Raw genomic sequence first — 57,671 nt, 5'->3', positions numbered from 1 at the left:
CACATCATTCCATTCATTTTGTTAAAAAGATATTAGAATCAGTGAAAAAGTAAAGAAATATTGCATGATAGAAAACCTCACTTTTTAGAAGTGAAGTTTTTTTAGGTAATGGAGTAATAGTAGATGCGAGATTTTTAGATGAATTTCTAATCAAACTTTTTATACTGGGCAACAGATACCTATTCATAATAGTAGTATAATAGTGAATGAGGTGTTAATAGAATGGAAGATAAAACATTGGGGATATTACTAGATGTTGTTGGGGAATTATTTTCAGATGAAATATCAATCGCCGTTTCGAATACGAAAGAATATATTTACTATCGGCCAAGTAAACGAATTGATTTAAAGATTAGCGCCGGGGATCCTATTAAGGAAGGAACGATTGCTCATAAAGCAATGGTAACGAAGCAAAAAGCCTCTGAGTTTATTAACCGTGATGTTTTCGGTATTCCTTATCATGGAATGGCCGTACCATTTTCAAATAATGGCAAGATTGAAGGGTGTGTGACGGCAATTTATCCCGCTTTAACGGATGGTAAGTCAGTCGTTACTTTAAAAACAACAGACGGATGGGTTCCAGTTCCTTTTTCAAAGGTCATGTATTTAGAGGCTAAAGATAAAAAGACGTATGTGAATTCAGAAGAGTTAACAGGAACACATAAATACTCACTACAAGAATTCGAATACTTACTTCCGAAAGATTCGTTTATTAGATGCCACCGTTCCTTTATTGTAAATGTTAATCATATTAAAGCGATTTATCCTGATACGCATTCTACCTTTTTACTTTCTATGGATAACGGAGAGAGGGTACCAGTAAGTCAATCATACGCCAGTTATTTTCGTAAGCTTCTAGGATTCTAAAAAATTCTGCTTTAGAACCTAGATTCGCTGTTTTATCTGAATTTTCGGCATTGTGTAAGAAAATCCCTATTTTGATGGTGTTAATGTGTAAAATAATTATGAATATTCATTGGGAGAGGGATTACATATGGAGAATAATTTAGATAGAATTAGGGATCAACGATTAAAAGATCGCGTAGTTACACCTGAAGAAGCAGCTTCATGGATTGAAAGTGGAATGACTTTAGGATTAAGTGGATTTACACGTGCTGGTGATGTAAAAGCAGTCCCATTTGCACTTGTAAACCGAGTTAAGAATGATAAATCTTTTAAAGTAAATGTTTATACAGGGGCGTCCTTAGGTTCGGATGTAGATAAATTATTTGCTGAGGCAGGAATTTTAGGGAAAAGATTGCCTTTCCAAGCAGATGCAACTATGCGAAAAGGAATTAATAACGGAGACTTTTTATTTGTGGATCAGCACTTATCTCATACAGCAGAGTTACTTCGTGCTGACGTTATGGATATAGATTTCGCTATCTTGGAAGCGGTTGCGATTACTGAAGATGGAATGATTATTCCAACCACTTCAATTGGAAATTCCTTAGCATTCTCCTTAAATGCTAAGTCCATTATTATTGAAATGAATCTGGCTCAATCTACGCAATTAGAGGGGCTGCATGATTTATATGAACCAGGTAAACAAGGGGAAAGACTCCCTATTCCGCTCGTAAAAACGGATGATCGAATTGGAACAATCGGTATTCCAATTGATGCTGAAAAAGTGAAGGGAATTGTGTTTACGAATCAACTGGATTCGCCATCGACAATTGTTCCTCCAGATGAAGAAACTGTTATTATGGCACAGCATTTAATAGAGTTCCTTCGAGAAGAGGTTAAAGTAGGCCGATTAACAAATCGTTTAGCACCGTTACAATCTGGAATTGGTTCAGTTGCTAATGCAGTATTGCACGGCATGCTAGATTCGGAGTTTGAAGATTTAGAAGTGTATTCTGAAGTTTTACAGGATGCGGTCTTTGATCTAATGGATGCTGGGAAAGTCAATTTTGCTTCCTGCTGCTCCATCACGCTTTCTGAAGAGAAAATGCAACAAGTATTTTCTAACTTTGAAAAATATCGTGACAAATTAATGATGCGCCCGCAAGAGATTTCCAATCATCCTGAAATCATTCGCCGCCTCGGATTAATCTCGATTAATACGGCTTTAGAATTAGATATATACGGAAATGTTAACTCTACCCACGTTTTAGGTACAAAAATGATGAATGGTATTGGTGGTTCTGGTGATTTTGCGAGAAATGCACGCCTAGCTATTTTTGTTACTAAATCGATTGCAAAAGGTGGTAACATTTCAAGTATCGTTCCTTTCGTTTCTCATGTAGACCATACGGAACACGATGTAGATGTTATCGTCACTGAACAAGGGTATGCGGACTTAAGAGGACTAGCACCAAGAGAAAGAGTGGAACTAATTATTGAGAATTGCGCACATCCAATGTATCGTGACCAGCTACGAGCTTATTTCGAAGAAGCGCAAACAAGAGGTGGACAAACTCCTCATATTTTAGAAAAAGCTTTTTCTTGGCATACGAACTATGCTAAAAATGGAACAATGCTTGAAGCGGTAGTAGAAACTGTTTAGAAGTGCAAAAATGATTCTTAATATAATATGCCATAAAGGTTAAAAGAAAAAGAACGCCAATTTTCAGGAATGGCGTTTTTTTCTTTTAAAAAATTGTTACCTATTATAAAGAATTATAAAAGTAATCTCTTATTTACGGAAATAAGAGGTTTTTTTAATTACTTTTCGAATCATTTTAATAGTTTATATATCAAAGGTGAGGAGAAAGAATCATGAAGATAAGAAATGCGTTATTGAGTGAAGCAAATGAATTAAGTGAACTTGCACTACATTCAAAAGCAACGTGGAACTATAGCGAAGCATTCATACTTGCTTGTAAGGAAGAGTTAACAATTACTGATGAGTACATAAAAAATAATTATGTATATGTTTTAGAAAACGATAATACGAAGATTGGTTTTTTCTCATTTTTACGTAATGATAACGCTCTTGATTTCCTGTACATTCATCCTCGTTACAAAGGAAAAGGGTACGGGAAAATACTTTGGGAGTATGTATTAGAAAAAGCAAATGAGCTAGGAATAAAAAGTTTTACAATTGATAGTGATCCGAATGCAAAAGGGTTTTACTTGAAGATGGGAGCAAAGTTAATAGGAGAGACACCATCAACGGTTTTTGAGGATCGTTTACTGCCTCTTTTGCAACATGATGTGTAAAACAATTAATAGTAGGAGAAGATTAGAATGGATGATGTAAAGATAAAAAGGATATATGAAGCACTAGTAAAATCATGGTCGATTGAAACAAGTTCAAAGTGGACTATTGAGAATCCGGCAAAGGGACAGTGTGGTGTAACGGCTTTAGTCGTTCAAGATATATACGGAGGAAAAATCAAAAAGACAAAAGTAGGGGAGGTGTGGCATTTTTATAACTGTATAGTTGGACAGAGGTTTGATTTTACAGAGACTCAGTTCAATGGAAGATTGAATTATTTGGATGTGGAATCAAATCGAGAAGAAGCATTTGCAGATAAAAATGAAAAACAATATAGCATTTTGAAGGAAAAGATAATGAAAGAATTCAAATTATCTTTTGACTCTTAATCTTTAATAAGTTACTATAATGGTGGTAACTTATTAAAGGGAACTTCATAGAGTTGAAAGGGGAAATACTTTTGAAAACAACTTATGTAAACGCTACAATCGTAACGATGAATGAACAAAATGAAGTGATAGAAAATGGATATATCATTGTAGAAAATGATCAAATTATAGATGTAAAGAGCGGAGAACTCGCTAATGATTTTGAAGTAGATGAAGTAATTGATATGAAAGGAAAGTGGGTTTTACCAGGGCTTGTAAATACACATACACATGTTGTAATGAGTCTCTTAAGAGGTATTGGCGATGATATGTTATTACAGCCATGGCTTGAGACGAGAATTTGGCCACTTGAAAGTCAGTTTACGCCAGAGCTTGCGGTCGCTAGCACGGAATTAGGATTACTTGAAATGGTGAAAAGTGGTACAACATCATTCTCTGATATGTTTAATCCAATTGGAGTAGATCAAGATGCAATTATGGAAACGGTATCAAAGAGTGGAATTCGAGCTGCAGTTTCAAGAACTTTATTTAGCTTCGGAACGAAAGACGATGAAAAGAAAGCAATTGAAGAAGCTGAAAAATATGTGAAGCGTTACTATAATGAAAGTGGTATGTTAACTACGATGGTTGCACCGCATAGTCCATATACATGTTCCACAGAACTGTTAGAAGAATGCGCACGAATTGCAGTAGAAAATCAAACGATGGTTCATATTCATCTTTCGGAAACAGAGCGTGAAGTACGTGATATTGAAGCACAGTACGGAAAACGTCCAGTAGAATATGCAGCAAGTTGCGGGTTGTTTAAACGCCCAACAGTTATTGCACACGGTGTAGTATTAAATGAAAATGAACGTGCATTTTTAGCAGAACATGATGTTCGAGTAGCTCATAACCCGAATAGTAATTTAAAACTAGGATCTGGTATAGCGAATGTAAAAGCAATGTTAGAAGCAGGAATGAAAGTAGGAATTGCAACAGATAGTGTGGCATCTAACAACAATTTAGATATGTTTGAAGAAATGCGTATAGCAACATTATTACAAAAAGGCATTCATCAAGATGCAACAGCACTACCAGTTGAAACAGCTCTTACACTTGCGACTAAAGGAGCTGCTGAAGTAATCGGCATGAAACAAACAGGATCACTTGAGGTCGGAAAGTGTGCCGATTTTATCACAATTGATCCATCTAATAAAGCGCATTTACAACCAGCAGATGAAGTGTTATCACATCTTGTGTATGCTGCTAGTGGAAAAGATATAAGCGATGTAATTATTAACGGAAAGCGTGTCGTTTGGAATGGTGAATGTAAAACGTTAGATGAAGAGCGTATTATATTTGAAGCAAGTCGTTATAAACGAGGTTTGCAAAGATAGATAATTGAAAAAGCTATCCTTTTTTTAAAAGGATAGCTTTTTTTCTTGAACGAATAAATATTCAAAAGAATGTCGCATCTTTCTGTTATTATTTCTGCTATAATATATTACGCTTTATAATATTTTATATTTAAGGAGAACAACTCATGAAGCGAAAGAAGAGCCATTTAATGGTAATGGCACTTGTTACATCTTTATTATTAACAGCTTGTAATAATAAAGCGAATAAAAGTGACACAGAGGCAAAAGAACAAGTATTAAATGTAACGGTATCAGAAGAGATCCCTTCTCTTGATACTGCGAAAACGATGGATGGTACATCAGCACACGTTATGCAAAACATATTTGAAGGGTTGTATGTATTAGATGATCAAGATCAGCCTATTCCAGCGGTAGCAAAATCGTTTAAAAGAAGTGAAGATGGTAAAAAATATACATTTGATTTGCGTAAAGATGCAAAATGGTCAAATGGGGACAATGTAACAGCAAATGATTTTATGTTTGCATGGAAACGTGCAATTAACCGTGAAACAGCGTCTCAATATGCGTACATGCTCTTTTATGTGAAAAATGCGAAAGAGATAAATAAGGGAACAATGCCTCTTGATGAACTTGGGGTTAAAGTTATAAATGATTATAAGTTAGAAGTGGAACTCGAACAGCCAATCCCGTATTTTTTACAGCTGTTAGCACTACCTATATATTTACCACAGCATGAATCATTTTTGAAAGAACAAGGAAAGAATTATGCATTGGAATCTAGTAATCTCATATATAACGGCCCATTTGTATTAGAAAAGTGGAAGCATGAACAAGAGTTTCAATTAAAGAAGAATGCTACATATTGGGATGAAAAGAAAGTGAAATTAGACGAAATAAACTTTCACATTGTAAAGGATACAATGACCGCTGTTAATTTGTACGAAGCTGGTAATTTGGACCGGGTGCCTATTAATTCTCAATTTGTAGACAAGTATAAAGGAAGTAAGGAATTGCATATGTCGAGCGAGCCTGCAATTGCTATGCTACGTTTTAATGAGAAAAATAATGCGTTAGCAAATAAAAAGGTGCGTCAATCTATTTCATTAGCGTTAAATAAAGAAGATTTCGTTGCTCATTTTATTAATAACGGGGCAAAGTCTGCAAGCGGACTTGTACCGGCTGGTCATATAAATGAAGAGACTGGTAAAGATTTTAGAAAAGAAAACGGAGATCTTTCTCCATATGATTTGCAAAATGCGAAAAAGATTTGGGAAGAAGCGAAAAAAGAGCTTGGAGTAGAACAAGTAAACCTCGAGTTTTTAACATTTGAACAAGATAATGCAAAACGTATGGCAGAATATATAAAGGGTGACTTAGAAAAGCATTTGCAAGGACTCGCGATCCAAATTAAACAACAGCCATTTAAGCAAAAATTACAATTAGAACAAATAGGAGATTACGATATATCTATGGGAAATTGGGGACCGGATTATAAAGACCCAATTAGTTATTTAGAACTCTTTACGACGGATAATCAAAATAACAAAATGGATTATTCTAACCGTCACTACGATGAATTAATAAAGAAAGCGAAAAGCGATCTAGTATTAGATCAGAAGAAAAGATGGGAAGCATTGCAAGAGGCCGAGCGTATTTTGTTAGAAGATGCTGCGGTTGCACCGCTTTATCAAATGGGCTCAGCTTACGTACAAAAGGGTTATGTAAAAGGAATTGAGAAGCATCAATTTGGTGGTATTTATACTTATAAGAATGCTTATATTGCTAATGAATAAATACAAAAAAACCTTACTTTTTAAAAAGTAAGGTTTTTTTTAAGAGTACATGGAATAAGGGAATGCAGTACAGATCAGCATACAAACATTTTCTTGTTGTAACTATGTTTGTTTTTAATTATAAAAAATATTAGATTATTTATTTTGTCATTGATATACTTAAAAGGTAATTGAGGTATTAAGATGAATTGATAGAGATGTTTGTGTGGAATTATTTGAGTATTATAAAAAAGAGGAGTTTAAGTGTTTGATTTGAACGGGACTTTTTCTATATGAATGAATTGGTATGTATAATACTTGGACGATATTAATTTGGGAATCTCGGGGGATTCTTTGAAGCTAGAAAAAGTAGAGTCAAATTTCATGTACTATTAGGTCCTGGTGTAGGTTTATGGGGATTTGGTTTAAGGAATAAAGGGGATAATTAGTATGAATAAGAAAGTAAAAAGATTTAAATATTTTATGGTTGTATTAGCCGGTATTGCAATTTTTGGTACAATCTTACCTAATGCATTAGATTCAAATGAAACATTAGCAGGTAAAATTTCAATTGTAGTTTTTGGTACAATGGGAGCTTGTTTACTATTCTCTATTATGTATTTGATTGTAAAAAAAGCTATTTTAAGAGGTGGGAAATAAGATGGTACAAAATTTAGAGTTAGAATTTTAATTCATGTACATAAAAAAGGAGAATTTTTATGAAATTACTACGTTTATTTATGGTTCTCACTCTTGTTGTATTGTTAAGTGCATGCAATACAGCAACACAAGTCACAAAGGTTCAAAAAAATGGCGAAACGACTTTGAAAATTGGTTCGTTGCAAGGGTATTACGATGTACAAACGGTTAAAGCTGAAAAAGGAAATGTGGAAATTCCTTATGAAGCAGCTGTTGAAGAAGGTGCAATTTTATTACAAGTTACAAAAGATGATAAGGTAATTTATGAAGAAGAAATCACTTCTCAAAAAGAAGGTTTGCTTTCTTTTGAAGCTCCAAAATCCGGATCATATGATTTAATTGTACGCGTGAAAGGTGAAAAAGAGAAAGCAAAAGAAATTCAAATACATACTAAGCTATGAAAAAACGGCAAGTGGAGTGCACCCGCTTGCCGTTTCCATTTTCGGTTGATTCTATCACAACATATGTTTATCAATGTAAGAAGTGATCCGCTGAGTCCTACTGTTTATTCCGCCGAAATTCCTGATGAAGTTACAATAAGAGATGAACAAAAGAATGTGTTACAAACCCGATAATTCTTTTTTACAAGAGCAAAAGACTGGGTTTGAAGCGTTTGTATTTGAAAGAGTTCTAGATGGTAAAGGGGGACATAGGGTGATGATCTTTTTAGAGAAGGTGTCTCAGACTTTACTACAGATATTGATTATATATGGGGGTAAATAAGTTGAAAAACATTGAGATTCTAAATAAATACATTAAAGGGTTTTCCGATACTCTCCCTACGTGGTTAAAGTATTTAATCGAGGCAGAGGAGATACATCAAAACTATGAGAATGTACAAGTACTTGGAACATTAAAAACAGATGCGGTGTTGTACTATGTGCACCGTACGCTACAAGTGTTAGATGGACTGCCTTTAGATGAAGAAGCGTATCGTATTATTGAAAAGGTACTAACGTATAGTGAGCTTGCAAAGGTAGGATCTTTAAAACAGCGGGAGCAATGGAAGAAAAACGGGATTAATCTATTCGTACATAACGAGGGTTCTGCTGATATCTTTAGTGATATTCAGTTTATTGAACGTGTAGAGACAAACTTAAACTCTACTGAGTATTTGTTTATTCGAGATTTAATTAGAACACATGGATTAATCGGGCAGTATATACGCGGGGAGGCTCGTTTGGACTCTCATGTTGATTTAATTAACACATATAAAGAAGAATACGGAGACGTTAGGTTAAAGGAGATTCTATACTATCTTAACCAATGCATTATTGAAGGCGTATCAAAAGCTTTGTGGAGTGAAGTGAAGAACGATGTGAAGATTACAATTGATGGCCTGTTTGATGGTTATATGGAGCCATTTACTTCTCGCATACATAGACTCACGCCAAAACATAAGGAGTCAGTATTTGAAAAAGATATAATTATGGGGAGCGAGAAGAGAGACGTTCAAACATTTTTATCTGATAAGGATTTGTGGTATGTAGAACCGTCTATGCATGCTCTTAGCTTTGAGGATATTTGGACAGTTTTTGTTATGTTAAAGAACGAGATAGGCTCTAGAAAAGTTCAGCATATACATTTCGAAAAATTGATGCAACAGTTGCACTATGATTTCAAAGGTGAGAAAAAGGACAACGTGTATCGTAAGCGGGTTATTGAGAAGTATCTACGAGAGTATCGTGAGAACGAGAAGCCGAATGAAACGCATGTTTCTTTTAAGGTTAAAGTCGATGAAGATATGAAGACTGCGTATGTATCGTTTCAGTTTTCTGCTGTAGGTGAGGCGTTAATTACCTTCTGTGTAGAGGCAGAAAAGATAGATATGATGCATGCTCGGGCAAATGTGCTGCTTTTTGATTTCTTCGGGTTACGTAAGGATGCATATGATAGATTCCATAATGAAGAAGTGTATCTGGAACATATGAATAGCTCAGCTGATGATAAACGAATTATTCTTGATTATATAAAGGGAGATACGATTGTAGATGTCGGAGCCGGTGGTGGTGTCATGTTAGACATGATCGAAGAAGAGACAGAGGACAAACGAATCTACGGTATAGATATTTCCGAAAACGTGATTGATACGTTGAAAAAGAAGAAGCAGAACGAGGGGCGTTCTTGGGACGTCATTAAAGGGGATGCAATCAATTTAAGCAGCTCATTTGGAAAAGAATCGGTTGATACGATTGTATATTCTTCTATCCTTCATGAGCTGTTCTCTTATATAGAGTATGAAGGTAAGAAATTCAATCATGAAGTAATTAAAAAAGGGCTGCAGAGTGCCTATGAGGTGTTAAAGCCAGGAGGCCGTATTATCATTCGTGATGGCATCATGACCGAAGATAAAACGTTAATACGGTTGATTCGTTTTAAAGATGCAGGCGGAATGAAGTTCTTAGAGCAGTATGTCCGTGAATTCAAGGGACGTATAATCAAGTATGAGGTACTTGCAGACGATACAGTCAAAATGCCTGTTAATGATGCAATGGAGTTCTTATATACGTATACATGGGGCGAGGATTCCTTCGTTCACGAGGTGCAAGAGCAGTTTGGAATATTTACGCTAAACGAATATAAGGATTTCGTAAAGGGTATCTTTGGAGATAAAATAAACATCGTTCAAGCTATGAACTATTTACAGGGTGGATATACACAACATCTTAGCGAGAAAATCGAGTTTAAAGATGAGTCTGGGAATGTTGTTGCGCTACCGGATAGTACATTCTTTATGGTTTTAGAAAAGAGGTAATGATGTTGAAAACTTTTAAAAAGTTTAGTTTGTGAGTTTCGATATGTTTGTGGGGGATCTCGTTCTAGAGCATATGCAATAACGGGAGATTACATGGAATATACATTCCAAAAGCATTGCGAAAACAGAAAAAGAACGTAAAAAAGGGATATGAGTAAGAATATGCTCATGCCCCTTTTTAAAATTATATAATTTATTGTACTTCGCATCAGTCGTATGATGATCTAAGAAATGAATAACGCTCGGTTTCCCATCTTTCGTTAAAGATGCACTATCCTGATTTATTATGCTGAAACGAGTTTTTACGCATAATTTCTATTAAACCGATTTTAATAAAGAATAAAAATTCGTGTCATAAGGGATATCATCTTGATACATATAATTTTTTAGAACGCCTTCTTTTTCAAATCCTAATTTTAATAGCAATTTATTGGAAGCTTCATTTTCAAGAAATACAATTGCTCCGATCCGTTTTAAATGAAGTGTGTGGAAACCGTATGATATAACTTCAGAAACAGCCTCCGTCGCATATCCATTTCCCCAGTGTTCAGGGAGAAAGGCATAACTTATATTGGCTCGTTTATGCTCAGAAGACCAATCATGAAACCCGATTGTTCCAACGAGCTCTTTTTTGTCTTTTAATTCGATTCCCCATTTTATGCCGCTTCTTGCATTGTAACTCAGTTTAAAGTTATGAATAATTTGTTTCACTTGATCAATATCTTGTAACGGTTTTTGGCCATAATAGCGCAGTACATCAGTATTAGAAAAGCATTGTAGTATACCCGGTGCATCTTCTTCGGTAAGTTCTCGTAAAATGAGTCGGTCGGTTTTTAATATAGGAAACATACTTTCACTCCATTTCTTCTGAAACTAGAATGTATTGTTATTATATAATCTAGTCTGAAAATAAAGATTATTCAAGAGGGAAGTATGGTTTTAATTTGTGATAAAATGGATTGTGGAATATATTTCAAAAAGAGGTATGTATATGGAGAAAAACTCAATTTTAATTGTAGATGATGATCAAGATATTGTTCAATTTGTGAACGTGAATTTAATGCAAGAAGGTTTTAAAGTCTTTAGTGCTCATAACGGAGAAGAGGCTTTAGAAATAATAAATAATAACAGTATTCAACTTGCAATTCTGGATATTATGATGCCAAAAATGGATGGGATAGAATTGTGCAGAAGGATTAGAGAGAAACATAGTTTACCAATTATGTTCTTAAGCGCAAAATCATCGGATGTAGATAAAGTAATTGGATTTAGTACTGGCGCAGATGATTATATTGTGAAACCGTTTAGTACAATTGAATTTATAGCGAGAGTGAAGGCTCAATTAAGAAGGTATACATATTTCAATCAAAATACTGTCCAAGTAATAGAAAAGAAAATAAACATTAGGGGTTTAGAAATAGATGAAGTGTCTAGAACAGTAATGTTATATGGAGAAACAATCAATCTTACGAAAACTGAATATGATATTTTGTACTTAATGGCAGCTGCAAAGAATCGTGTGTTCACTATTGAAGAAATATATGAAAGCGTTTGGAAAGAAAGAGCCTATGAAAGTAATAATACAGTAATGGTTCATATCGCAAGATTAAGAAATAAAATTGAAGAGAATCCAAAAGAACCGAAGTTTATACAGAATGTTTGGGGAGTCGGATATAAAATTGAAGATTAAATCATTACAAGGCATTAGAGCTAAGTTTTTTATCGCATTCATATGTAGCATTTTGTTAGCAACTGTAAGTATAATAACGTTTCAAATATTAATTGGAAATATATATAGTCATGTTACTGCATTAGAGGAAAAATATTCATTTTTATATTTTATAGTTTTTTTAATTTTTACTACAACATACTTTGCATTCATGACAAAAACAATGATGAAAAGATTATCTGAAATTAACAAGAGTGTGAAGGAAATAAGTAGTGGTAATTTTGAAATACTTATACCTATTTCAAAAAATGACGAGATTGGTGAATTAGCAGCGAATGTTAATAGAATGGCGAAAAGTTTAAAAGAGTCAATCGAAAATGAAAAAAAATCGCAGGAAATGAAAACTGAAATGATTAGTAATATTTCTCATGACTTACGAACACCTGTAACATCTCTAATCGGTTACGCGGACCTGTTAGGAAATCAGCTTCATTCAAATAGAGAAGAATGTGAACAGTATGTAAGTATATTAAAGCGAAAAAGTTATGAATTAAAAAATCAAGTAGATGATTTATTAGAATATTGTCAAATAAATTATAGAGAAATCGAATTACATAAAAGTGTAGTAAATATGAAAGCGTTCATTGAACAAATCATGATTGATTTTGTACCACTACTAGATGATGCCGATATGAGCTTTCGTATTAACGGTGATAAGGAGTTACATGTGGAAATAGATGTAGCGGTTATGGTGAGGCTATTCGAAAATGTAATTAGTAATAGTATTATGTACGGGAAAGACGGAAAGGATATTTTAATTCAAGTTTCTAAAAGAGACATGAATGCTGAAATAGAAATTAAAAATTTTGGACAATGTATTCCGGATGAGAACCTTCCTTACGTTTTTGAGAAGTTTTATCGCGGTGAAAAATCACGTAGCTCTCATACGGGTGGAAAAGGAATGGGACTTGCAATTGCAAGAAGTATAGCAGAGCTTCATAAAGGGGATATCACTGTGCGCAGTAACGAGAAAGAAACTGTTTTCACCATCGTCTTACCGCATTATAAAGAATTGTAAGGAAGTCGTAAGTATTTCTTTTGTATGTCGTAATTTTCACTTCGTATTATGTAGAACAAAGATATGAGAGTGGGGATACAACATGTGGAGGAAATATGTATTAATAATTTTAGTTGCGTTTTTAATTATAAGTTGGAGTGTAGTTTATTTAGCTAAAGGTGTTATATCAGTCACTGCTTGGTGGAGTATACAAGCCTTTAGCATAGTATCACTCTTTATTTTGATAGGATCAGTATTACTATTTGTGTGGAAAGGTATTTTCAGAAAGCAAATAGATAAAGCGCTACTCTTCATCGTTCTTTTCTCTATAATTGGAGCTTGGCCTTTAGGATGGTTTGCTAACATAGGGGGACTTGCTTACCCAGCAGATGTACATTCTATGAATCCTAAAGCAGTAGTTCGCTTTCCTTTGAATGAACGAGCACTAGTGGGCTGGGGTGGTGATCGGTTAGAAACGAACTATCATGTTATAAAACCAAATGAACGATGGGCATATGATATTCTTATTCCGCCTGCTGAAGTGAAAAGTAGTAAGTTAGAGGATTATGGAATATATGGAGCGAAAGTAATGGCACCAGCTTCTGGAACAGTTGTATCAATCAATAACGATGAAAAAGATGTAGTTCCAGGATCGGATAATTTTGAGTCAATGGCGGGGAATCATATTTATTTGCGACTAGATGAATCAGGGACATTTTTGATTCTTGCCCATTTAAAAAAAGGATCGATTAAAGTGAGGGAAGGCCAACATGTAAATGAAGGAAAGGTACTTGCTCAAGTTGGTAACTCAGGAAGTTCAAGTGAGCCGCATTTACATATTCATCATCAAAGGCAGGATCCATCCAAGGTGAGCATATTTCTTTCGGAAGGATTACCACTTTACTTTCGAACTGAAAAAGGTACGATAATGCCAGAAAGAGGTACATACATAAGTGGTAATGAAAAAAGGTATTCCAGTTTTATTGGAATACCTTTTCTCATTACCCTACAAATGTTTGATACAGTAAGAAAATATTTAAAATGATAACAAGTACAGCGATGATCCAAGCGATAAAGGTTGTTATGCGGTGATTAACGAGCGCACCCATAATTTTTTTATTGCTTGTAAACATAATAAGTGGCACTAATGCAAAAGCAATACCGAATGATAAGACGACTTGGCTCATGATTAGAGCGTAAGTTGGATTTACACCTAAAGCGATAATAACTAATGGTGGAATCATTGTAATAAAGCGGCGTAAGTATAACGGAATATGCATTCGAATGAAACCTTGCATAATAATGTCACCTGACATTGTACCGACAGAAGAGCTAGATAGTCCTGCTGATAAGAGCCCAATTCCAAATAAAGCAGCCGATACTGGACCGACTAAAGTACTGAACTGGTTAAAAGCAACATCAAGATCTTCAACATGCAAGCCATTTTTAAAGAATAGTGCAGCAGCAACAATTAACATACTCGCATTAATTGCTCCAGCGATAACCATTGCAATAATGATATCAATAAATTCGAAACGGAAAATCTTTTTCTTTTGTTCGTCAGTTGTTCCAACCACGCGGCGTTGTGTCAATGCAGAATGTAAATAGATTGCATGTGGCATTACTGTCGCACCTAATATCCCTGCTGCAAGTAATATACTGTCTACACCTTGGAATTTTGGAATAAATAGTCCTGAAAGAAGGGGACTTAATTCTGGTTTTGCATAAAAAACTTGAATCCCAAATGCTATTACTACGATAAAAATCATCCCTGTAATAATAGCTTCTAGTGGGCGAAATCCTCTGCGTTGAAACTCAAGAATAATAAATGATCCGACTGCTGTAATTAAAGCAGCTGGTAACATCGGAATTCCAAATAATAAATACAATCCGAGTGCTGCCCCGATAAATTCCGCTAAATCTGTAGCCATAATAACGAGTTCACCTTGTATCCATAAGCCGATAGACACAGGTTTTGGAAAGTGTTCGCGAGCAATTTCAGGTAAATTATTTCCCGTAGCAATTCCTAATTTAGCTGATAAAGTTTGAATTAATACTGCCATTAAGTTAGAGGCGAATATAACCCATAATAGTAAATATCCATATTGTGAACCAGCTGCGATATTTGTAGCAAAGTTACCAGGGTCAATATAAGCTACGGATGCGATAAAAGCGGGTCCTAAAAACGGTAACAGTCTTTTCCAGCCTTTCGTTTCTCCACTTAAAGCTAAGTGTGCTGATTGAACAGTTGTACTTTGAGAAGGGACTTGTTCATCTTTTGATATATCTTTATTCATAGTAGTTTTCCCCTTTGAAATGTTAACTTGATGAAATTATTGTAAGTATTCTTATTGTTTATTTCAATACATTTAAATGTATTAGATGATATTTTTATTTGAACACAAATGTTTCCTTAGTGCAAATTATATGCCTTGCTACAATAGATGGTGTCGTGTTATAAAAAAATGGGAGTTTATGGTGTGATCACATGGGGAAACATAATGAATTAAAGGACTAATTTTGAAATTTATGTGAACATAGAGCCTATATTACAGCATATTAATTGATGGAAATGAAATTGTATGATATATAATATATTGGGATTACAACATAACCATAGTGTTTTGTGATGTAATCTTGTTTTTATTTTCGTTAACTTATAGAAAAAATTGTAAATAGAAGAAAATAGGCTAAGTACAATTTAGTATGTATTTTCTTATTATATATGTTTTGATATGAACGTTAACTTATACATGATTTTAAAATTTAGATAGGTGGTAGAAATAAATTGGCAACTACAAAACCATATAGAGTATTACTATATTACATGTACACAACAATTGAAAATCCAGAAGAATTTGCTGAACAGCATTTAGAATTTTGTAAATCACTTGAGTTAAAAGGAAGAATTCTTGTAGCGACAGAAGGAATTAATGGAACTTGTTCTGGAACTGTTGAGCAAACAGAGAAATACATGGAAGCAATGAACAATGATCCACGTTTTGCTGGAATCGTTTTTAAAATTGATGAGGCAGATGAACATGCATTTAAGAAAATGCACGTACGCCCTCGTCCAGAGTTAGTTACACTTCGTCTAGAAGACGACATTAATCCGAAAGAAATAACTGGTAAATATTTAGAGCCAACAGAATTCTATGAGGCAATGAAACAAGAAGATACAGTTATCATTGATGCACGAAATGATTATGAGTTTGATCTAGGTCACTTTAAAGGTGCGATTAAACCGGATATTGAATCATTCCGTGAGTTGCCAGATTGGATTAGAGAAAACAAAGAAACACTTGAAGGTAAAAAGATTTTAACATACTGTACAGGCGGAATTCGTTGTGAGAAGTTTTCTGGTTGGTTAATTCGTGAAGGTTACGAAGATGTAGGTCAGCTTCACGGCGGTATTGTAACGTATGGAAAAGACCCAGAAGTACAAGGTGAGCTTTGGGATGGACAATGTTACGTGTTCGATGAGCGTATCTCTGTACCAGTAAACCAAAAAGAGCATGTTATCGTTGGTAAAGACCACTTTACAGGTGAACCTTGTGAGCGCTATGTAAACTGTGCAAATCCAGAATGTAATAAGAAAATTTTATGTTCTGAAGAAAACGAAGCGAAACATTTACGTGCATGTTCTCATGAATGTCGTGTACACCCACGTAATCGTTATATCGTTCAACACGAATTAACTGAAGAGCAAGTAGCTGCTGCATTAGAGAAAATCCAAGCAGGGAAGTAAGCTAAATTATTGTAATAAAAAAGTACTCCAAATATTATTTTGGAGTACTTTTTTTACTATGTGTTTTTTATCAGTTTTTGTCGGTAAGTCGATATATCTTAAAAATCGCTGATAAAAATTTCATTCACTGAAATGCTCTACGTATTTGTAATTTGAAAATCACCCTTTTTAATGTTTATCATCTTTCTCTTTAACAGCAGAAAGCACAGTTTGTTTTACCCATGCTTTTCTTCGTTTATGTTGTAGACTCCATTGGTATAAACTTTGCGCACCTAAAATAAGTGAAATGACGATACCGCTAATTGCTATTAAAAGTGCGAAAAATTCAAGTGGAGACGATATTTTGTTTGAATCGGTGTTTCTTAAAAGATCGATCATAGTAAACCCTAACATTTGGCCTACTACAGAGTAGAGCGTTAAAATTAATAGTAAAAGGCTATCTTTTTTAGAAGCGACATTTTCTTGGTATTTAAACAAACTGTCAAGATTTTGTTTTGCATTCGAGTATAGTACTTCAATGTTAAATAGATTTCTTAAGCGGAAGAAAATATCTTCACTCTGTGATTGGGATACTAGTTCTAAAGAAAAGTAATTTGCTGTAAATGAATTGATTGAATAAATTAATTGCTCTATTTCATTTGTATCTTGTTCAATGTTTAGTTCAGCATAAGCGTTCGCCATCTTTAATAAAACAACTTTATGAAATAAGTTTAATAATAAAGCGTAATAAAATTCCCCGTACATTTGACTAGCAAGTTTAGCGATTGCTTGCTCACCTTCATTTGTTATACATGTAAAAATATGTTCTTCCATAACAAAGTAGCGATTAGGAGCCCATCTTTGATAAGAATGTTTTATTAAATAATCTTGAATATAAGGAACATTATTTGCGCTAATATACGGCTTACCATCGTCTGTTAATCCGGAAAGGCTGGAAGTACGATAAACATCCACTTCATTCAGGTCCATATCTTCTTTTATAGATAATAACGTTTGTACATACATTCTTTGGTCTTCAAAGAAAGGAAAGGTTTGAAAGTAAGAGCTCCGCAATCTCTTTTTCTCAAAGAAGTCTGTTACACCGTGAAATAAATCACCGAATATAAGTTTTTCCACTTGTGAGTATTGTTTTCCGTTACATTCAATACAAATAGTCTCGTTTGTATCATTTTTAGTTTCAAGTACACGGAAGCGGGCGGCGAATTCGATTGCTTCTGATAATGTCATGTTTGAAGCGGTTTCTATTTCTGTCCGAATTGTTAAGAAGCCAAGCTCATAAGGGCAAAGTGTTACATCAATAGAATGAATCTTGAAGGGAATGGAAATAAGATTTGTTGTTAAATGTCCAGTTAAGTTAAGGTCTTTAGAATAGCGTTGTAATCCTTTTTGATGCTCTGAGTGAGGAAATAGAATTTTATTTGTAAATGAAAGATAGTATGCTTCCATATTTTGATGTGAAACTTGAAACTTTCCGTAGTATGTATTTTCATTTTCAAGATGATCGAGTCTAAAAGGGCGGAAATCATTTTTCTGTAAGAAAGGGAACATATTTTGTTCATATCCAGTTTTAAAAGAAAACGGGAATATAAATTGAAATATAGCTGTTGCTACATCTTTTTCCTCGATTGTTTGTATTGCCTCCATTTACATTGTTTCCTTTCCATATATGCTATAAAAACAACATGCCCAAATTCATTTGAAAATAACCACTGTTTTATCCTTGATTAAGAATGAAAATTCAGCTTATTTAGTAGGGGACATGTATAATGTTATGTATACTACACGTTATAAAATTGTATTTTGAAAAGGGGGATGTTGTATGCGTATTTTAGTATTAGGAGCTGGTGGCGTCGGAGGCTTTTTTGGAGGCCGATTAGTCGAAAAAGGAGAAGATGTTACGTTTCTTGTCCGCAGTAAAAGAAAACAGCAATTAGAGGAAAAGGGACTTGTTATTCGTAGTGTTAATGGGGATTTTTCCTTCCAACCGAAATTAATAACGAAAGAAGATCGAACTTCTCCATTTGACGTTATTTTATTTTCAACAAAAGCGTATCACTTAAACGAGGCGATTCAAGATTTGAAGCCGTTTGTAGGTGAAAATACTGTCATCATTCCATTGTTAAATGGTATCGCTCATTTATCACTATTACAAAAGGAATTCGGCGTGGAAAAAGTAATTGGCGGTTTATGCTTTATCGAGACGACGTTAAACGATCAAGGAGAGATTGTACAAACGAGTGTTGCCAACAGACTTGTCTTTGGAGAAATGAAGCTTCAAGATTCAGAGAGAATAAAGCATATTGCTAAAGCATTTGCAGGTACGAAATCTAGTTTTGTTTTAAGTGAAAATATTATGCAAGATATGTGGCATAAATATTTATTTATTACTGTAATGTCGGGTGTGACGACATTAATGCGTGCACCGATAGGACCGATTCGCGAAAGCGAAGGTGGACACGATTTTATCCAAAACTTATTTGAAGAATGTGTGCAAATCATGAGATCTATGAAAGCTCCAGTTAAGGATGGGATTGCCCAAGAACATATGAAAACAATTGATAAAATTTCGTATGATATGAAGTCATCGATGCAGCGTGATATGGAAAAAGGTTCGTTCATTGAAGGCGAGCACTTACAAGGATACTTACTAGATGTAGCGAAACAATTTTCTATAGAAGCACCATTATTAGGGGTAGTATATCAAAATTTGAAAGTGTATGAAGAAATGACCTTTAACAGATCAGCAATACAATTGGATGTATGAAAAAATAAAAAAGAAAGCAATATATAAGTATATTGCTTTCTTTTTTATGACAAATTATTTATTTCTTTTCGTTCTATCTGTCAAATTTATTTCCTGTTCACGTTTACCGTATAATTGATTAATTTCATTTGCTAATGCATCTAAATAGGAATCGGAAAAAATAGGCTTCTTTTCTTTAGACATATGAGTCTCCTTTATTGATTTTTTAGTATTCATTATGTATATTTACTAGCGGATTATGCGCAATCATTTAAATTTTTTCTTTTTCAAAATTTTTGTTTACATTTTGAAAATAAAGGAGTATTATAATCCACAGTTTCAATTTTCTAAATCGCTGAAACCGCATGGTGCGGGGGACCCGTTCTTATGGATTAGTACTTAATCCAATGGGGTGAATCCTTGAAAAAGGTAGGGCTACTCATAGGCCCGAATCCGACAGCTAACCTCGTAAGCGTTATATTGAGAAGGAAGGTGGAGCTTGTGCGACAAAAAAAATAATGTCTACAAGTCTATTTCGTTATGGCTTGTAGACATTTTTTGTTTTCTGAAGAAATCGTTTACCCGCTGTAACTAGCAGAAAAGTTCGTACAAAATTATTGGAGAGTGGACAGCAGTGGTTTCATCAATCAAAAGGTTTTTAATTGGAAGGCCGTTAAAATCAACTGAGTTAGGAGAGCAAAAGCTTAATAAAACGAAGGCGTTAGCTATTTTATCTTCTGACGCATTGTCATCGGTTGCATACGGACCAGAACAAATATTAATCGCACTAGCAGGCCTAGGAGCAGTAGCTTATTGGTATTCTATTCCTATCGCTGTTGGGGTATTAGTATTATTGACAGCCCTTATTTTATCTTATCGACAAATTATTTTTGCTTATCCGCACGGCGGTGGCGCATACGTAGTATCAAAAGAAAATTTAGGGATGAATCCAGGGCTAATAGCTGGAGGATCTTTATTAGTCGATTATATTTTAACTGTTGCAGTAAGTGTATCAGCAGGTACAGATGCGCTTACATCAGCTTTCCCTAGTTTACATGCACATAATGTAATCATTGCGATTATATTTGTTATATTGATTACTATTTTAAATTTAAGAGGGGTAACGGAATCAGCTTCCGTTTTAGCATATCCTGTTTATTTATTCGTTTTAGCACTATTTATATTAATTGGTGTAGGTATTTATAATATTATAACTGGTCAAGTTTCACCGACATTACATTCACCGATTGGAACACCAGTTGCAGGAATTAGTTTGTTTTTACTGTTACGAGCATTTGCTTCAGGAAGCTCTGCTTTAACGGGTGTTGAGGCAATATCTAACGCAATTCCAAACTTTAAGGATCCTGCACCTAACAATGCAGCGAAAACATTGCTCGCAATGGGTGCATTACTTGCAGTTTTATTTTCAGGAATTGTTTTCTTAGCTTATTATTACGGAATTACTCCAAGTAAAGAAGTAACAGTTGTTTCACAAATTGCTGAACAAACTTTTGGGCGTAATTTCATGTACTATTTTATACAGGGTACAACTGCTTTAATATTAATTCTTGCTGCTAACACAGGGTATTCTGCATTCCCGCTATTAGCAGTTAACCTTGCAAAAGACAAATTCATACCGAGAATGTTTACGATTAGAGGAGACCGCCTAGGTTACTCAAACGGTATTATTATACTTGGAATTGCTTCGATTATTTTAATTGTAGCTTTCCAAGGGCAAACAGAACATTTAATTCCGTTATATGCAGTAGGTGTATTTATTCCGTTTACACTCTCTCAAACGGGGATGGTATTAAAATGGCTTCGTGAAAAACCTGAAGGATGGGCTTTGAGATTAACGGTCAATTTAATTGGTGCAGTCATTAGTTTTATTGTAATGAGTATGTTCTTTTTAACTAAGTTCGCACAAGTTTGGTCAATCCTTATTTTCTTACCTGCCATCATCTTCTTGTTCCATAGAATTAAGAAGCATTACGATGCAGTGGGTGATCAATTAAGTTTAAAAACTTGTGAGCCACTTGTTCCAATTGAGGGAAATGTAATTGTTGTTCCTGTAGCTGGTATGACGCATGTAGTAGAAAATTCATTGAACTATGCGAAGGCTCTTTCGGCAGATCAAGTTATTGCTGTATATGTTGCTTTTGACAGAGAAGAGGAAAAGAAATTTGAAGAGAAATGGAAGAAGTGGCAACCTGAAGTAAGGCTTGTTACCTTACATTCTCATTATAGAAGTATTATTCAGCCACTAACAAAGTTTATTGATACAGTACAATATAAAGCGAGTGAGTCAAATTACCGAGTTACTGTAGTTATACCACAGTTCATTCCGAAAAAAGGTTGGCATAACATTCTTCATAATCAGTCTAGTTTACTCATTCGTGCGTATTTACTCTATAAAAGAAATGTTGTTATTACGACAGTTCCATATCATTTGAAAAAGTAAGAAGATTTTTTAAGGATAGCTTTACGAAAGTAAAGCTATCCTTTTTGTGTATACACTATGCATAATTGCATATGGGTCTAAAAAATATATCAATATAATTTTTGTATCTATGAACAAGTAGAGGTTTTTGTTGTGATATATGGATATTTCAATTGAAAAAGTGAAGCGGATTATATTTTGAAATAAGGACAGGAAAGCTTGAAAATAAAGGGAATGAAAATACTTCTTTACGATAGATAAATAGCTGTGTTTAAATGACCTTACAGTACAAAACTTACATGAAAACAAAACGAAATTTCATAATTCTGTACGAAAATTATTTTAAAATGAATAGTATTTCCGTGTAATATATTCACTGTACAAATGTGGGAATGGTGTTGAGATAGAAAAATTATACAACCTTATTCATATTAACCACATATGAAAAGTTATGAAATGTTTTATAACAATAAGTAAGTACTGTAGCAATAAAAGTTGGGAGAGATGGTTCATACGTGAGTCATGATGAGAACGTTCTCTATTTTAACCATCTCAAACTATATGCAAGAAAACAGAATAATAAAATGCGATAGTAATAGTTGCTAATACATAGGAGGAGTTAAAGTGAAAAAGACTTTAATTACAGGGTTATTGGTTACAGCAGTATCTACGAGTTGTTTTGTTCCTGTAAGCGCTTACGCTAAAGAGGGGAAAACAGAAGTGAAAACAGTATATGCACAAAATGTAATTGCTCCAAATACATTATCCAATTCAATTAGAATGTTAGGGTCACAGTCACCACTTATACAAGCATACGGATTAGTTATTTTACAGCAGCCAGACATTAAGGTGAATGCGATGAGTAGTTTGACGAATCATCAAAAGTTTGCAAAGGCAAATGTAAGAGAGTGGATCGATGAATATAATCCGAAGCTAATCGACTTAAATCAAGAGATGATGAGATATAGTACTAGATTTAATAGTTATTATAGTAAGCTCTATGAACTAGCAGGAAACGTAAATGAAGATGAACAAGCAAAAGCAGATTTTACAAATGCATATGGAAAATTACAATTGCAAGTACAAAGTATCCAAGAGAGTATGGAGCAAGATTTATTAGAGTTAAATCGATTTAAAACGGTATTAGACAAAGATAGTAGCAACTTATCAATTAAAGCTGATGAAGCAATAAAAACACTGCAAGGATCAAGTGGAGATATTGTGAAATTAAGAGAAGATATTAAAAGAATTCAAGGGGAAATTCAAGCGGAATTAACGACTATTTTGAATAGACCTCAAGAAATTATTAAAGGTTCTATTAATATCGGTAAACAAGTATTTACAATTACAAATCAAACTGCGCAAACGAAAACAATTGATTTTGTTTCTATCGGTACTTTAAGTAATGAAATTGTAAATGCTGCTGATAGTCAAACGAGGGAAGCAGCTCTTCGCATTCAGCAAAAGCAAAAAGAGTTATTACCACTTATTCAAAAGTTATCACAAACTGAAGCAGAGGCGACACAAATTACATTCGTTGAAGATCAAGTAAGTAGCTTTACAGAACTAATCGATCGTCAAATTACAACTTTAGAAACGTTATTAACGGATTGGAAAGTTTTAAACAATAATATGATCCAAATTCAAAAGAATGTTGAAGAAGGCACATATACAGATAGTAGTTTACTGCAAAAACATTTCAATCAAATTAAAAAAGTAAGTGATGAAATGAATAAACAAACGAATCAATTTGAAGATTACGTTACAAACGTTGAAGTACATTAAGCAGAAAAATAATTAGCGATATAGGGAGAGAAGAAAAATGACAAAAAAACCTTATAAAGTAATGGCTCTATCAGCACTTATGGCAGTATTTGCAGCAGGAAACATTATGCCAGCTCATACGTATGCAGCTGAAAGTACAGTGAAACAAGCTCCAATTCATGCGGTAGCAAAAGCTTATAATGACTATGAAGAATACTCATTAGGACCAGAAGGCCTAAAAGATGCAATGGAAAGAACAGGTTCAAACGCTTTAGTAATGGATCTGTACGCTTTAACAATTATTAAACAAGGTAATGTTAACTTTGGTAATGTATCGTCTGTTGATGCGGCTTTAAAAGGGAAAGTAATTCAGCACCAGGATACTGCTAGAGGAAATGCGAAGCAATGGTTAGATGTATTAAAACCGCAGCTTATTTCAACGAATCAAAATATCATTAACTACAATACGAAATTCCAAAACTACTATGATACGTTAGTTGCTGCGGTGGATGCGAAGGATAAAGCGACTCTTACGAAAGGGTTAACTAGATTATCAAGTAGTATTAATGAAAATAAAGCGCAAGTAGATCAGTTAGTAGAAGACTTAAAAAAATTCCGAAATAAAATGACATCGGATACGCAAAACTTCAAGGGAGATGCGAATCAAATTACATCTATCTTAGCTAGTCAAGATGCTGGAATTCCACTTCTGCAAAATCAAATTACAACGTACAATGAAGCAATTAGTAAATATAATGCAATTATTATCGGTTCATCTGTTGCGACAGCTTTAGGACCAATTGCAATTATCGGTGGTGCAGTAGTTATCGCTACAGGTGCAGGAACGCCGTTAGGAGTCGCATTAATTGCAGGTGGTGCAGCAGCTGTAGGCGGTGGTACAGCTGGTATCGTATTAGCGAAGAAAGAGCTTGATAATGCACAAGCTGAAATTCAGAAAATAACAGGACAAGTTACAACTGCTCAATTAGAAGTAGCTGGGTTAACGAACATTAAAACACAAACGGAGTATTTAACAAATACAATTGATACTGCAATTACAGCGTTACAAAACATTTCAAACCAATGGTACACAATGGGATCAAAATACAATTCTTTACTTCAAAATGTAGATTCAATTAGTCCGAATGACCTTGTTTTCATTAAAGAAGATTTAAACATTGCGAAAGATAGCTGGAAAAACATTAAAGACTATGCAGAAAAGATTTATGCTGAAGATATTAAAGTAGTAGATACGAAAAAAGCTTAATCAAATACGAATCGTTAGAGCGTTACGTATTGATGAAAGATTTGAAGCTCCTGTTCAGTTGTGGGCAGGAGCTTTTTATCCCACTTTAATGGGCAGTAAGACCCCCACCTCAAAATTCAGCGAAAGCAAAGAATTTAGGTGGGGGATCAACTGCCCCTAAAAGTCCGATTGGTTCAACTAATAATCAGTGGGGGACGAAGAAAACCCCCACTGATTAAAGTTTCACTTTATACCCTTATAAAGAAAATAGGTGAAAAGTATGCAGAAACGATTTTATAAAAAATGTCTTTTAACGTTAATGATTGCTGGGATGGCAACGAGTAACGCATTCCCTTTACATCCTTTTGCAGCAGAACCAAATGCAAAGGTGCTACAAGAAAATGCGAAAAACTATTCTCTTGGGCCAGCTGGATTCCAAGATGTTATGGCGCAAACGACATCGAGCATATTTGCAATGGATTCATATGCAAAATTAATTCAAAATCAGCAAGAGACTGATTTGAGTAAAATAAGTTCCATTAATAGTGAGTTTAAAGGAAATATGATTCAGCACCAAAGAGATGCAAAAATTAACGCGGCGTATTGGTTAAATTATATGAAGCCTCAAATTATGAAAACAGATCAAAATATTATTAATTACAATAATACTTTTCAAGCGTATTATAATAGCATGCTAATAGCGATTGATCAAAAGGATAGCGGAAAATTAAAAGCGGATTTAGAAAAGTTGTATGCGGATATTGTAAAGAATCAAAATGAGGTAGATGTATTGTTAGGGAATTTGAAAGCTTTTCGCGATAGAATGGCGAAAGACACAAATAGTTTTAAAGAGGATACAAATCAATTAACAGCGATTTTAGCAAGTACGAATGCCGGTATCCCAGCTCTAGAGCAACAAATAAATACATATAACGATTCAATCAAAAAGAGTAATGATATGGTCATTGCTGGTGGCGTACTTTGCGTAGCACTAATTACATGTCTTGCTGGCGGACCGATGATTGCGATTGCGAAAAAAGATATCGCAAATGCAGAAAGAGAAATCTCCAATTTAAAAGATAGAATTTCTGGCGCACAAGCAGAAGTGGCAATATTGACAGATGTAAAAAATAAAACAACAAATATGACTGAAACAATTGATGCAGCAATTACAGCATTGCAAAATATATCAAATCAATGGTATACAGTAGGGGCAAAATATAATAATTTACTGCAAAACGTAAAAGGAATCAGCCCTGAAGAATTTACGTTTATAAAAGAAGATTTACATACAGCGAAAGATAGCTGGAAAGATGTAAAAGATTATACAGAAAAATTACATGAAGGCGTGGCGAAGTAAACAGTGGACTAGTTCTGCTGTTTATTTTTTATCCTGTTTTTTGTGAGAGGTGGACTTGTAATTTGATATATAGGTTTGCCATGTGTTTTATCAATGTGGCTTTGGGATAATGTTTAGCCAAATTGATACTAATATCCAAAATAAACTTCTGATCAAGCCTTTTATATGTAATGTTTTAATGAAAAAAGCTATACTATAAGCAAAACTAAAAATTGGAAAGGAAATACTAGAACATGGAAAACTATTTATTATTTATCCTTACAGCAATGCTAATCATAATAATGCCTGGTCCTGGTTTTGCACTAGTTACAAAAAACACTATCTCGCATGGTAAAAATGGTGGGATAAAGACTGTTTTAGGAACGATATCTGGAATGATGATTCATACAATAATGGCTACGCTAGGACTCTCTGCCATCCTAATGAAATTTGCTATGTTATTTACATTTATAAAATATGCTGGGGCTTTTTATTTAATTTACTTAGCTGTAAAGTCAATTAAAAGTGCCTTACATAAAAAAGAAGATATGTCAGGTTCAGTAGAAATGGACTCTAAGGATATTGGGGCAATTAAAAGCTTTAGACAAGGATTTACTACGGCAATTTTAAACCCAAAAACTGCTGTATTTTTCCTAAGTTTTTTACCCCAATTTATTGTGAGCAACCAAAGTCATTTCTTCCAATTTCTTTTGTTAGGACTCACATTTACGACTTTGACAGCAATATGGTATTTGCTTTATATCACGCTAATACGTCAATTAAGAACTTTTTTAAGAAAAGAAAGAGTGAACCGTACAATAGAGGGTATTACAGGCGCGGTATTATTAGTATTTGGAGTTAGATTGTTTTTCCAAAAATAAATATGTAAATGAAAAGAGAAATAAATAATGATGGTTATTTCTCTTTTCATTTATTCTAAAGCTACCATTTCACAATTTTATAATGATTTTAAGGTAGGGAAGTTGATCTTTTTCTCGGATAATTGGCATTATTAACCTCTTATATCAAAGTTAAAATTATTTATATAACAAAATCGGAACCTATCATATTTCATAATAGGTTCCTTCTTTAAATGCAAAAACTTAAAATGTATCAGGTTATACTTCGAATCGTTTCCGTTTCCATAAAAATCTTATAAAGTTGAATTTCTTGTTATATTTTAGCTTGATGCTGATGAGATACCATCATCCAAATTTTTTTATGATTCAATTTAGGATGAATAATTACTGTCGTTTGATAGGTGTTGCATAATAATTAAAAGCTAAATCCAGCAAAGCACTTGCTTCTTGACGCAGTAACAAATCCTTCGGACGGAAAATAAAGGATCCGTCAGCATTGATGGGAGTATCAGGGTCTAGAATTCCTTGGGAGGCAAGTGCCTGAATAGATTGGACTGCCCAGTCATCTGCGGCATCCAGTAATTTAACTTCAATAGCTTTGTCAGGTTGAATCGGTTTCAAGTTTTGAATTTGCTTAACGTTTTGAATCATGGTTGCTGCGACCTGGCGGGTAATCGAAGTAGCACGATTATACTCTGGAATTCCATTCATAATTTTTTTCCTTGCCTCTTTTGATTCATCTGGAAAACCGTTCCATCCATGAGCAAGTAACAACGTATCCGCAAACTCTCCTTGTGTCATGGTTTCCATCGGGTTGAATAGATTACCTGTTTTAGCACCCATAATATTTAGAGCATGAAGGTTATCAATGTGACTTTTATAGTTACTCTTTTGTGGAACGTCATCAAAAGGTGGTTTGTTGTTAATTTTCTGAGCATCTGCTACAAAATCAAGGCTTTTAGGAGAATTGTAGTGAAAATATGTGATTTCTCCAGCTGAATTCTTTTTGAAAGCAACTTTGTTACCTTCCGAATCTTCAAATAACAACGGATGAATCCTTTTGAGAACTTGTTTTCCAGTTATTCCACCCTCCATGACTAAATTCCCATTTTCATAAGTAAAATGAGTGCGAATCGTAGCGAAACGCGTATTTTGGAATAAGCCCAAGTATTTATGAGCTTCTTTCTCCTCTAACGGGAGATAACTTGTTTTTACTTCATTCTTCTTAGCTGGGAAATAGTGATCCATGAGAGCTTCATATACGTCTATACTCATCATTGAATCATTATTATAAGACATGAAGAATGCTGTTTTTTGTTCGGGCACTAAAATCATCAGTGATTGATGTCCAGGCATACTTCCCCCTTTCATTACAACGTGTTGACCGTTAGCAAATTTATTAAAAGGTGTCTCAAACCCAATTGTCGCAACAGGGTTGGTCTTATCATCAAAAACTTGATAGGCATGCATCATATCTATGCTTTTTTTGCTTACAATTTCTTTGTCTTTAAACTTTCCTTTCTGTAGTTGCATAATCATGTATTTTGACATGTCTTCTGCGGTAGATAAAATGCTTCCTTGTGGTGTATCCCTTAAACCGCTCCCACTTGTTGGGATCGGTTCGCCAGTGGGACCATAATGTGTAGCCATTCTTTCTATAAGTTCAGGTGTGAAGCTCATACTTGTAGATTTCATATCTAATGGTTTGAAAATATTCTTTTCCATATATTTGGAGGAAGGGCTGTTAGTAACATTCTCTACTGCAAACCCTGCAAGCGCAAATGAGACGTTATCATACGTATAAACTTCCCCTGGCGGCCGTACCACCGTTGGCATGTGTTTAGAGAAAAATTCCTTCATTGGTATGCTGTTTTCGTCATCGGTATATTCAGGTCCAGTTATATTTGTAAGGTCGGGAAAATCAAATCCGCTGGTATAAGTGAGCATATCAAACAGTGTTAGAGTTTTCCCTGTTTGATTAGGTATTTGTAATCCACCAAGATATTTTTGTACGTCTTGATCTAGTTTAATATTTCCTTTATCGACTTGTTGCATCACAGCCAAGGCAGTAAAAGTTTTTGAGACTGAAGCAATTTGAAAGACCGTGTCCTTAGTAACGGGAATTTTCTTTTCTTTATCAGCATATCCATACCCTTTATTAACAACAACCTTTCCATCATGAACGACGACAAAACTAGAACCATTCACATTATACTTTTTCATTTTTTCCTCAAATAATGGATCAGCAAAAGATTCTATTTCTTTTTTATTATTGGGTCCTTTCGTCATTTCAATATTAGTTGTGGATACCGATGGTTTTGATGTTTCTCCTTCTAATGATTGTTGGGAACATGCAGAAATCATGGTTGAAGAAGAAAGAAGAATTGCAACGATCCCCAGTTTGTTAATTGCTTGTTTCATTTTTGAACGCTCCTTTATTTAATTGAGATTTTTTGTTAGCTCAACGAGTTAGCGACTCACTAGCTTATGAACAGAGTGTAGCAAGCGGCGAGTCATAGTCGATAGTGAACTTTTGTCATATTTATAAAGAACAATAAAAATTGAGGGGGATACGGCTGTATTAATAGCTATGTCTTTGAAACCATGACATTTTGACACTACCGCATGTGACAGAAAAAAACTTAGAATCAAAGAGCAGTTTTTAAAGTATTAACAATAAATGAGGAGGGAAGATTTTTATTGTGTATGACAAAAATATAAAGAGGCGTGAAAGGGGAAACAGGTATGACCTATTTATGAAAAACAAACCAGTAACAAGAGTGTTTCAAGGAAAAGAAGTAATTTCTAGGGTTAACATACATATGGAAAAAGAAGAATTTACTCAGGACAGAATGGCGTTTGTAAAAATAATAATTGTGAATATGATTACGAATTCAATTTTGACCTTTTGTCATTGCTGGAGATAATAGCTTTGTGGTTAATACGAAACAGCAAGCAACTAACTATACAATATAAATAGAGAAGAGGAATACCTTATGAAAACACGCAGCCAAATTACATTTGCAAGTCTTGCCCTTTTAATAGCTGGAAGTTCCCTGTTATACACAACGCCGAACTTAATTGTAAAAGCGGAGCCTACTCAAAGTGTATCTAGTTCGTTAAAAACAAGTACCCAACGAGATCGTACTGCCGTCAAGCAAGCAATACAGGATACATTGCAACTTGGATTTCCGGGGATACTTGCTAAAACTTCTGAGGGTGGAAAAACGTGGGGTTATGCCGCTGGGGTAGCGGATCTTAGCACCAAGAAACCAATGAAAACAGATTTTCGCTTTCGCATTGGTAGTGTGACGAAGACGTTCATCGCGACGGTTTTACTTCAATTAGCTGGAGAGAAACGCCTGAATCTAGACGACTCCATTGAAAAATGGTTACCTGGTATCATTCAAGGAAATGGATATGATGCTAAACAGATTACTATCCGTCAGATGTTGAATCATACAAGTGGTATCGCTGAATACTCAAGAGCAAAAGAAGCTGATTTTACGCATTCCAAAAGACTGTATACCGCTGAAGAGCTAGTGAAGATTGGACTTTCGATGCCGCCAGACTTTGCCCCAGGAAAGGATTGGTCTTATTCAAATACAGGATACGTATTACTAGGCATCCTTATTGAAAAAGTAACTGGAAACAGTTATGCGGAAGAGATTGAAAATAGGATTATTGAACCACTTGAATTGTCGAATACATTCCTACCTGGCAATTCAAGCGTCATTCCAGGCAGCAAACATGCCCGTGGATATGAAGGATATGATGGAGCAAGTGAGCTAAAAGATGTTACTTATTTTAATCCAAGTATAGGTAGCTCGGCTGGAGAAATGATTTCTACTGCTGACGATTTAAACAAATTCTTTTCTTACGTGCTCAGTGGCAAATTAATAAAAGAACGGCAGCTAAAACAAATGCTTACTACAGTTCCTACAGGAAGAGCTGAAATCGGGAGATACGGTCTTGGAATCTATGAAACTAAGCTTCCAAGCGGTGTCCAGGTATGGGGACACTCAGGTGACTTTCCGGGATTCAGTACTTTTGCTGGAGGTACACTTGGTGGTAAGCATACGTTGGCCGTCAGTTTGAACAGTATGCGTAGCGCTAACAGTTTTGATCTTTATAAAAATATTTTACTTGCTGAATTTAGCAGGTAGGTAAAAAGGAAAATCGGATAAATTTTGTCATAGTTTTTATAGTTGAAAATATACCTTTCTGGTTAAAAAAACAACTTACTCTAAAAAAGTTTTGGGGTAAAGCAAGTTCTTAAGTTGATGGGCATGTGGCGGTACCCCATGGATATGAACCCATCGTTTAAAAAGGTACACCTTTTCGAACATGTTTAAAGATTATAAAGGAAAAATGTGTTTTACAAAACATACAAAATGTTAAACTCATGAGAATCAGTGATATATTATAAATATTGGTGTAAGTTCTTATATCTGTTGTGATAAGAACTTATTTGCATGGTTACCACTCTATTATGTACAATAAAGGAAAAACATCGTATGAGGTGGGGAGAGGAAAACCCATGTCTAACCAACAGTTAGTGAATTTACGCATTGATTTTGCTTTTAAACAATTATTTGGTACAAGTGGAAATGAGGATATTCTCATTGCTTTTTTAAATGCTATGTTACAAGATTCTTTAGAATCACTCATTGTTTCGTTACAATTAGAAGATCCACACTTGCACCGAGAACATGAAGAGGATAAATTATCGATTTTAGATATTTCCGCTACATTAGATACAGGAACAAAGGTGAATATAGAGATACAGTTGAATAATAATCATGACATGATTAAAAGAAGTTTATATTACTGGGGAAGGCTATATACATCCCAGTTACAAAAGGGAATGCCATATAGTTCTCTTCATAAAACAATTACAATTAATTTATTAAATTTCGTTATGTTTCCAGAATATGAAGCATTCCATACAACAGGAATCCTATGGAATCAACAACAACAAAAGAAGTTAAGTGATGATATTGAAGTTCATATTGTGGAGATTCCAAAACTCATGCAACAGTGGCGGAATGAACAAGTAAATCCCTGGGAAGATTCGTTTGTTCGTTGGTTATTATTACTTCCAGCGAATGAAGATGAACAATTAACCCAAACATTGGAGGATATTGCGATGAACCAAGATCCGATTTTACAAAAAGCTATGAATAAATGGGAACGTATGAGTCAAGATTCTTCTTTCCGACAAGCGTATGAAGCAAGGGAGAAAGCTTTGATGGATGAAGCCGCAAAGTTTGCTTATGCAGAACAAAAAGGGATTGAAAAGGGCATTGAAAAGGGTATTGAAAAAGGGAAAATACAGCTTATCCGTGGTATGCACAAAAACGGAATGCCAATAGAAGATATTGCAAAGTTTACAAGTTTAGATATAGAAGAAATACGAAACATTTTACAAGCTTAAATGATTAAAAATCACACCTACAAATATGAAGTGAACCCGAATAGTGGTACATGAAAAAACATCTCCTGAATTCGCATACTAAGTATGCAAATTCAATGGAGGTGTTTTTCGTTTGAAGACAAGAGTTCATTACCCAGAAGAAATAAAGTGGAAAGTCATTGAAATGAAAAAGGAAGGTTATTCGAATCGTACGATTATGGAGACACTCGGAATTAAAAACGTTTCCCAAATTAAGACATGGATGAAATGGTATCGTACAGATCAAACGCATCGTTTTCAACAACCTGTAGGAAAACAATATGCTTATGAAAAAGCGCCAAACGAACTTAGTGGATTAGAACAGCTACGATTAGAAAATAAACAATTAAAAACAAAATTACTTGTATGGGGAAAGTATCTGGAAATCGAAAGGAGCTGAAGCCACATACCGTTATTACTCTATGGGGTACCGCCAGCATTTTGGAAATAAACCACGTTAAGCAAATTTCGACATAAAATTCTTTGAGTTTTGTCCCGTTAATAACATTTTGATACAACACAATATCATTTGTGTTGCATTAGGACTAAAAAAGATTAATGCAAATGGGTGTTAACGCAACACAATTTATCGCAATAACCTAATTTCGAATACAATACAATTTAAATTAGCGTTAAAATGGCTCGAAAATCCTTAGAGTGGTTTTTTTCCATTTTGCGGTCTATACCCCATGCCCATCAAGCTAACAGAGCAGGTTGCTCCCCAAATGATAAAAATGAACTTCATTGCTATAAAAGACTCTAATTTTTCGGTTTGGGGCAAATATTATATAAAATGATATCGAAAATAATAGATATGCCTGAATCACTAGTTTCAAAAAAGCCTTCACGCAATGATAATTGCCTGAAGGCTTTTGATGTTATCTTATTTTTTTGTCTCGTTGACCCATTTAATAATGTCTTGGATGACGTACTCGGGAACATTAGCAGGGATTTCATATTCACTAGGAAGACTTAATTCCCCATCACCCTCCGTGAAGAAATGATTCAATTTTGGGTATTCATTGAACTGAACACTCCTGCGGTTTGAAAGTCCTTCTTTCCATTTTGTATATTCATCTTTTACTGTTACTTGATAATCGCGTGCCCCTTGCAGAATGAGTAAAGGCTCTTTTCGTGATTTTGCCTCTTCAACTGGACGCCACCTAGAAACATCATACATAAAATGAGGCGACCCAAAATTGTAGCCAGCTGGAGGATGGTCAGGATTGAAAGTAGGATCCTGGATAAAAGCGACCTGTCTTTTTAATTCATCGATTACTTCCTTTGGCGCCCCTAGGTATTGATTCTGATCAATGGCAATGTCAGTCAATGGGCGTGCAGGTGGTGCGAGTAAGATACTTCCTCTAACAAGTGAGGAAGGTGATTTGCTCAGTATACGCGGCATTGCGCCAGCTCCTAGACTATGTCCAAGAATGAAAATATTATTTGGGTCAATGCCTTCCTGCTGCGCTGCTGATTTTGCTGCATATATGGCATCATCTGTAGTATCACGGTCTAACGTAACAGGTTCTGCACTCATCTTTAAAGCATGTTCTAAGGTACGTTTTTCATAGCGCAACACTGCAATTCCGTTGGATGAAAGGCCCACCGCAAGGTCTCGTAAGATTTTTGTTCCCAGATATGTACTATCGCGATCGTGGATGCCAGCACCATGAACAAGAACAACTACGGGTACCTTTTCACCAGGTTTATGTTTCGGAACTGTTAATGTGGCTGGTAACGGATAGGTAGAATTTCCAATGACGATTTCACGTTCTTGATAGGAAGCAGGTTGATCATATCTAGGATGCGGGATAATATAAGATTCCGGAGGCGTCCTTACCCCAACTTCATCTACTTTCCCGCCAGGTGTGAATTTAAGGAGTAACGGTATGGTAGTTCCTTGGGTAGTTCCTGAAATTTCCACCGTCTGATGGACCAAGTTTCGTTCTTTTATCACGGGGGTTCCCATGCTTTTTATTCCGCTCCAGCCACTTTGTGTCCACCAGTTTTGTAAAGTGTTTGCTGTAAACTTGGATTGAAAAGCAGCAGACGTCAACTGGAGTGCCTCTGCATATTTACCTTGCTGGAGATATTCAAAAAATAATAATGTACGCTCCGTTAAAGAGATTCGTTTCTTTTCTACAGATTGTTCCTCACGTGTATGTGCGTGAATAGCTGTTGTAAGCGGGAAAGATGAAACGCCTAAAGAAAAGAGTAGGGTAAAGGTAATTGCTGATTTTTGTATTTTCTTTTTTTTATTCATGTTTTAGCCTCCAATATGTGATGGTAAAAACAGGTATGGTAATTAGGGTTCTGGTGCAAAAACTTCAAAATATTTGCAAGTAATCTCCAAAACTTGGACACACTGATATTATTACTCTAAAAAACCGTAGATTTCTCCTTTTTCCACATGCATATTAACCCCAGAAACAACCTCTTTTCCTTCACTTTATATTTTGATTATACGAAACGAAGCTCTCGTTTTTCTTACTTGATACTTAAAAATTCCTTAAGTAGGCGATATCTTAAAATCTTAGCTTGATGGATAAATGGGGGTACCCCTTTTCGAAAAATATAAAGATTCTGTCTAATGAAGAATGGAACAACAAAGGAGAAAAAACATGAAAAGAAAAAAACAAGAAGTTAATCAAGCATTGTTATCCCTACAATTAGGTAACCATGATGATTTGATCGAACTAGGGAGGCGAACTTCTAGAGCATAATATTTTTACATGCAGCAAGAGCCCTAAGAAATGTTACTGGAACAACAAGGGTAGGGAAAGATTTATTTGGAAATACAAAAAAATTGAATCTCTTAAAATCTAATACTACGTATGATTTAGTAGATAAAATGAGGGGTCAAGGAATTTATAAGTATGATGCCGGAAATCAAGGAATTGATTATGACACTTCGTTTCTTTAAGGAATCCTTATTTTAAGGATTCCTTCTTTGTATTAAAAAATCTGCAAAGAAAAAAGATAAGATCGGGAACACAATCTTATCTTTAGCACAACGAGTTAGCGGCTTGTTAGCGTATGGACAGAGTGTAACAAGCGGCGAGTCATAGTCGATAGTGAACTTCTGTCATGTTTATAAAGAACAACAAAAATTGAGTAGGATACGGCTGTATTGATAGTTATGTCATACAAACCATGACATTTTGACACTACCGTATGTGACAGAAAAATACTTAGAATTAAAAAAGTAGTTTTTAACACATTAGCAATGAGTGAGGAGGAGAGATTTTGATGACGAAAGCATCAGCTCAAAAAACTTTGCAAGATTTTTATTTCTTGTTATTTACCTTTGTATCCGGCTTTTTTTACTTTTGTTTCTATCTAGTCAGCATTACATTTGCATTAGTAATGACGATTATCTTTTTGGGTATTCCCTTATTGGCGTGGGTGCTGCAAACAACTCACACGTTTGTTCAGTATGAACGTATTCAGACGAAGGTTTATACAGATATATCGATAGATTTATTCGAACTAAGAAAAAAAAAGGAGGGAGATAAATGGATTAAAGCGAGAAATACGATCCTCAATAATAGCAACTGGAGGGCTATTTTTTGGCTCATGCAGAAATTTTTTGTCGGAATAATGAGTCTTATATGTGCTATTTTACTGTATGTAATGCCACTAGTATGTATCGTTACACCCTTACTTTTTCGATATTTTAATATATACTTATTGGGCATAGCTGTGGATTCATGGGAGACAGCAATTTTTGTCATGATTGTTGGTTTCATTCTCATCGTGATACATCATTTTATTGGAAACTGCTTAGTTCAAATTATTGGAATGTACACGCGTTCCATGTTTAAAGCTATAAAGGAGTGATAATTTGTTTAAGACTTTGAAACTATGGTTCTGGTATGATTGGGCCTTACTTTGTATACGTTTTATTATTTGGCTATCGTTGATATGGATGACTATCCAACAACAAGATTATTTGACAGTACCACTTTGGATCATTATTCTTTGGGAAATAGTTTCATTTTCAGTACCTTGGATTTGTTTAATGTTTAGTTATCGCTATTATTTGTTTACTGAAATAATATTATTTGGCGGAGTGTGTTTCTATTTAACTTTATTATTTCCGTCAGCGTATCTTACTTTTTTAATGCCAACTTTTATGATTGCGGCAAATAGTGCTCATAAATCTTACCGTTGGTCGGGTCCTACCACAATTATTTTATTCCCATTGCTCATTGCGATATTTTCCAAAGTAACAGATGTATGGGCAATCATCCTACAACTCAGTTTAGCTTTTGCTATGGGCTCTTTCTTTCGTTTACTGGCTATTAATTACCGTCAAAGTGAAACTATTCGAAACCAGAAACATGTATTGGAACAATACGTATCCCAAGTTGAGCGGATTACATTACTTGAGGAACGTGACAGGCTCTCAAAAGACTTACACGATACGATGGGGCATTCCTATACCTCAATTATTATGGGGATGGAAACATTACGTATGGAATTAAAGTCTAAAGAAGGAGAGCAACAGCTCGATTCATTATTACAATTGGCCCGTAACAGTATGGAAGAAGTAAGACTGTATTTACATCAATTGGATTTATCACAAGAATCGCTTCCCTTAGCTGTCACATTACAACAATTGACAGAGGAATTTAAGAAACATGCAAAAGTAAATGTACGTACTCGAATAATAGGGGAAGAGTATATGGCTTCAAAACAATCAAAAATGACACTATATCGGAGCTTGCAGGAATCACTAACAAATGCTGTTCGCCATGGGCATTCCACAGAAATCATTGTGTCACTCCACTTTGAACCACAACAGATAAGATTGGATGTACAGGATAATGGCTGTGGGGTAGAAGAGTGGAAGGATGGCTTTGGATTAACTGCAATGAAAGAGCGTGTGAGTCATTCTCAAGGAAGAGTTATTGTTTATTCTGAAAAGGGGGAAGGGACGTTAATTTCATGTGTTTTACCGAAACAAGTACAACTGTCTAATGAACAAATCCGCCTGTGTATTGTTGATGATCATTCTTTTATCCGAGAAAGTCTTCATACAATTTTGGATGGACAGGAGGATTTACAAGTAGTGGGAATGGCTGAAGATGGAGAACGGGCTTTGGAATTGTGTGAGAGACTAAAACCAGATGTAGTATTAATGGATTTAGAGATGCCAAATCTGGATGGGGTTCATGCGACTAAAATGATTAAGGAAAAATGGCCAGACATTCGTGTACTCATTCTGTCAACCTTTCAGAATACAGAAAGGGCAAAAGAAATCATACGAAATGGTGCGGATGGATATGTATTGAAATCCATAGATTCGCGTGAACTAGCTGAATCAATTCGTCTAGTCTATCGAGGAGGTACGATGATTAATCATGACTTGTTCCATAGAATGTGGGAAGAAAATGAAGAAACAGGATCATTTGAATCACGATCAGATGGAAAAGAGTATGGATTAACGAAACGAGAACTAGAGATTTTGGAACTATTATCACAAGGCAGCCGTTATAAAACAATAGCTTCGACGCTTTACTTGTCAAACGGTACAGTAAGAAATTATGCCTCCAATCTCTATGAGAAGCTAGGAGTTAAAAATCGAGAAGAAGCCGTACAAAAGGCAAAAGATATAGGATTACTTTCTTGACACTCTCACTATAACTAGTTAGCTAAAGTTAATGGGGAACTTACAGATAATACAGGGCATCACTACCCAATACTACACTTGAAACTACAATGAAAAATAAAGAGTTGGCAACCCCCTACTTTTTTGTGAATATAGTCTAATATAATTTAGTTGTTTAAAATTGGTATTCGGATTTTCATATCGAAAAAGTAAAATAGATATTTTGGTCAATAACATCTGTGATTTAGATGCTATAGACCCCATTTCGAAAATATCTATTACGTTGGCATGAGTGGTTTGGAATTGAAAGAGTTACTTCCATAAAGTCGGGGATAATAGCACTCACTAAATTCAAGCTCTTTATAAAGACAAGAATTTAGAAACCAAAGAAGTTAGTGTGAGGGTGCTTTATTGTAGTCAAATTAAAATATGTCGTTTTGAGTTGAAGTAAAATGTGTAATATAATTCTAAAATTTAAATTATATTGGAATGATGCAAAAGATAATCCAAAACTGAATTATACAAGTAGGTCTGCGCAATCAGTCTGAAGGTGGTCATCCCGTTGCTGGAGTTCATAATCCGATACAGAGTCCAATTGGATTCAATATGAGAAAGATAACAGGTTAATATATTTCTAATCATCTAAAGGGAAGGATATGTGATTGAGGTGAATAATACATATAATGAAAAGACGTATACATCGATTAAACAATTATTAAAAAAGTTTTCATCAAAAGCTCCTGGCTTTGCATATATTGCTAGTTTCGATAGCGGAGTAACTTATAAAGGTGCAGTTGGCCTAGCTTCTATAGAGAAAAATCTACCCATAACTACCAAAAATGTTTTTAATATTGCCTCAGTTTCTAAACAATTCACAGCATTTTCTATATTACTCTTAGAACAAGAGGGGAGATTGAGTTTAAATGATTCAATTGTAAAGTTTGTCCCTTCTATAGGAGCATATGCTGAACCTGTAACATTGAGACACCTAATTCATCACACTGGTGGACTAGTTGATTATATGGAATTGGCTGAAGCAGCAAATATTAAATATACTGATACATTAACTGTGGAAGAATCGCTAGAACACCTTAAAAGTCATCAAATTGCAAGGTTCCCAGTTGGAACAAAATTTGAGTATAGCAATACAGGATATTTTTTATTATCACAAGTGATAGAGAAGGCAAGTGGCAAGTCTCTATGTCAGTTTACAAAGGAGTGTATTTTTGATCCTTTAAATATGGGGACCACAATAATTGTAGATTACTACCCAACTACTATATCAATTGCTAGGGGCTATTCGAAGAATGAGCAAGGAACATATAAAATTTATGAAAGTCCTTGGGAACATACAGGGGATGGGGCAGTTCATACAACAGTTGAAGACTTGGTAAGATGGGGAGAAAATTTAACTACAGGTACCGTTGGTGGAAAAGACCTCGTTAAAAGAATGAGCGAAATAGGTCCGAAAATTTCTCCAACTGGAGAGACGATTATTGATAATGAAGATTATGCTTTTGGGCTGAGGGTTGCAGAAGGTTTTAACTGTCCATACCTGGAACATTCAGGAAGCTGGGCAGGTTATCGTTCACACTTCATGCGGTTTCCAAAAGAATATTTGTCTGTTGCGGTACTAAGTAACTATGCTGAATTTGACTCTAAAAAATATGCTAATGAAATAGCAGCAATTGTTTTAGAAAATTAAAAAATAGAGCGTAGAATACAGTCTTTGGAGTTGGTTTATCCCACGTTGTTTTATATTGTTTAAAAGAATTTACCTTAAACTTTCTCAAAATCCAATCAAAAAAACGGAAATAACCTTAGAATTGGATTATTTTTTTGAATATCCTGAATAAAAACTAAGGTTGTTGCGGTAATATTACAAATCGAGTACCCCTGCATTCTCATTTTTATTTAATAAGAATGCAGGGATATAATAAATACAAAATTTGCGTTTTGGGGGATAGCTTTTCTTAGCTTGATGTGGTACCGCTACATCAAGCTAAGGTTAGGTCTTTCGTGAACTTCCTTCGGTATTACCTACATGCTTGATAACTTGTTTATCTTTTTTGAAAATAATACCTATCTAATTTTATTTGGCATGGTCATTTTTAAAGGGAAAAAGTGTTTTCAGGATTTTTAGTTTATTTAAACGAAAATTCACTTTGTTTTCATTCTTAAGTTGATGGGAATGGGATCACCATTACAATGCGAATTTCGCACGCTAAGGAACTTCTATGTTTAAAAACTTGATTTTACTGTACATTAAGGAAGTTCCATAAATGATATCAAATGTTTGTTATTGAACGTCTTTGTTATCATTACTACAGAAAAAGCAAAAAAATGAATTAAATATAAATTGATTTACATGCGTCAAGAGCATCTGTATTGAGTTTATGAAGCTACACAATAAAGTTTCATTGTATATACTAAGTGAAGTAGAAGTTCAGTTAGATAAAGTTCGGTAGTCGAAATTTCTTGCATAAAGCTGTATAATGCTTGTAACGAAAAGGAAATACAGGAAAGGATATGTAATGAGTTACTATGGATAAAGATAAACAACAATTAAGCGTTGAAGTTGCAAGATTATATTATCAGTCAGATTATAGTCAGCAGGAAATTGCTAATAAATTAAATATTTCAAGGCCGACTATCTCTAGATTATTAAAGTACGCGAAAGAAAAAGGATTTGTTCAAATTAGCATAGCCGATCCATTTGCTGATTTAGATAACGTTGGAAATTTACTGAAAGAAAAGTACAACTTGTTAGAGGCACATGTCGTATTTTCTCCAGTGCCAGAATATGCAACGATTACAGAGTATATTAGTAAATATGCAGCTGAGTATATGGAAAAGACGGTTAAAACTGGTGATATCGTTGGTGTAAGTTGGGGAATGACGATGTATGAAATCGCTAGAAAAATTGTACCACAACATGTAAAAGGTGTAGAAGTTGTTCAGTTAAAAGGTGGTATTAGTCATTCGAGTGTAAATACATATGCGAATGAAACGATTGCTTTATTTGCAGATGCTTTTCAAACGACGCCAAGAAATCTACCGCTTCCAGTTATATTTGATAATGCAGTGACAAAAGAATTAGTAGAGCAGGATCGACATATCCATCACATTATCGAAATGGGGAAACAAGCGAATGTTGCAATTTTTACTGTAGGAACAGTGCGAGACGAAGCACTATTATTCCGATTAGGTTATTTTGATAAGGATGAAACGAATTTACTCAAAAAACAATCGGTCGGTGACATTTGTTCACGTTTCTTTGATGGAGACGGAAATATTAGTAGTGAAGAAATTAATCAGCGTACAATTGGGATTGAGTTAGAAGAACTGAAATTAAAGAAACGCTCTATTTTAGTTGCTGGTGGTAATAGAAAAATAAAAGCAATTGATGGCGCGTTACGTGGTGGGTATGCAAATGTATTAATTATCGATCAGCATACAGCAAAAGAACTGTTACATTATCAAAAAGGTTAGAAATAAAAGGCTTTCTCAAGATGTTAATTTTGAGAAAGCCTTTTATTTTTAGTATGAATAAATCAATGTGTAGTACCTTGTAAAGTATTTGTAAGGAACGCTCTTTGATTGATCTCCTTTTTCAAAAATTAGTGAGTTAGCCATAATATCTCTATCTACAAAACTCCAGCCATCTTGCTCCATCATATCGATAAAAGGTTCCATTTTTCCGCGCTTTACTAAGTAGGGGTATTGATTATCTATCGGTTCTACTTCCACCATTTCTTTATCTTGAATAACCATCTTAGAAATAGCTAAAGCAAATGGAACTGGGTTTCCTTCTTGGAAAATAACACCCCTTTTATAAAAAATAAATATGGATAGTGAGGTGCATACTAGCAATGTGAATATAAAGAATTTTGACTTAAACAAGTGGTTCACATCCTTTATTTACAAGCTTATACTACTTTCAATGTATTACTAGAAATTCCCTTCTAAAAAAGAATGAACAAAAGTTCAAAAGTATATTTACATTTGTTCAACTAAGAGTTAGAATGAAGTTGTTAAAAGATATGAGGAGTGAAGATAATGAATATTGCAAAGTTAATTGACCATACAATTTTAAAAGCTAATACTACAAAAGAAGATGTTATGAAAGTAATCGAAGAAGCAAAGGAATATAAATTCGCTTCTGTTTGTATTAATCCTACATGGGTGAAGCTAGCTGCTGAAGAATTAGCTGGGCATGATGTAGATGTTTGTACTGTAATCGGTTTCCCATTAGGAGCAAGCACTACTGAAACAAAAGCTTTCGAAACAAAAGATGCTATCGCAAAAGGTGCAACTGAAGTTGACATGGTAATCAACGTAGGCGCTTTAAAAGATGGCGATAACGAGTTCGTTGAAAAAGATATTTATGAAGTAGTACAAGCAGCAAAAGGAAAAGCTCTTGTAAAAGTAATCATTGAAACTTGCCTATTAACAGATGAAGAGAAAGTACGCGCTTGTGAATTATCAGTAAAAGCTGGTGCTGACTTCGTAAAAACTTCAACTGGATTCTCAACTGGCGGAGCAACTGCTGAAGATATCGCATTAATGCGCAAAACAGTTGGACCAAACGTTGGTGTAAAAGCATCTGGCGGCGTTCGTACACGTGAAGATGCAGACAAAATGGTAGCTGCTGGAGCTTCTCGCGTTGGAGCAAGTGCTAGTGTTGCAATCGTATTAAATGATGCAAAAGGTGCTACAGATAACTACTAATCATTAATGAAGTCAAAAGCAATAGATACACAAAGTAAAGTGTATCTATTGCTTTAACAATTGAAAAGAATGTAAGCGGATACGAATGGGAGGGGACGGCTTATGAAATATTTAATCGGTATTTTTGGCCTCGTATTGATTTTAGGTATCGCTTGGCTTGCTAGTAATGATAGAAAGAAGGTCAAATATCGCCCAATCATAACGATGGTTATATTACAATTCATTTTGGGGTTTTTATTATTAAATACAAGTGTAGGGAATATATTAATTAGCGGAATAGCAGATGGTTTTGGAGAGCTATTAAAATATGCAGCTGACGGTGTGAATTTCGTATTTGGTGGATTAGTAAATCAAAAAGAGTTTTCGTTCTTTTTAAGTGTATTAATGCCAATCGTATTTATCTCAGCTTTAATAGGTATTTTGCAACACATTAAAGTATTACCTATTATTGTGAAATCTATCGGTCTAGCATTAAGTAAAGTAAATGGAATGGGGAAACTAGAATCATATAACGCTGTTGCTTCTGCGATTTTAGGACAATCTGAAGTGTTTATTTCAGTTAAGAAACAACTAGGATTATTGCCAGAGAAAAGAATGTATACATTATGTGCATCTGCAATGTCTACCGTTTCAATGTCTATCGTTGGATCGTATATGGTGTTATTAAAACCACAATATGTTGTAACCGCTTTAGTGCTTAACTTATTCGGTGGTTTTATTATCGCTTCTATCATTAACCCTTATGAAGTTACTGAAGAAGAAGATATGTTAGAAGTACAAGAAGAAGGGAAAAAGACTTTCTTTGAAGTATTAGGGGAATACATTATAGATGGATTTAAAGTTGCAATTACAGTAGCAGCTATGTTAGTCGGTTTCGTTGCTTTAATCGCATTCATTAATGCAGTATTTAAAGGTGTAATCGGTATTTCATTCCAAGAAATTCTTGGTTATGTATTTGCACCATTTGCATTTATTATGGGTGTACCTTGGCATGAAGCAGTTAATGCCGGAAATATTATGGCAACAAAATTAGTATCAAATGAATTTGTCGCTATGACAGATTTAGCACAAGGAAACTTTAATTTCTCAGATAGAACGACAGCGATTATATCTGTATTCTTAGTTTCATTTGCAAACTTCTCTTCAATTGGAATTATTGCAGGGGCAGTTAAGAGCTTAAATGAAAAGCAAGGGAATGTAGTCGCAAGATTTGGTTTGAAATTACTTTTCGGTGCAACATTAGTAAGTTTCTTATCAGCAACGATCGTTGGCTTATTATTTTAATAGATTCATATCATATAAAAAGGAATGGTGATTGTAATGAGAATGGTAGATATTATTGCAAAAAAACGTGACGGCAAAGAATTAACGACTGAAGAAATCAAATTCTTTATTAATGGATATACAGACGGAAGTATTCCTGATTATCAAGTGAGTGCACTTGCAATGGCAATCTTCTTTAAAGATATGACAGATCGCGAACGTGCAGATTTAACGATGGCGATGGTTGAGTCTGGAGAAACGATCGATTTATCAGCAATTGAAGGAATTAAAGTAGATAAACATTCAACTGGCGGTGTTGGTGATACGACAACATTAGTATTAGGACCATTAGTAGCTGCTTTAGATGTACCAGTAGCAAAAATGTCTGGTCGTGGTTTAGGACATACAGGCGGAACAATTGATAAATTAGAAGCGGTAGAAGGATTCCACGTTGAAATTACGAAAGAGCAGTTCATTGATATTGTAAACCGTGACAAAGTAGCTGTTATTGGACAAACTGGAAACTTAACACCTGCAGATAAAAAGATTTATGCATTACGCGATGTAACAGGAACAGTAAACTCAATTCCTTTAATCGCAAGTTCAATTATGAGTAAAAAAATTGCAGCTGGTGCTGACGCAATCGTACTTGATGTAAAAACAGGTGCTGGCGCATTTATGAAAACAGAAGAAGATGCAAAAGAATTAGCACATGCAATGGTACGTATCGGAAATAATGTAGGACGTCAAACTATGGCTGTTATTTCAGACATGTCACAACCTCTTGGATTTGCAATTGGTAACGCTCTAGAAGTGAAAGAAGCGATTGATACGTTAAAAGGTGAAGGCCCAGAAGATTTAACGGAATTAGTACTTGTATTAGGAAGTCAAATGGTCGTACTTGCGAAAAAAGCAAATACGTTAGAAGAAGCTCGTGAAATGCTAATTGAAGTTATGAAAAACGGAAAAGCAACTGAGAAGTTTAAAGAGTTCTTAAGCAATCAAGGCGGAGATAGCTCAATTGTAGACAATCCAGAAAAAATGCCACAGGCGAAGTATGTAATTGATGTACCTGCAAAAACTTCAGGTGTTATTTCTAACATTGTTGCAGATGAAATTGGTATCGCAGCTATGCTACTTGGTGCTGGCCGTGCGACAAAAGAAGATGAAATCGATTTAGCGGTAGGATTAATGTTACGTAAAAAAGTTGGCGATGCAGTAAAAGAAGGCGAGCCATTCGTAACAATCTATGCAAATCGTGAAAATGTAGAAGATGTAAAAGCAAAAATTCACGAAAATATTTCTATCGCTGAAACAGCAGTGGCTCCTAAATTAGTTCATACAGTTATTACTGACTAATCATAATTACACATACTTTAAGGGGGAAATAATATGGATAAGAAAAAATATATCGAAGAAGCAAATAAGATGTTAGCAAAAGCATATATTCCGTATTCGAAATTTCCTGTTGGCGCAGCATTAGTTACGAAAGAAGGTAAAATCTATACTGGTTGTAATATAGAAAATGCTTCTTACGGTTTATGTAACTGTGCAGAAAGAACAGCGATCTTTAAAGCAGTATCAGAAGGAGAGCGCGACTTTAGTTACTTAGTTATTACAGGAGAAACTGACGGACCGATATCACCATGTGGTGCTTGTAGACAAGTAATTGCTGAATTCTGTGAACCGAAAATGCCAGTTTTACTAACGAATGTAAAAGGTGATGAAAAAGAAGTGACTGTTGAGCAATTACTTCCAGGTGCTTTCTCAATAGAAGATTTAAAATAAGTTGAAAAGTCATTCCGCAAATATTAATTGTGGAATGGCTTTTTTATTTTCAAAAATTGAATGTAATATTTTGTTCATATTCCGTTCATAAACTTTGCGTAAAATGATTGCAGCGAATATAGAAAGTTTACAGCAGGAGGAATAAAATGAAGAAATTATATAATGCAGCATTCATTTACTTAATTATCGGTTTATTATCAGGAGTATTTGCAAGAGAGTATTCGAAAGCACAAGGAATTAAAGGATCTACTATGTTACAGCTAGTGCATACGCATGTATTAGTATTAGGATTCATATTCTTTTTGGTTGCATTAGCTTTATTTAAAGTGTTTCATGTACAAGAAACAAAAAGCTTTCGCGCATGGTTTATTGTTTATAATACAGGATTAATTTTTACTATCGCTACAATGGTATTTAGAGGTCTTCTACAAGTAAATGGAACTGACTTTAATGGTTTAAGCCATATGGCTGGATTAGGTCATGTTATTATAAGTATCGGGCTCGTTTGGTTTATGATTTTGCTCAAAAAGTCTTTTAAATAGATAGTAGTGGGGGAGAGTATGATAGCACTTTTATCAAGTATTATAGCAGTTTGTATGGCTGTTGGGGTCATGTTTCTTCGCTTTAAAGCAGCGAAAAAACCGGTAACGAAAAAGAAAATTATATTACCGCCAATTTTTATGAGTACTGGCGCAATGATGTACTTCTTACCAGAGTTTCGATTAACATCGTTAGAAATAGTAGAGGCAATTAGCGTAGGACTTATTTTCTCTCTACTTCTTATTAAAACAACTAAGTTTGAAATAAGAAGCGAACATGTATATATGAAACCGTCAAAAGCATTCATATTTATTTTAGTCGGGTTATTGGCTGTACGAGTAGCGTTAAAATCATATTTAAGTCAATCAATTGATTTAGCAGAGTTAAGCGGAATGTTTTTCTTACTCGCATTTGCGATGATTGTATCGTGGAGAATTGCGATGTATCGCTCGTTTACTAAATTAGAAAAGACAATAAAAAGAGCTGGAATTTCTAAATAGGAATTCCGGCTCTTTTTATGTTTTATACGATTGTTTATTTAGCTTTGATTTCATTTGCTTAATTTCAAACGTATTTGAGCATCTTGTAATGCGGCTGGTGTAACGTTAAGACCATGTTGATCAACAATTTTTGTGTTTAATAAAATGGAATCTAAGCTGCCACGAAATGTTTTTGTATAGTTTTGACGCAGCATTTGTTGTTCTTGTTTTTCATCAACTGTTAATCCAGATGTTTTTTCTTTTTTTGATAATTCGTTAATACGGAATAAAATGTTTTTCATTTGTTTCACCTCTAGTTAGATTTAATTATATTAGTTACTTACTAATGTATAGTTATTGTAACGCTTAATTTTTATTATGTCAACACCATCTAAAAGGTTAAAAATTGACGAAAAATTATAACAATAATAAAATGAATAAAAGAGGACAATTAGCTTTACAAGTATACATAGAATACTAGGGGGATTATTATGAAATCAACATTTTTTTCTCAAAATAGAGAACGATTAGTAAACACATTACCAGATGAATCTATTACTATTTTATTTGCTGGACAAGCACCTCATATGTCAGCGGATGCACATTATAAATTTGTGCCGAATCGAAATTTTTACTATGTAACAGGAATCGAGGAACCAAATGTTATTTTCATGTTGAAGAAGTTTGGAAATAGTGTTGAAGAAACACTGTTCATTGAAAAATCGGATCCAGTCATGGAAAAATGGGTCGGTAAAACAGTTTCTAACGAAGAAGCAGAGAAAATTTCAGGTATAAAGAAAGTTGTATATTTAGATAGCTTTGAAAAGACAATGTCAAATATATTTTTTACAGAAAATGTGAAGCATCTATATTTAGATTTAGAGCGTCGTGAGTGGAATGGTACGGAGACAAAAACGCTTGCTTTTGCTAAACATGTAAGAGAACAGTATCCACACGTTTTAGTTGGTAATGTATATCCGAATATTTGTGAATTACGAGTGTTTAAAACAGAAGAAGAAATTGAAATCATTAAAGAAGCGATTGCTGTAACGAAAGAGGGTATTTACAACGTACTTAAGCATGCAAAAGCTGACATGATGGAGTATGAATTAGAAGCTCAGTTTGATTTCACATTGAAGTCATCTGGCATTAAGCATCATGCATTCAATACAATTTTGGCAAGTGGGAAAAATGCTACAGTTCTTCATTATGAAGACAATGATGCACAAATTCAAAATGGTGATTTAGTACTGCTAGATTTAGGCGCTCAAAAAGACTACTATAACGCTGATATTAGTTATACATTCCCGGCAAATGGAACATTCTCTAGTCGCCAAAAACAAATGTATAATATTGTATTAAAAGCATTGAAAGAAACAACGGAACTCATTAAGCCAGGAGTAAAGTTTGCTGCATTAAATGAGCATGCTAAAAAAGTGCTCGCAGAAGGGTGTAAAGCAATTGGTTTAATTCAAGAAGATGAGGAACTGTCTAAATATTATTATCATGGTGTCAGCCATTTCCTTGGTTTAGATACGCATGATGTAGGGACATACAAAGATAGAGTATTAGAAGAAGGTATGGTTATTACGATAGAACCAGGTCTTTACATTGAGGAAGAGTCGATCGGTATTCGAATAGAAGATGATATTCTTGTAACGAAAGATGGATATGAAAATTTATCGAAAGATATCATTAGAGAAGTGGAAGAGATTGAAGCATTTATGAGTGGAAATAATGAACATGTAAAAGGAAATCAAGCTGTAGTTAAATAATAAGAAAAAAAGTCACCACTAATTGATTTGAACTTTACCTCGAATCGTGGACGATTAAAAAATCCATGATTCGGGATAAAGCTCTATGTATCCTCGAAATACTAATCTTTAATTATTAACCCCAATAAAGTTGCAAACTGAACAGCTTGATATGTTGATACTTTGCATCCTCTTAAATCATTCACTGAGACTGTAAGTGTATTAAAATTAGAAGAACTAATATCTATCCCCTTCAGTGATGTCTGGTCAAAATTAGCTTCATCAAGGCTACATAATTGGAATTCAACTTTTTTTAGTTTACAGTCAAAAAAATCTGCACTATTTAATGAAGTTTCATTGAAGATAATTTTTTCTAATTTAGAGTTTCCAAATGCCGCTAAATTCAAAATGGAATTCTCAAATTTAACATTTCCTAAGCTGGATTCTGTAAAGTTAACTCCAATTAATTTACTATTTTTAAATTCAACTCTGTGAACAGAAGAATTGCTTAAATTAACATTTGATAAATCGCAGTTTTCAAAACAAACATCTGTGATATCAATATTGCTAAAGTCTGTATTGGTGAACTTACAATTCTTTATCACAGCATCATATAATCGTACTCTATCCACAGATTCATTTTCGAAAGTGGAGTCTATAATTTCACACATTTCCAATGTTGGATCTTCTTCATAAAAAATATCTTGAAAATTTTTTGGAGATAACTCTGGTGAAATTTTGGGTCTATCAATTTTCATAGTATATCAATCCTCTTCTTTTTGATATATAAGTGTAATTCATGTTTAGTGAATTTTTAAAAGGAACATTAGTTCTTATTATACACAATTCTACGTTTTTTTGTGAAGAGCATTTTAATTACTTTTTATTTAAAAGTAGCCATGTGTTTGAACTTTTTTATGAATTGCAGTCGTTAGCGTTAATGTATATGTTGTTCGCGCTCGAGCGAAGTTGAAGGCGTATAATCGGGGAATGTTATGAATACTGAAACAATGATTATAACACTAATTGAAAGCAATAATAAAAAGTGTCGGTGGATAACAGTAGAAAACCTTTCTGATAAAAGTTGAATTATACATGACATTGTAATCGTTATAGTAAGTAAAAGACTAATAAACAGTATACTATGAGCTTGTTGAGCGTTTAACATTTCTGTAATCATTGCTCCCATCATACTTGCCATTAATCCAGAGAACATTCCTTCTAAAGCGGTAAATAGGTGAAACCGTAGACCGACTAAAAAACCGATACAACTACTAATCAAAATCGCAAGCAATGTAGAATATAATAATTCTCCTTTAAAAAGAATACCTAAATAAAAACCTATACTTAAACCGATACTCATACTAAAAGACATAATAAATACCATATACTCCATTAGGGTACCGTTACGTTTAGAAATGTAAGATGTAATAAGAATCGAGATACAACAAAGTGTTAAGGCGGTTGCTGTGTAAGCGAACATTATGATACCTCCCTGTCCTATCGTTCATTTCATCATATGTTCGTATGGAGAATACTTATGCTTATTTATATCTGCATATTATCTGCACAATTTCATAAATGTAAGTAAGTAGGTGCTTGATTTTTTGAGCATCTTTTTTATTTGTGAGCATGAGAAAGAAATTGTTATATAATGAGTTTCTATTGTGAAGCCATAAAGAATAAGCGTATAATATTATAGTTATCCCATTACTGGGAGTAACCCGCGAATGATAAATAAGATTGTTGTTTTATCATCGCCTCTAAACATATAGACAATGAAAGTAACACTGGAATACAGATAGGGAGTTATAAAATGAAATTAATTATTGCCGAGAAACCAGATCAAGGTTTGGCTCTTGTTTCACAGTTTAAATATCGCCGGAAAGATGGATATTTAGAAGTAGAAGCAAATGAGTTATTTCCAAATGGAGCGTACTGTACATGGGCAATTGGTCATTTGACGCAGTTATGTAATCCAGAGCATTATCATGCGGAGTGGAAAAAATGGTCACTTAATACGTTACCGATGATTCCAGAGCGTTTTCAATTTGAAGTAACAAAGTCAAAGTATAAGCAGTTTAACGTTGTGAAACAGCTGTTACATAATCCTCAAGTAACAGAAATTATTCACGCGGGTGATGCTGGGCGTGAAGGGGAATTAATCGTACGAAACATTATTAATCTTTGTAACGTGCAAAAGCCGATGAAACGTCTTTGGATTTCCTCTTTAACGAAGCAAGCAATTTATCAAGGGTTTAAAAACTTACTAGATGAAGCAGATACGATTAATACGTATTACGAAGCATATACAAGATCATGCGCTGACTGGGTCGTTGGTATGAATGCATCGCGTGTCTTTAGCATTTTGCTAAAGAAAAAGGGAATGAATGATGTGTTTTCCGCCGGACGTGTACAAACACCGACACTCGCATTAATCGTAAAGCGTGAGAAAGAAATTGAAAACTTTAAGTCAGAGCCGTTTTGGGAAGTGTTCGCAACCTTTAATATAGAAGGAAAGAAGTATGAGGGGAAATGGGAGAAGGATAGTGAATCCCGCTTAAAAGACCCTGATATGGCAAATAAAATTGCAGCATTTTGCCAAGGTAAACCGGCTGTAGTAAAAGAAATGAAAACGGAGCGTAAAGAGTTTCAGCCGCCGTTTTTATTTAATTTATCAGCACTGCAAGCGACAGCTAATAAAGCTTTTAAATTTTCACCGAAAAAGACACTTGATATAACGCAAGCACTATATCAAAAAGGGATAGTTTCTTATCCGCGTTCGGATTCTAACTATGTGACACAAGGAGAAGCAGCGACGTTCCCTGATATTTTACAGAAGTTAAGTCAGTTTGATGAATATAAAGGGTTATTACCAGCTCCAGTTGAATCGATTATGAATAATAAGCGTTATGTGAATGAAAAAAAAGTTACAGATCACTACGCAATTATACCGACAGAGCAAGTTACAAACCCAAGCAAACTATCAGGTGATGAAAAGAAAATTTACGATATGATCGTAAGAAGACTGATTGCGGCGCATTATGAAGTAGCAATCTTTGACTACACAACGATTACAACTCTTGTAGATGAACGTGCTGAATTCATTTCAAAAGGAAAACAGCAAATTCAAGAAGGTTGGCGTAAAGTTATTTTCCAAGACGATAAAGATGACGAAACAATTCTTCCAATTGTCGCAGAAGGTGAACTGGGAAAAGTTGTAAAGGTAAAAGTGAAAGAAGGAAAAACACAGCCGCCGAAGCGTTATACAGAAGGACAACTTATTACGTTAATGAAAACGGCCGGTAAGTATTTAGAGAATGAAGAGCTGGAGAAAGTATTAAAGAAAACAGAAGGTTTAGGTACTGAGGCAACGCGTGCAGGTATTATTACGATGCTGAAAGACCGTAAATATATAGATGTGCAGAAGAACCAAGTGTACGCAACCGATAAAGGGAAAGTATTAATTACTGCAATCGGTGATAAAATACTAGCTTCACCAGAAATGACAGCGAAATGGGAGCAGCGCCTTGCGGAAATTGGTGAAGGCACAGCATCACCAGCTACATTTATGGAACAAACGAAAAAGCTATCAGCGAAAATTATTGAAGATGCAGTGGAAATGTCGGAGAAATGGGATTTCACTGGATTACACGTTGAATCGATTGAGCGAAATGGATCGAAATTTACAACAGGTAAAAAGGTAGGTAGCTGTAAAAAGTGTGATGGCGATGTGATTGATAAGTCAACGTTTTACGGTTGTTCTAACTACAACACGACACAATGTAATTTTACCATCTCAAAGAAAATATTAAGTAAAACAATTTCGCAAAAGAATATGACAAAGCTTTTAAAAGGTGAAAAGACAGATTTAATTAAAGGCTTTAAAAAAGGTGAGAAAACGTTTGATGCGAAGTTAGAGTGGAAAGATAATAAGATTAATTTTGTGTTTGAGAATTAAGTAGTTTTAATAAATAAAAGGTTAAGTTTGAAAAATATGGATAAAAAAGAGAAAGCATGACAATTTTATGTCATGCTTTTTTTATTTTGTAATTACAGGATTTTGTATGCTAAATATAAAAATAGTATTTAAATAGGACGTTTATATTATCTATATCATTTCTTTTATATAAAAGGAAAAAAGTAATTAAGAGAAATTGAGAGTAGCTTATACTGATGTATTTGAAAGTATGCAATAAAAAAACATCTTAAATAATAAAAATTTATTGTAAAACGATAAATTTTATATTAAAATCAAAAACAGAATAAATAAGTGTGGTGCTTTTTATGGAAAAGATAAAAATGTTGTTTTTGTAATTAGAGGAGGTATAAATATGGACATTAACAATTTTATTATTGAAAATATGGATAACCCTCATGAGTTGGAGAGAATGTATAGAAAAGACCCGAAAGTTTTTAAAAAGTCATTCTCACAAGCATGGGATGAAAAACCTGATTCTCAGGTACTAGCTGCTTGGTACGAAAGATTGCATTTCAAGGAGACGGCAAATAAAGAAAAAATATCGCTGTTTCAAAAAGGTTTCTTATTCATGGGTATGTTAGCTATTCTAGCTGGACTAAGCACCAGAATCATTTTCCACTTTGTCGAGCAGGAAGCAATTGCTCCAATTAACTTGGCTTTTGGTGTAATTCCCTTTATTGCTGCTTATTTTATTTACAATAATACTCCGAAAAAAAGTATTATTTATTTCCTTGCGGCGTTGTTACTAATTTCCGGATTGTATCTTAATATGTTGCCATTAAATTATAAAGACAGCAGTATCCTTGCTTATTTACATTTTCCTATAATGTTATGGGTTTTAGTAGGGATTGCGTTTACAGGAAATGAATATTCAAAAGGTAGTACAAGATTAGCTTATATTAAATTTAATTTAGAATATTGTCTTCTCTACGCGAGTATGGCCGTGAGCGGAATGGTATTAGCAGTATTCACCATGAAGTTATTTAGCTTCGTTGACTTGGATATAGGAGAATTCTATTTTAGTAATGTTGTGTTATTTGGTGCTGCTGCTCTCGCTATTGTGGCTGCATATTTAGTATCAATGAATCTTAAACTTGCTAAAAATATTACACCATACATATCTAAAATTTTTAGTCCTCTTGTCCTAATCACATTGTTGATCTATCTTATAACAGTTATATGGGTCGGGAAAAATCCGTTCTTGGACCGCAATTTCTTAATGGTCTTCAACGGAATACTCCTTGGCGTATTGGCCGTTACCATATTTTCTATCGTTGAGAGTGACTCAGATGAGAAAAAGAACATTTCAGATTATATCAATTTTGCCTTAATTGTTCTGGCACTTATTATTGACACTGTGGCTTTGTCAGCCATCATATTCAGACTTTCTTCTTACGGGATTACACCTAATAGACTTGCTGTTTTAGGGGTAAACATACTGATCTGGGCAAATTTAATTTGGATTATGTTTTCCTATATGCGTTTCTTGCAAAACAAATCAGGACCAACAGCTATCCAAGATGCCGTTACGAAGTATTTACCAATTTACGGACTTTGGGCAGCTTTCGTTATGTTTACGTTTCCTTTAATTTTTAATTAGTAAGGAACTGTTAATGTAACGAAAAGTCAATCTTCCGTAACGTATAATATCAGCTTATTTTTATTTTAGATATGGAAAAATATGTTGAAAATATTTTGGCGTAATATATAATAAATTTAGATAATTGTATAAAAACTTCTTATTAAGAGAGGTGGAGGGACTGGCCCTTCGAAGCCTCAGCAACCTTATGTGATATAAAGGTGCTAAATCCTGTAGGATCTAAAAGTCCTAATAGATAAGAAAATAGGTATAAGTAAACCTTCTTCTTATTTTGAAGAAGGTTTTTTTGTCATTTAAATAGAGAATTAGAAAGGTAGTGATACAGAAGAGAAAGAATCAAAGAAAATATAGAAGGAGAAACCGGAGGGCATAGTGAATAATCAAGTTGGGGGTTTAAAAGAGGATAGCGCTAGTAATAGTATTTGGAGCAATAAAATTTTTTCGTATTTTTTCTTAGCAAGTTGCATTTCTTTAATAGGTAATTCTATGGTTACGCTCGTTTTACCGTTATGGGTAATGAAATTGACGAACTCTCCATTACTTGTTTCTGGGATAAACGTTGCAATTGCAATGGCGGCGATTTTGTTTGCACCTGTAACAGGGACGTTAGCAGATCGAATGTCGAGAAGGAAGCTTATGATAATTGCAGATGTTATGAGATGTATCGTTATGATTTGTGTTGCGGTAATAGCATTTTATAATAAAATGTTGTACATTCCGTTACTACTGTTACTTATTATACGTTCAATTGGGAGTGCTTTATTTACTCCAGCTTCAAATGCAGCATTAGTAACATATGTGGAAGAAAAGCATGTTCAACAGGCGATTACGCTGAGACAAATCTCAATACAAATCATATCGGTAGCCATTCCTTTAATGGCTAGCTTTTTAATTAGTATTTTTAATTTTCATGGAGTATTTATGTTAGATGCAATTACATTTTTTATATCATTTTTAATTTTAATGAAAATTAAATTTCCACGTGAATTAAAAGGAGAAAAGAAAAAGCCTTTTTATGAAGACTTTAAAGAGGGGTTCTCACTTTTAAAAAGTAATCAATCATTGAAAATGTTGCTTATGAGCGCTGCAATCATTAATTTGCTTGGAGCGGCGTGTATGCTATCACTGCAAGTAATCGTTGTTAGAGAAATGGATCTTTCTATGCAGTGGTATAGTATAGTTTTTGCGGCATCACCGATAGGAATTTTAATTGGGGCATTAATTACTAAAAAGATTCGTACATATAAAACGATTACAACTGCTTTTATATGTACTGCTATTATGGGAATTTTTAATGCTGCAATGGGTACGACGTTAAATCCGGTATTATTTTCTGTTTATTATTTTCTGTCAGGAATTGCATTTGGGGTAAGTAATATATATTTTGGAGTGTTGTATAGAAAGTTAATTCCAAATGAAGTGCAAGGAAGATTTTTCGGTTTTTTAAGTTCGTTATTATTAGTATCTACTCCAGTTGGAATTGCAATAACAGGATATTTCTTAGAGTCAATTTCAGCTTCTATTTTATTTATTATAATTGGTATTATTACGTTTTTAGTTTCGGTTATTTCATTTGTAATGATAAATAAGAAATAAGTGTTGTATGAGATTTTTCAATAATAAAAAACGTCCTATAGCAGGACGTTTTTTATTATGTATATTGCTGTTTTTTCTTAATAAGTAATAACACTTGTGAAACACAAGCAAGTACCGGTAACTCAATCAACGGTCCGATAACGAGTGCAAGTGCGATAAGAGGTTCGTCTGGAAAAGCAGTTACAGCAATAGCAAGTGCAACAGGTGAGTTTCTTGCTAATGTTGTTAAGCTTAGACTTACTGTATCTTTATAAGATAAACGCATCATGCGTCCGATAAATTGTCCTAGTAAAAAATTAATGATAAAGAACAATAGAATAGGAATGAGTAATAGTAAAACGACATTCATATTTTGTAGTAAATATTTACCTTGTGATGCAAACATCGCTACGATTGCTAAACTTAAAAATAAGATTTGAGCAGAGCTGAAAAACGGAATGAGTTTATTCTCGAGTGTTTTAGTTTTTTTCAGTATATTCATAATGAATTTTGTAGCGTGTGCAAGTACAAATGGTAAGACGATTACGATAACAATACTTTCTACTAAAACAGAAACAGCTACAGTCTTCATGACACCAGCAAATAAAAATAAATAAATGGGAAGGAGTAGTACTTGCAATATTAAATTTACAGGCAAAATTGCAGTAGAAAGTGCTACATTTCCTTTCGCAATTTCAGTAAAGATTAAGTACCAATCTGTACATGGAGTAACCATTAACATAATAAATCCAACCCAAAGTGCTGGATGATTTGAAAGAAATAGTGCACCTAACCCCCAAGCGAGTAAAGGTGTCCATACAAAATTAATGGTAAGGCTCGTTCCAGCGAATTTTAAATTACGGAATCCATTTTTTATTTCTTTCAATGGAGTGCTGAGGAATAATCCATACAGCATAAAAAATAAGAAGGGGACAATAAATTGCTCTGAATACATATGTATCAAATTAAATTGTCCGAGTACGATGCCGCATGTAACAGCAAAAAGAATAATAAAAGTTTGAATCTTTTCTATAGTGCTCATGAGTAAATCCTTTCTAAATATGAATGGCCCTCTTTGTATTCATTATACAAATAATAAAGTTATAATGGGTGTTTTAATTGTATTGGCGCTATTACTTTTAATTCGAGATATTATTTTTTATTTAAAGTTACTTGACTAAAGTAAGTGTGTGTATTACAATCACTTACATAAGGTAATTAGATAACAAAAAGTTCGCAATATCTTTACTTAAGGCATCAATTGGAACTTTTTATTAGAATAAGAATTTTTATGATGATGAATAATGAATATGACAAGAAAGCTTAGGTGAAGAAAATGGGGTTATTTAGCTCATTATTTGGTAAAAAAGAAGAAAATACAAAAGTAGAGGGGAATAAAACAATGTCAAAAGTATTATTTGTAAAAGCAAACGATCGTCCAGCGGAGCAAGCAATTAGTTCAAAAATGTATGAAACGTTTGTAAGTACTTATAAAGAAGCTAATCCGAATACAGAAATTGCAGAGTTAGATTTATTTGCATTAGATCTTCCTTATTACGGAAATATCGCTATTTCAGGTGGATACAAACGTAGTCAAGGTATGGAGTTAACAGCTGAAGAAGAGAAGGCTGTAGCAACGGTAGATCAATATTTAAATCAGTTTTTAGAAGCTGATAAAGTTGTATTTGCGTTCCCACTATGGAACTTCACAGTGCCAGCGCCATTAATTACGTATATTTCATATTTATCTCAAGCTGGAAAAACATTTAAATATACAGCAAATGGTCCAGAAGGTTTAGCTGGGGATAAGAAAGTCGTTGTATTAGGTGCGCGTGGTTCAGATTACTCTTCAGAACAAATGGCTCCTATGGAAATGGCAGTT

General features: G+C 34.3%; 48 protein-coding genes, 2 pseudogenes and 2 riboswitches (2 of these 52 running past the window's edge). Of the genes and pseudogenes, 39 read left to right on the top strand and 11 right to left on the bottom strand.

What is annotated here, in order from left to right; genetic code table 11:
- From ACUN0F_RS24455 to ACUN0F_RS24405, 11 genes and pseudogenes are all read left to right on the top strand, one after another.
- Positions 1-53 carry the final stretch of a 5'-methylthioadenosine/adenosylhomocysteine nucleosidase gene (locus ACUN0F_RS24455; protein WP_264461171.1) on the top strand. Its footprint begins 637 nt before the window's first position, so the window shows 53 of its 690 coding nt (coding positions 638-690); the start codon falls outside the window, past its left edge; its stop codon occupies positions 51-53.
- Positions 54-222: 169 nt separating this feature from the next.
- Positions 223-867, top strand: coding sequence for a LytTR family DNA-binding domain-containing protein (locus tag ACUN0F_RS24450; protein ID WP_000389700.1), 645 nt, complete (start codon positions 223-225; stop codon positions 865-867).
- Between the two features lie 127 nt (positions 868-994).
- Entirely contained in the window at positions 995-2,509 is a 1,515-nt protein-coding gene (locus ACUN0F_RS24445) for an acetyl-CoA hydrolase/transferase family protein (RefSeq protein ID WP_264461172.1), read from the top strand.
- A 212-nt stretch (positions 2,510-2,721) separates the two neighbouring features.
- The gene (locus tag ACUN0F_RS24440; protein WP_445540341.1) at positions 2,722-3,165 is read left to right on the top strand and encodes a GNAT family N-acetyltransferase; all 444 of its coding nucleotides are present in this window, start codon (positions 2,722-2,724) and stop codon (positions 3,163-3,165) included.
- Between the two features lie 27 nt (positions 3,166-3,192).
- Positions 3,193-3,552 (top strand): YunG family protein, encoded by a 360-nt coding sequence (locus tag ACUN0F_RS24435; protein WP_097858739.1) that lies wholly within the window; start codon positions 3,193-3,195, stop codon positions 3,550-3,552.
- Positions 3,553-3,605: 53 nt separating this feature from the next.
- Positions 3,606-4,931: a bifunctional S-methyl-5'-thioadenosine deaminase/S-adenosylhomocysteine deaminase gene (locus tag ACUN0F_RS24430; RefSeq protein WP_445540340.1), complete on the top strand. Its 1,326-nt coding sequence runs from the start codon at positions 3,606-3,608 to the stop codon at positions 4,929-4,931.
- Between the two features lie 146 nt (positions 4,932-5,077).
- Complete coding sequence (locus ACUN0F_RS24425) at positions 5,078-6,706, top strand: peptide ABC transporter substrate-binding protein (protein ID WP_445540339.1); 1,629 nt, start codon at positions 5,078-5,080, stop codon at positions 6,704-6,706.
- Between the two features lie 429 nt (positions 6,707-7,135).
- On the top strand, positions 7,136-7,345 hold the full coding sequence (locus tag ACUN0F_RS24420) for a hypothetical protein (RefSeq protein ID WP_445540338.1): 210 nt from the start codon (positions 7,136-7,138) through the stop codon (positions 7,343-7,345).
- 59 nt (positions 7,346-7,404) lie between these two features.
- Positions 7,405-7,785 (top strand): BA_1872 family lipoprotein, encoded by a 381-nt coding sequence (locus ACUN0F_RS24415; protein WP_445540337.1) that lies wholly within the window; start codon positions 7,405-7,407, stop codon positions 7,783-7,785.
- A 308-nt stretch (positions 7,786-8,093) separates the two neighbouring features.
- The gene (locus tag ACUN0F_RS24410) at positions 8,094-10,139 is read left to right on the top strand and encodes a class I SAM-dependent methyltransferase (protein WP_445540336.1); all 2,046 of its coding nucleotides are present in this window, start codon (positions 8,094-8,096) and stop codon (positions 10,137-10,139) included.
- 27 nt (positions 10,140-10,166) lie between these two features.
- Positions 10,167-10,297, top strand: a pseudogene (locus ACUN0F_RS24405) (radical SAM/SPASM domain-containing protein); the annotation flags it as partial.
- A 160-nt stretch (positions 10,298-10,457) separates the two neighbouring features.
- Here ACUN0F_RS24405 and ACUN0F_RS24400 read toward each other — a convergent pair.
- On the bottom strand, positions 10,458-10,988 hold the full coding sequence (locus ACUN0F_RS24400) for a GNAT family N-acetyltransferase (RefSeq protein ID WP_445540335.1): 531 nt from the start codon (positions 10,986-10,988) through the stop codon (positions 10,458-10,460).
- 142 nt (positions 10,989-11,130) lie between these two features.
- Here ACUN0F_RS24400 and ACUN0F_RS24395 point away from each other — a divergent pair, with 142 nt between their 5' ends.
- From ACUN0F_RS24395 to ACUN0F_RS24385, 3 genes are all read left to right on the top strand, one after another.
- The gene (locus ACUN0F_RS24395) at positions 11,131-11,829 is read left to right on the top strand and encodes a response regulator transcription factor (protein WP_445540334.1); all 699 of its coding nucleotides are present in this window, start codon (positions 11,131-11,133) and stop codon (positions 11,827-11,829) included.
- On the top strand, positions 11,819-12,886 hold the full coding sequence (locus tag ACUN0F_RS24390; protein ID WP_445540333.1) for a sensor histidine kinase: 1,068 nt from the start codon (positions 11,819-11,821) through the stop codon (positions 12,884-12,886). Before ACUN0F_RS24395 ends, ACUN0F_RS24390 begins: the two co-directional genes overlap by 11 nt.
- An 82-nt stretch (positions 12,887-12,968) precedes the next feature.
- Entirely contained in the window at positions 12,969-13,910 is a 942-nt protein-coding gene (locus ACUN0F_RS24385; protein WP_445540332.1) for a M23 family metallopeptidase, read from the top strand.
- Here ACUN0F_RS24385 and ACUN0F_RS24380 read toward each other — a convergent pair.
- A complete protein-coding gene (locus ACUN0F_RS24380) occupies positions 13,867-15,162 on the bottom strand; it encodes an Nramp family divalent metal transporter (protein WP_445540331.1) in 1,296 nt (431 codons plus the stop codon). The two genes, ACUN0F_RS24385 and ACUN0F_RS24380, sit on opposite strands and share 44 nt — an antisense overlap.
- A gap of 491 nt (positions 15,163-15,653) precedes the next feature.
- Between ACUN0F_RS24380 and trhO the strand changes: the two genes are divergently transcribed.
- Entirely contained in the window at positions 15,654-16,613 is a 960-nt protein-coding gene (trhO, locus tag ACUN0F_RS24375; protein ID WP_445540330.1) for an oxygen-dependent tRNA uridine(34) hydroxylase TrhO, read from the top strand.
- A gap of 168 nt (positions 16,614-16,781) precedes the next feature.
- Here the strand turns inward: trhO and ACUN0F_RS24370 are convergent, their stop codons facing one another.
- Complete coding sequence (locus ACUN0F_RS24370; protein ID WP_445540329.1) at positions 16,782-18,257, bottom strand: hypothetical protein; 1,476 nt, start codon at positions 18,255-18,257, stop codon at positions 16,782-16,784.
- Positions 18,258-18,432: 175 nt separating this feature from the next.
- On the opposite strand from ACUN0F_RS24370, the gene panE reads away from it, so the two are divergent.
- A complete protein-coding gene (panE, locus tag ACUN0F_RS24365; RefSeq protein WP_264461205.1) occupies positions 18,433-19,377 on the top strand; it encodes a 2-dehydropantoate 2-reductase in 945 nt (314 codons plus the stop codon).
- A 54-nt stretch (positions 19,378-19,431) separates the two neighbouring features.
- On the opposite strand, the gene ACUN0F_RS24360 is transcribed toward panE, so the two are convergent.
- Positions 19,432-19,560, bottom strand: coding sequence for a hypothetical protein (locus ACUN0F_RS24360; RefSeq protein WP_000031869.1), 129 nt, complete (start codon positions 19,558-19,560; stop codon positions 19,432-19,434).
- A 139-nt stretch (positions 19,561-19,699) separates the two neighbouring features.
- Positions 19,700-19,846: riboswitch (cyclic di-AMP (ydaO/yuaA leader) on the top strand.
- Between the two features lie 144 nt (positions 19,847-19,990).
- Between ACUN0F_RS24360 and ACUN0F_RS24355 the strand changes: the two genes are divergently transcribed.
- From ACUN0F_RS24355 to ACUN0F_RS24335, 5 genes are all read left to right on the top strand, one after another.
- Positions 19,991-21,817 (top strand): APC family permease, encoded by a 1,827-nt coding sequence (locus ACUN0F_RS24355; RefSeq protein WP_087980186.1) that lies wholly within the window; start codon positions 19,991-19,993, stop codon positions 21,815-21,817.
- Positions 21,818-22,420: 603 nt separating this feature from the next.
- Positions 22,421-23,581, top strand: coding sequence for a non-hemolytic enterotoxin NHE subunit A (gene nheA, locus ACUN0F_RS24350; protein WP_046955052.1), 1,161 nt, complete (start codon positions 22,421-22,423; stop codon positions 23,579-23,581).
- 37 nt (positions 23,582-23,618) lie between these two features.
- Entirely contained in the window at positions 23,619-24,827 is a 1,209-nt protein-coding gene (gene nheB, locus ACUN0F_RS24345; protein ID WP_000162961.1) for a non-hemolytic enterotoxin NHE subunit B, read from the top strand.
- A 259-nt stretch (positions 24,828-25,086) separates the two neighbouring features.
- On the top strand, positions 25,087-26,166 hold the full coding sequence (gene nheC / locus ACUN0F_RS24340) for a non-hemolytic enterotoxin NHE subunit C (protein WP_445540328.1): 1,080 nt from the start codon (positions 25,087-25,089) through the stop codon (positions 26,164-26,166).
- Between the two features lie 233 nt (positions 26,167-26,399).
- Positions 26,400-27,026, top strand: coding sequence for a LysE family translocator (locus ACUN0F_RS24335; RefSeq protein WP_000432983.1), 627 nt, complete (start codon positions 26,400-26,402; stop codon positions 27,024-27,026).
- Between the two features lie 363 nt (positions 27,027-27,389).
- Here the strand turns inward: ACUN0F_RS24335 and ACUN0F_RS24330 are convergent, their stop codons facing one another.
- Complete coding sequence (locus ACUN0F_RS24330; RefSeq protein ID WP_445540327.1) at positions 27,390-29,426, bottom strand: serine hydrolase; 2,037 nt, start codon at positions 29,424-29,426, stop codon at positions 27,390-27,392.
- A 575-nt stretch (positions 29,427-30,001) separates the two neighbouring features.
- On the opposite strand from ACUN0F_RS24330, the gene ACUN0F_RS24325 reads away from it, so the two are divergent.
- The 3 genes and pseudogenes from ACUN0F_RS24325 to ACUN0F_RS24315 all read left to right on the top strand — a co-directional run.
- Positions 30,002-31,171: a serine hydrolase domain-containing protein gene (locus ACUN0F_RS24325; protein ID WP_445540326.1), complete on the top strand. Its 1,170-nt coding sequence runs from the start codon at positions 30,002-30,004 to the stop codon at positions 31,169-31,171.
- A 374-nt stretch (positions 31,172-31,545) separates the two neighbouring features.
- Positions 31,546-32,442 (top strand): Rpn family recombination-promoting nuclease/putative transposase, encoded by an 897-nt coding sequence (locus ACUN0F_RS24320; RefSeq protein WP_264461208.1) that lies wholly within the window; start codon positions 31,546-31,548, stop codon positions 32,440-32,442.
- Between the two features lie 112 nt (positions 32,443-32,554).
- Positions 32,555-32,886: pseudogene (locus ACUN0F_RS24315) on the top strand (IS3-like element ISBt2 family transposase); the annotation flags it as partial.
- A gap of 457 nt (positions 32,887-33,343) precedes the next feature.
- Here ACUN0F_RS24315 and ACUN0F_RS24310 read toward each other — a convergent pair.
- On the bottom strand, positions 33,344-34,726 hold the full coding sequence (locus ACUN0F_RS24310) for an alpha/beta hydrolase family protein (protein ID WP_264461209.1): 1,383 nt from the start codon (positions 34,724-34,726) through the stop codon (positions 33,344-33,346).
- A 986-nt stretch (positions 34,727-35,712) separates the two neighbouring features.
- Here ACUN0F_RS24310 and ACUN0F_RS24305 point away from each other — a divergent pair.
- The 4 genes from ACUN0F_RS24305 to ACUN0F_RS24290 all read left to right on the top strand — a co-directional run bounded on the left by ACUN0F_RS24305 (position 35,713) and on the right by ACUN0F_RS24290 (position 41,569).
- Complete coding sequence (locus ACUN0F_RS24305) at positions 35,713-36,303, top strand: sensor domain-containing protein (RefSeq protein WP_264461331.1); 591 nt, start codon at positions 35,713-35,715, stop codon at positions 36,301-36,303.
- A gap of 4 nt (positions 36,304-36,307) precedes the next feature.
- Positions 36,308-38,098 (top strand): hybrid sensor histidine kinase/response regulator transcription factor, encoded by a 1,791-nt coding sequence (locus ACUN0F_RS24300; protein ID WP_264461210.1) that lies wholly within the window; start codon positions 36,308-36,310, stop codon positions 38,096-38,098.
- A 646-nt stretch (positions 38,099-38,744) separates the two neighbouring features.
- Complete coding sequence (locus tag ACUN0F_RS24295) at positions 38,745-39,782, top strand: serine hydrolase domain-containing protein (RefSeq protein WP_445540845.1); 1,038 nt, start codon at positions 38,745-38,747, stop codon at positions 39,780-39,782.
- Positions 39,783-40,621: 839 nt separating this feature from the next.
- On the top strand, positions 40,622-41,569 hold the full coding sequence (locus tag ACUN0F_RS24290) for a sugar-binding transcriptional regulator (protein ID WP_098084696.1): 948 nt from the start codon (positions 40,622-40,624) through the stop codon (positions 41,567-41,569).
- Positions 41,570-41,617: 48 nt separating this feature from the next.
- Here ACUN0F_RS24290 and ACUN0F_RS24285 read toward each other — a convergent pair whose 3' ends face one another.
- Entirely contained in the window at positions 41,618-41,980 is a 363-nt protein-coding gene (locus tag ACUN0F_RS24285; RefSeq protein WP_264461211.1) for a hypothetical protein, read from the bottom strand.
- A gap of 156 nt (positions 41,981-42,136) precedes the next feature.
- On the opposite strand from ACUN0F_RS24285, the gene deoC reads away from it, so the two are divergent.
- From deoC to ACUN0F_RS24255, 6 genes are all read left to right on the top strand, one after another.
- Positions 42,137-42,808 carry a deoxyribose-phosphate aldolase gene (gene deoC / locus ACUN0F_RS24280; protein ID WP_001017444.1) on the top strand — a complete coding sequence of 224 codons (672 nt, stop codon included), beginning with the start codon at positions 42,137-42,139 and terminating at the stop codon, positions 42,806-42,808.
- Positions 42,809-42,910: 102 nt separating this feature from the next.
- Positions 42,911-44,092, top strand: a complete 1,182-nt coding sequence (locus tag ACUN0F_RS24275; protein WP_264461212.1) for a NupC/NupG family nucleoside CNT transporter — start codon at positions 42,911-42,913, stop codon at positions 44,090-44,092.
- Positions 44,093-44,128: 36 nt separating this feature from the next.
- Positions 44,129-45,430, top strand: coding sequence for a pyrimidine-nucleoside phosphorylase (locus ACUN0F_RS24270; RefSeq protein WP_264461213.1), 1,302 nt, complete (start codon positions 44,129-44,131; stop codon positions 45,428-45,430).
- 33 nt (positions 45,431-45,463) lie between these two features.
- Positions 45,464-45,859, top strand: coding sequence for a cytidine deaminase (locus tag ACUN0F_RS24265; protein WP_000358522.1), 396 nt, complete (start codon positions 45,464-45,466; stop codon positions 45,857-45,859).
- A gap of 146 nt (positions 45,860-46,005) precedes the next feature.
- Entirely contained in the window at positions 46,006-46,401 is a 396-nt protein-coding gene (locus tag ACUN0F_RS24260) for a DUF2871 domain-containing protein (protein ID WP_264461214.1), read from the top strand.
- 18 nt (positions 46,402-46,419) lie between these two features.
- Entirely contained in the window at positions 46,420-46,899 is a 480-nt protein-coding gene (locus ACUN0F_RS24255; RefSeq protein WP_264461215.1) for a CcdC family protein, read from the top strand.
- Positions 46,900-46,949: 50 nt separating this feature from the next.
- Here ACUN0F_RS24255 and ACUN0F_RS24250 read toward each other — a convergent pair whose 3' ends face one another.
- Entirely contained in the window at positions 46,950-47,180 is a 231-nt protein-coding gene (locus ACUN0F_RS24250) for a DUF896 domain-containing protein (protein WP_046955048.1), read from the bottom strand.
- Positions 47,181-47,369: 189 nt separating this feature from the next.
- On the opposite strand from ACUN0F_RS24250, the gene ACUN0F_RS24245 reads away from it, so the two are divergent.
- Entirely contained in the window at positions 47,370-48,653 is a 1,284-nt protein-coding gene (locus tag ACUN0F_RS24245; protein ID WP_445540325.1) for an aminopeptidase P family protein, read from the top strand.
- A gap of 101 nt (positions 48,654-48,754) precedes the next feature.
- On the opposite strand, the gene ACUN0F_RS24240 is transcribed toward ACUN0F_RS24245, so the two are convergent.
- Together ACUN0F_RS24240 and ACUN0F_RS24235 are read right to left on the bottom strand one after the other, a co-directional pair.
- Positions 48,755-49,390: a pentapeptide repeat-containing protein gene (locus tag ACUN0F_RS24240; protein WP_264461217.1), complete on the bottom strand. Its 636-nt coding sequence runs from the start codon at positions 49,388-49,390 to the stop codon at positions 48,755-48,757.
- Between the two features lie 179 nt (positions 49,391-49,569).
- Positions 49,570-50,115 carry a hypothetical protein gene (locus tag ACUN0F_RS24235; protein WP_264461218.1) on the bottom strand — a complete coding sequence of 182 codons (546 nt, stop codon included), beginning with the start codon at positions 50,113-50,115 and terminating at the stop codon, positions 49,570-49,572.
- Positions 50,116-50,448: 333 nt separating this feature from the next.
- Here ACUN0F_RS24235 and topB point away from each other — a divergent pair, with 333 nt between their 5' ends.
- The 3 genes from topB to ACUN0F_RS24220 all read left to right on the top strand — a co-directional run bounded on the left by topB (position 50,449) and on the right by ACUN0F_RS24220 (position 55,810).
- Entirely contained in the window at positions 50,449-52,593 is a 2,145-nt protein-coding gene (gene topB, locus ACUN0F_RS24230; RefSeq protein ID WP_264461219.1) for a DNA topoisomerase III, read from the top strand.
- A 373-nt stretch (positions 52,594-52,966) separates the two neighbouring features.
- Positions 52,967-54,214, top strand: coding sequence for a DUF4153 domain-containing protein (locus ACUN0F_RS24225; RefSeq protein WP_445540324.1), 1,248 nt, complete (start codon positions 52,967-52,969; stop codon positions 54,212-54,214).
- Positions 54,215-54,350: 136 nt separating this feature from the next.
- Positions 54,351-54,456: riboswitch (SAM riboswitch) on the top strand.
- A gap of 130 nt (positions 54,457-54,586) precedes the next feature.
- Complete coding sequence (locus ACUN0F_RS24220) at positions 54,587-55,810, top strand: MFS transporter (protein ID WP_445540323.1); 1,224 nt, start codon at positions 54,587-54,589, stop codon at positions 55,808-55,810.
- Positions 55,811-55,865: 55 nt separating this feature from the next.
- Here the strand turns inward: ACUN0F_RS24220 and ACUN0F_RS24215 are convergent, their stop codons facing one another.
- Positions 55,866-56,831, bottom strand: coding sequence for an arsenic resistance protein (locus ACUN0F_RS24215; RefSeq protein ID WP_445540322.1), 966 nt, complete (start codon positions 56,829-56,831; stop codon positions 55,866-55,868).
- Positions 56,832-57,125: 294 nt separating this feature from the next.
- Here ACUN0F_RS24215 and ACUN0F_RS24210 point away from each other — a divergent pair, with 294 nt between their 5' ends.
- Positions 57,126-57,671, top strand: partial view of an FMN-dependent NADH-azoreductase gene (locus ACUN0F_RS24210; RefSeq protein ID WP_264461222.1) — the 5' portion only. Its footprint extends 147 nt past the window's final position; the window shows 546 of its 693 coding nt (coding positions 1-546); it begins with the start codon at positions 57,126-57,128; its stop codon lies off the right edge, out of view.

This window comes from Bacillus sp. 1A, from assembly GCF_052682215.1.
Note: the sequence above shows the minus strand (reverse complement) of the source record. Positions and strands in the feature narration are given on the sequence as shown.

Excerpts from the sequence above, each read along its gene's own strand:
- ACUN0F_RS24450 (WP_000389700.1), top strand. The coding sequence starts at position 223 with ATGGAAGATAAAACATTGGGGATATTACTAGATGTTGTTGGGGAATTA.
- ACUN0F_RS24445 (WP_264461172.1), top strand. The coding sequence starts at position 995 with ATGGAGAATAATTTAGATAGAATTAGGGATCAACGATTAAAAGATCGC.
- ACUN0F_RS24440 (WP_445540341.1), top strand. The coding sequence starts at position 2,722 with ATGAAGATAAGAAATGCGTTATTGAGTGAAGCAAATGAATTAAGTGAA.
- ACUN0F_RS24435 (WP_097858739.1), top strand. The coding sequence starts at position 3,193 with ATGGATGATGTAAAGATAAAAAGGATATATGAAGCACTAGTAAAATCA.
- ACUN0F_RS24425 (WP_445540339.1), top strand. The coding sequence starts at position 5,078 with ATGAAGCGAAAGAAGAGCCATTTAATGGTAATGGCACTTGTTACATCT.
- ACUN0F_RS24420 (WP_445540338.1), top strand. The coding sequence starts at position 7,136 with ATGAATAAGAAAGTAAAAAGATTTAAATATTTTATGGTTGTATTAGCC.
- ACUN0F_RS24415 (WP_445540337.1), top strand. The coding sequence starts at position 7,405 with ATGAAATTACTACGTTTATTTATGGTTCTCACTCTTGTTGTATTGTTA.
- ACUN0F_RS24410 (WP_445540336.1), top strand. The coding sequence starts at position 8,094 with ATGGGGGTAAATAAGTTGAAAAACATTGAGATTCTAAATAAATACATT.
- ACUN0F_RS24400 (WP_445540335.1), bottom strand. The coding sequence starts at position 10,988 with ATGTTTCCTATATTAAAAACCGACCGACTCATTTTACGAGAACTTACC.
- ACUN0F_RS24395 (WP_445540334.1), top strand. The coding sequence starts at position 11,131 with ATGGAGAAAAACTCAATTTTAATTGTAGATGATGATCAAGATATTGTT.
- ACUN0F_RS24385 (WP_445540332.1), top strand. The coding sequence starts at position 12,969 with ATGTGGAGGAAATATGTATTAATAATTTTAGTTGCGTTTTTAATTATA.
- ACUN0F_RS24380 (WP_445540331.1), bottom strand. The coding sequence starts at position 15,162 with ATGAATAAAGATATATCAAAAGATGAACAAGTCCCTTCTCAAAGTACA.
- ACUN0F_RS24370 (WP_445540329.1), bottom strand. The coding sequence starts at position 18,257 with ATGGAGGCAATACAAACAATCGAGGAAAAAGATGTAGCAACAGCTATA.
- panE (WP_264461205.1), top strand. The coding sequence starts at position 18,433 with ATGCGTATTTTAGTATTAGGAGCTGGTGGCGTCGGAGGCTTTTTTGGA.
- ACUN0F_RS24360 (WP_000031869.1), bottom strand. The coding sequence starts at position 19,560 with ATGTCTAAAGAAAAGAAGCCTATTTTTTCCGATTCCTATTTAGATGCA.
- nheB (WP_000162961.1), top strand. The coding sequence starts at position 23,619 with ATGACAAAAAAACCTTATAAAGTAATGGCTCTATCAGCACTTATGGCA.
- nheC (WP_445540328.1), top strand. The coding sequence starts at position 25,087 with ATGCAGAAACGATTTTATAAAAAATGTCTTTTAACGTTAATGATTGCT.
- ACUN0F_RS24335 (WP_000432983.1), top strand. The coding sequence starts at position 26,400 with ATGGAAAACTATTTATTATTTATCCTTACAGCAATGCTAATCATAATA.
- ACUN0F_RS24330 (WP_445540327.1), bottom strand. The coding sequence starts at position 29,426 with ATGAAACAAGCAATTAACAAACTGGGGATCGTTGCAATTCTTCTTTCT.
- ACUN0F_RS24325 (WP_445540326.1), top strand. The coding sequence starts at position 30,002 with ATGAAAACACGCAGCCAAATTACATTTGCAAGTCTTGCCCTTTTAATA.
- ACUN0F_RS24320 (WP_264461208.1), top strand. The coding sequence starts at position 31,546 with ATGTCTAACCAACAGTTAGTGAATTTACGCATTGATTTTGCTTTTAAA.
- ACUN0F_RS24310 (WP_264461209.1), bottom strand. The coding sequence starts at position 34,726 with ATGAATAAAAAAAAGAAAATACAAAAATCAGCAATTACCTTTACCCTA.
- ACUN0F_RS24305 (WP_264461331.1), top strand. The coding sequence starts at position 35,713 with ATGACGAAAGCATCAGCTCAAAAAACTTTGCAAGATTTTTATTTCTTG.
- ACUN0F_RS24290 (WP_098084696.1), top strand. The coding sequence starts at position 40,622 with ATGGATAAAGATAAACAACAATTAAGCGTTGAAGTTGCAAGATTATAT.
- deoC (WP_001017444.1), top strand. The coding sequence starts at position 42,137 with ATGAATATTGCAAAGTTAATTGACCATACAATTTTAAAAGCTAATACT.
- ACUN0F_RS24275 (WP_264461212.1), top strand. The coding sequence starts at position 42,911 with ATGAAATATTTAATCGGTATTTTTGGCCTCGTATTGATTTTAGGTATC.
- ACUN0F_RS24270 (WP_264461213.1), top strand. The coding sequence starts at position 44,129 with ATGAGAATGGTAGATATTATTGCAAAAAAACGTGACGGCAAAGAATTA.
- ACUN0F_RS24265 (WP_000358522.1), top strand. The coding sequence starts at position 45,464 with ATGGATAAGAAAAAATATATCGAAGAAGCAAATAAGATGTTAGCAAAA.
- ACUN0F_RS24260 (WP_264461214.1), top strand. The coding sequence starts at position 46,006 with ATGAAGAAATTATATAATGCAGCATTCATTTACTTAATTATCGGTTTA.
- ACUN0F_RS24255 (WP_264461215.1), top strand. The coding sequence starts at position 46,420 with ATGATAGCACTTTTATCAAGTATTATAGCAGTTTGTATGGCTGTTGGG.
- ACUN0F_RS24250 (WP_046955048.1), bottom strand. The coding sequence starts at position 47,180 with ATGAAAAACATTTTATTCCGTATTAACGAATTATCAAAAAAAGAAAAA.
- ACUN0F_RS24245 (WP_445540325.1), top strand. The coding sequence starts at position 47,370 with ATGAAATCAACATTTTTTTCTCAAAATAGAGAACGATTAGTAAACACA.
- ACUN0F_RS24240 (WP_264461217.1), bottom strand. The coding sequence starts at position 49,390 with ATGAAAATTGATAGACCCAAAATTTCACCAGAGTTATCTCCAAAAAAT.
- ACUN0F_RS24235 (WP_264461218.1), bottom strand. The coding sequence starts at position 50,115 with ATGTTCGCTTACACAGCAACCGCCTTAACACTTTGTTGTATCTCGATT.
- topB (WP_264461219.1), top strand. The coding sequence starts at position 50,449 with ATGAAATTAATTATTGCCGAGAAACCAGATCAAGGTTTGGCTCTTGTT.
- ACUN0F_RS24225 (WP_445540324.1), top strand. The coding sequence starts at position 52,967 with ATGGACATTAACAATTTTATTATTGAAAATATGGATAACCCTCATGAG.
- ACUN0F_RS24215 (WP_445540322.1), bottom strand. The coding sequence starts at position 56,831 with ATGAGCACTATAGAAAAGATTCAAACTTTTATTATTCTTTTTGCTGTT.